Consider the following 57,671-nt stretch of genomic DNA (forward strand, 5'->3'; position numbering starts at 1 on the left):
GGTCAACGCCTCGTCAAACGGTGAACAGACATAAGCACCGAGTGCATGGCATTCATGGTGATCAATGTAATAAGCCTTGCCGGTCAAACCATTGGCGGCAATGTATTCGTCAAACTCGGCGCGTTTCTCTTTATCGTTGCTTACTTCATCGGTTACACGCTGACGAAACTGTGCAAGCCCTTGGGGATTATTTCTGACTTCTTCAACGATGCGATCGAAATACAACTCCAGATGCTTATCCGCACTGAAACCGGCGTTCCATCCATAGGCCACATAATCGACATCTTCCAGCGATACGCCCGCTTGACTCAATACAAATTCAATCGACTTTGCAGGCCAGATCTTATGATCCTTTATGCGGGTAAAACGCTCTTCACTGACCGCTGAAAGAATCTGACCATCACGTACCAGGCAGGCACCCGACAAATCATTGTTAGTAATGCCTAAAATGATCATAACTACTCCTTATTCTTGCCAATTCCAGTGATGACTGTGCCCACGCTCGATGAGCGCAGCGCTCTAGCCTGGGTTTATGGACGGATTAACGGCATCAAGGGCCGAACGTCATAAAGATTGAAGAGGCGAAGTCATTTGATTCGCCCGGGATATGCCTTTACGAGAAGACATCAAGAATGTGTAGTGCCATCGCAAAGTCCTTTTGCATAAAAAGTCCACGGACATTGACCTGTTTATCCGGCTGTATGCCTGAGCAACAAGTTGGCTGTGTTTGTCCGGGTGACAGACTAGTAGGAAATTTCCGAACAGCTTCATACAGCTGCCACTAAAAATTAAATATCGCCTTATGTAGAAATTAAATAACTCTTTAACCTCCCCTGTTTACGGGGGCTTGATCGACATGAAAATTATCATTTCACCCGGCACAAAAAAGCCCGCCGACGAGCCTATTACTCATCGGCGGGCTAATTTGTTCTGAAACTTGTGAAAGAATCAGCGGGCGTTTACATCACACCATTTCGTGCAAGATCCACTCGGTCACTGAAGTACGCTTTGGCGCCCAACCCAGCAATTCACGGGCATGCTTGCCGCGCACCCTGCTGTTGGAACCCAAACCGTAGTTGGCCATTTCATAACCCCACTCGGCTTCGGCGTCTTTCAGCGGCCAGTCTTGCGGCTCGCCGAGGTTCAGGGCTTTCGCCATGGCAGTGGTCATGTCGATAAACGACGACTCACCGCTTTCGACGAAGTAGAACGTGCCCGGGATGTTTTTGGTCAGCGCCAGCAGGTACAGGGCGACCACGTCTTCGATGTGCACGTTGGACCAGATGTTCTGGCCGGTGCCGACGTGACGGACCACACCGCTTTTGCGCGCCTGTTTCAGCAGACGCGGCAGTTGCACGCTGTCGCGTTTGACGCCGAGGCTGTTGCCGTAGATCAGGGTGTTGCAGATAACGGCCGAGTTCACGCCGTCCTTCGCTGCCGCGAGGATCAGGTTGTCGATGGCCACGCGGGCGGCTTTGTCGACGGTGGGTTCCGGCAGGTTGTCTTCGTAGTAGATGACGTCGCTGGATTTACCACCCGATGCGTCACCGACGATGCTCGAACCGCTGGTGTGCAGGAACACTTTGTTGGAGCCGCGAAGCGCATTGAGCAAAGCTTCTACTGCGGCGCGATGGTCGCTGCTGGCGGCGTTGATCACGGCGTCGGCGGCGCGGGCCTGGTCGGCCAGCAGTGCGCTGTCATCGAGGGTGCCAATCACTGGGGTGATGCCCAGCGCGGTCAGCTCATTGGCTTGTTCGGCGCTGCGCACCAGACCGGTGACTTTATGACCAGCCTGGACCAGACCCGTGGCGATCGAGCCGCCGATAAAACCGGCAGCGCCGGTAACGAATACGTTCATGGAGAAACTCCCTGCGTTAATAAGTGATGCAACGAGTATCAACGACCGATCCGTGTCGAAAAATCCCCGGTGGCCCAATTCACTCTTGCGCAGGGATCACGAATCAGCCTTTGAAATCCGAGTTCGCGTACACCGCCAATTTGCCCTGGATAAAGTCCAGGAAGCACTGGATGCGCAGGGCCAGCTGCGAGTTGCGGTAGTACACGGCGTTGATCGGTTGGCGATAACCACTGTTGAAGTCCGCCAGTACAGCCTTGAGGCGACCGGCGCGCAGGTCATCATTGGTCATGAAATCCGACAGGCACGCGATGCCCTGGCCTGCCAGCGCCAAGTGCCGCACGGTCTCGCCGCTGGAGGCGTTGATTGCCGCGTTGATCGGCCAGCGATCACCGTGCACATGCCGCAGCGGCCATTGGTTGAGGCCTTCGTTCTGGGTGAAGCCGATCAGCGTGTGATCGTTGAGATCGGCGACGGCGGCGGGTGTGCCGTGTTGCTCAATGTAGGCCGGACTGGCGACGATGTGCAGCGGACTGCAACCCAGGGAACGCGCGTGCAAGGTTGAGTCGGCCAGTGTGCCGATGCGGATGGCGATGTCGGTGCTTTGTTCCAGCAGGTCAATGATCAGGTCGTTGCTGTTGAGTTCGAGCTGGATGTCCGGGTAGAGACCGCGGAACTCATCGATGTACGGCACGATGGCGTGCAGCATGAACGGCGACGCGGCGTTGATCCGCAGGCGTCCGGACGGGGTTTGCTGACGGGAGTTGAGGCGCTCTTCGAGTTCCTCCATCTGATCGAGAATCCGCTTGGCGTGTTCGAAGAAGTACTTGCCCTCTTCGGTCAGGTCCATGCGCCGTGTGGTGCGGTTGATCAGCGTGGTGTCGAGCTTGGCTTCCAGGCGCGACAACGTGCGGCTGACCGCCGACGGCGTCTGCCCGACCTGCTCGGCCGCAGCCGAGATCGACCCACATTCAATCACGCAGACGAAAATCTGCAATTCGTCGGATCTGGCTTTCACTGAATTCCTCTAATCGAATATTGCTGCGGCAAGTCCCTTGGAATGAGGGGCTTACTGTGGCGAGGGGGCTTGCCCCCGTTCGGCTGCGCAGCAGTCGCGAAACCTGTGCATGCGGTATATCAAGCAACATTGCGGTGCTGGTTTTAGGGCCGCTTCGCAGCCCAACGGGGGCAAGCCCCCTCGCCACAAAAGCTACCTCGCCACAGACTCCAACTTTCGATAGTAGCTGACTGTCAGACCTTGAGGCCAAACACCTCAGTCAAATGCTGCTCATACCGCTTCACATCGCCTTCGATGTCCGGGCGTTTCATCACGTCCACGCAAAGGAAGGTCGGCAAACCGGTCATGCCGAGGAAGGTGTTGGCCTTGTGGAACGGGAAGTACACCGCGTCCACGCCTTTGGCTTCGAAGAAATCGGTCGGGTCGTCGAAGGCTTGCTGCGGGGCGTTCCAGGTCAGGGACAACATGTATTGCTTGCCCTGCAACAAACCACCGCTGCCGTACTTTTGCGACGCATCGGAACGGGTGCGGCCGTCGCTGGCGTAGAGGCTGCCGTGGCCTTCGGTGAAGACTTCGTCGATGTACTTCTTCACGGTCCACGGTGCGCCCATCCACCAGCCCGGCATCTGGTAAATGATCACGTCGGCCCACACGAACTTGGCGACTTCTTCAGCGAGGTCGTAGCCCTCGTCGATGAAGGTGGTCTTCACGTCAAGACCGCCGCGATCCAGCACGCTGAGTGCGGTGTCGTGCAGGGTGGAGTTATAGCGGCCATCAGAGTGGGCAAACTTTTTGCCGCCATTGAGCAAGAGGACTTTTTTCATGAGAAGTCTCGGAAGGTGGGAATTCGATGGCGGCAGAGTAGCGATCCGCCTCGCGCGGAATAAGCGCTGAATTCACAAAATTCATTTGACCAATACGCACGAATCGATAGGCGATTGTTGCCATAGACTTGCGCCGATTCTTAACCTGGAAGGAGATTTCGATGAGTGAAGTGCAGGGTTTCATCCTGATGGCCAAGACCCGACCGGAAAAAGCCGAGGCTTTCGAAGCGTTCTTTCGCGCCTACGTCGAGCCAAGCCGCGCCGAGCCCGGTTGCATCGAGTACCACATGCTGCGCGACAAGCAGGACCCGACGCTGTTTATCTTTTATGAGATCTGGGCGTCCCAGGCGGATCTGGACGTGCACTCGAACCTGCCGCACATGAAGCTGTTCCGCGATCAGCGCATGGATTATCTGGAGCGGGATTTCGACATCCGCGCCATCGACATGCTCAGCCCGTCGTCGGCTAGCCGCTGATCAGCAAGTGGCCGCCGAGCACGCCGAGGCCAATGAAGAATACGCGCTTGAACAGTACGGCGCTGATCCGCTGACGCAACCATTGCCCGAGCAACATGCCGAGCACCGCAGGGATCAGCGCCAGCAGCGAAGCGCTCAGCTCGCCACCGCCGAGGGCACCGCGCCAGAACAGGCCGGCGGCGAGCGCCAGGGTCGAGACGGTGAACGAAAGGCCCAGCGCCTGTACCAGTTCATCCTTGTTCAAACCCAGAGCTTGCAGGTACGGCACCGCCGGAATCACGAACACGCCGGTGGCCGAGGTGATGACGCCCGTCAGCACGCCGCACATCGGACCGAGCCAACGCTCAGCGCGACTGCCCACCCGCAAGGTCGGCAGAAACAGACCGCTCAAGGCGTACAGCAACAACGCCGCGCCCAATCCCCGCACCACCCAATGACCGCCGGCCATGCCGATCCACAGCGTGCCAGCGCCGGTGCCGAGGAAAATCGCCAGCAGCATGGGCCACAGACGTTTGATCAGCCCTTGCAAGTGGCCACCGAACGCCAGTTGCCAGACGTTGGTCAGGGTTGCCGGGATGATCAACAGCGCGGCAGCCTGCGACGGCGCCATAGCCAGACCGAGCAGGCCCATGGCGATGGTTGGCAGGCCGAGGCCGATTACGCCTTTGATCATCCCGGCCAGCAGGAATGTGGCGATGACCAGCAAGGAGAGGGCCAGACCGAGGTTTTGGTAGAACGCGGCGAGAGTATTCATGGGGCTATCCTGCGCCCGGGCGGTCGGGTTGGAAATCTGCCATATACTGAGGGTGCCTCTTGGTATGGTGAAGGCTAAAGTTTTGAGCTGCGGCTGCTGACGCCATCGCGAGCAAGCTCGCTCCCCACATTGGAAGTGCGCCATACCGAGATCCCCTGTGGGAGCGAGCTTGCTCGCGATGGCGCCCGCCCAGACAACAACTCTTCATAGGCGGCAACGATGCACTTCGACCTCACCGACCTGCGTCTTTACCTGAACATCCTCGACACCGGCAACATCACCGCCGGCGCCGGTCGGACGCATCTGTCCCTGGCCGCCGCGAGCGCACGCATCCGTGCCATGGAAGCCTCGCTCGGCATCGATTTTCTGCAGCGTGGTCGTCGCGGCGTCACGCCAACGCCCGCCGGTAAAGCCTTGGCGCAACACGCCAGGGTACTGCTGCAACAAGCCGAGCGCATGCAACAGGACCTCGCCGACTACGCCAAAGGCGTCAAAGGCCAGGTCCGGCTGTTGTGCAACACCACGGCGATCACCGAATACCTGCCGGAGTTGCTCGCGGACTTCTTGCGCGAGCATCCCAACCTCGACATCGACCTGCAAGAACTGCCCAGCACCCGCATCACCCACGCCTTGCGCCAGGGAGCTGCCGACCTCGGCATCGTTTCCGACGCCGTGGACACCGGCGACCTACAGACCCAAGCGTTTCGCGACGATCCGCTGGTACTGATCCTGCCCAATGACCACCCTTTGTCCGACGCCAGCGAAGTCAGTTTCAGCGACACCTTGCACCACGATTACGTCGGCCTCGGCGCCAACAGCGCGTTGGCGGTGTATCTGGAAGAACAAGCCCTGCACGCCGGCCTGCGCATGCAAATCCGCATCCGCGCCGACGGCTTCGATGGCGTGATGCGCATGGTGGCTCGAGGTGCCGGACTGGCAATCGTGCCGCTGGCGGCGGTTGAACGTGGCTCGGCGCAGCAACCGTTCAAATGTGCCGCCCTCAAGGAACCTTGGGCTCAGCGCAAATTGCTGCTGTGCGCACGGGACTTCACTGCGTTGCCCGGCTATGCCCAAGCCCTGTTGCACGCCTTGACTCTCCCCTGAGGGGCAGACTTTATCCTTGGGGTTTGATCTTCAAGGACGCAGACGATGGGCAAAAAAATCCTGGTGATTCTCGGCCATCCGTCGAGTAACAGTTTTTGCGCTGCGCTCGCCGAACGCTATGCGCAGTCAGCGTTACGCGCCGGGCATGAGGTGCGGCAATTATTTCTCGGACAACTGGATTTCGACCCGATCCTGCGTGAGGGTTACCAGCAAATCCAACCCCTGGAAGCCGATCTGCGCCACGCGCAGGCCGACATCCTGTGGGCCGAACACCTGACGCTGATTTATCCGATCTGGTGGGGCGGAATTCCGGCGTTGCTCAAGGGCTTTTTTGATCGGGTATTCCTGCCGGGGTTTGCCTTTAAGTACCGCGAAGGCAAAGCCTTCCCCGATAAACTCCTGCATGGTCGCAGCGCGCACTTGCTGGTCACCATGGACACGCCACCCTGGTATTACCGCTGGGTCTATCGCATGCCCGGGCTGCATCAGATCCGTAAAACCACCCTGGCCTTTTGCGGTATCGAACCCAAGCGCACGCTCACCTTCGGCCCGATTCTCGGTTCCAGCGCCCGCCAGCGCGAAGCCTGGTTGCTGCAAGCCCAGGCTATCGCCAGCCGCTGAGTCTGCCGATAATGCGCCTGACTGTACCTCGGCAAAAAGGGACTTTTCATGTACATCGGCCAAGCCGCGCAACGTTCAGGCACCACTATCAAGAGCATCCGCCATTACGAGTCGATCGGCTTGCTGCCGGCCGCCCAGCGTCTGGGCAACTACCGGGTCTACGACCAGCAAAGCGTCGACCTGCTGATCTTTATCAAATGCGCTCAGCAATTGGGTTTCCGGCTCAAGGAATTGCAAGCGATCTTCGCCGGGCATCAAGGCGCGGCGACGCCATTACAAAGGGCGCAACAGGCCATTGCGGCCAAGAAGCGAGAGATCAACGAACAAATTGCCGCGCTGTCGCAGCAGCAAGCGCAATTGATCGAATTTGAAGCCAGCCTCGAACACGCCAGGATCGATTGTCCGCTGGAAAACTTTGAGGCCGGCGCGCGTTTCTGAGCAGGTCGATGTCGAGCACAGACAACTGACGGGGGAACGGGCGCTATAGGGTGGCGACTTCAGTTCTTCAGCCTGCTTGCCCGGAGTCCACATGACCGCACCTATCACCGTTCTTCGCGACACTCACCCGCTGCCGGTGCTCGACGCCTGCAAATGGGAAAAACTCGAAGGCGACCCGCACACCGTCAACCTCAACGCCTACACCAGCGAAGACGGCAGCAAGATCATGGGCACCTGGATCTGCACGCCCGGCAAGTGGTACGTGGAATACGTGAAGTGGGAATACTGCGATTTCCGCGAGGGCTACTGCATCATCACCCCTGAGGGTAAAGAGCCGATCCATTTGCGCGCCGGGGATATCTTCGTCATTGAGCCGGGAATGAAAGGCACGTGGGAAGTGGTCGAGACTGTGCGTAAGTATTTTGTGTTTGCCTGATGCAAAAAACCGAGAGACCACCCGACGTGGTCTCTCGGAAAATATCGATAAGTACATGCAATCTTTGTGGGAGCGGGCTTGCTCGCGAAGGCAGTGGGTCAGCCAACATCAATGTTGAATGTCCCGTCCCCTTCGCGAGCAAGCCCGCTCCCACAGGGGTTCACTGGGGTTTGCGATAGCTGTTGATGATCGCCGAGAAGTCCTTGCCACCCTCCCCACGCTGGCTCATCGCCTGATACAACTGCTGGGCCACCGCGCCGAGCACCACCGGTTGGTGCGCCTGACGTGCCGCTTCCGTGGCCAGCCCCAGATCCTTGAGCATCAGTTCGGCACCGAAACCGCCGGTGTAACCGCGCGAGGCCGGCGCCGTTTCGACGATGCCCGGCCACGGGTTGTACATCTCCGAACTCCAGCAACGCCCGGTCGAGCTGTTGATGATCCCGGCCAACACGCCGGTATCGATCCCCAACGCATCGCCCAAGGCCATGGCTTCACTGACGCCGACCATGGAGATCGCCAGCAACAGGTTGTTGCAGATCTTGGCTATCTGCCCGGTGCCGACTTCGCCGCAATGCACGATGTTGCGGCCCATCTGCGCCAACACCGGTTGCAGGGTGGCGAACAGTTCAGGAGTGGCGCCAACCATAAAGGTCAGCGTCCCCGCCGCTGCACCGCCAGTACCGCCGGAAACCGGTGCATCCGCCACCGCCACGCCTTGTTTCGCCGCAGCGGCTGCCACGTCGCGGGCGGTTTGCGGATCGATGGTGCTGCAATCCACTGCCGGCACACCTTTGCCGATACCGGCGAGCACACCATCTTCACCGAGCCACACGCTACGCACATGCACAGCGGCAGGCAGCATAGTGATCACCAGTTCTGCGCCTTGTGCCGCTTCCCGCGCCGTAGCGCTGATGCTGCCGCCCAGTTGCTCCAGTTCGGCCAATACGGTTTTGTTCAGATCGACCAGGTTCAGCGAATGGCCAGCCTTGATCAGGTTGCGCGCCATCGGCGCGCCCATGTTGCCGAGACCGATAAAAGCGATTTTCATGTCCGGCTCCTTAACGCAAGTTGATGGTGGTGTTCACACCGTCGTTGACGCTGTCGTCATCGAACCAGCGACTGGTGACAGTCTTGGTCTGAGTGTAGAACTGCACCACTTGCTTGCCATACGGACCGAGGTCGCCGAGTTTCGAACCACGGGAACCGGTGAAGCTGAAGAACGGCACCGGCACCGGAATCGGGATGTTGATACCGACCTGGCCGACGTCGATTTCGCTCTGGAATTTACGCGCCGCTGCACCGCTCTGGGTGAACAGGCCCGTGCCGTTGCCGAACGGGTTGGCGTTGACCAGGGCAATCGCCTGATCGAGGGTGTCGACTTCCAGCACCACCAGCACCGGGCCGAAAATTTCCTGGGTGTAGATCTGCATCTCGGTGGTCACACCGGAGAACAGGGTCGGGCCGACAAAGTTGCCTTTCTCGAAGCCAGGAACACTGATCTCGCGACCATCCAGTTCCAGTTTGGCGCCTTCCTTGATGCCGCTTTCGATCAGATCGAGAATCCGCACCTTGGCTTTTTTCGAGATCACCGGGCCGACATCGGTGCCCGCCTCGCTACCCGCATTCACTTTGAGTTTCTGCGCCAGCGCTTTCAGGTCCGGCAGCCATTGCTTGGCCGCGCCCACCAGCACCACCACCGAAGTGGCCATGCAACGCTGACCGGCCGCACCGAAACCGGCGCCGACCAGAGCATTGAGGGTTTGTTCGCGATTGGCGTCCGGCAGCACCACGGCGTGGTTCTTCGCGCCCATCATCGATTGCACGCGTTTGCCGTGTTTGCCGGCCAGGTCGTAGACGTGCGTGCCGACAGCGGTCGAACCGACGAAGGAAACAGCCTTGATGTCCTTGTGAGTGCAGAGCGCGTCCACCACGTCCTTGCCGCCGTGAACCACGTTAAGCACGCCCGCCGGAACGCCGGCCTCGATCGCCAGTTCCACCAGCAGCATGGTCGACATCGGGTCCTGTTCGGACGGCTTGAGCACGAAGGTGTTGCCGCAGGCGATGGCCATCGGGAACATCCACAGCGGAATCATCGCCGGGAAGTTGAACGGGGTGATGCCGGCGCAGACACCGATGGGCTGACGCAGGGTGTAAGTGTCGACGCCGCCCGCCACGTTCTCGGCGAATTCGCCCATTTGCAGGGTGCCGATGGAGCACGCGTGCTCGACCACTTCCAGGCCACGGAAAATATCGCCTTCAGCATCAGCGATGGTTTTGCCCTGCTCGGCACTCAGCACCACGGCGATGCGTTTGGAGTGTTCGCGAATCAACGCCTGGAGCTTGAGCATGATGCGCATCCGCGCGCCGATCGGCGTCAGCTTCCAAGTCTGGAAGGCGCGATGCGCAGCGCTGATCGCGGCGTCGACTTCCTGCGCGGTGGCAAACGGAACCCTGGCCAGCACTTGCTGGGTCGCCGGGTTGATGATTTCGTGCCACTCGGTGGTCTGGGACTCGACCCACTCGCCGTCGATCAACAGCTTGACGTTCTGGACGGTGGTTTCGTTAGGCGTGAGCGATGCGTTCATGCTGGTCTCCAATACTTATTGTTATGCAGGGAGCCAAGGCGTGTAAGTCGCCTTGAGATGAGGCGTGTGTCGCGAATTGGTTGTCGGACTGTTTTTGGAGTATAGATGTGCAAACTTCTAATAAGAACGCACATAAAAGCCGGTCCAACATGCAAAAAAACATCACGTCTTTAGGTTCGCTGAATTGGGATGACCTCAAGTTTTTCCTCGAAGTCGCCCGCACCCGCAAGGCCAGCACCGCGGCCAAGCGCCTCGCGGTGGACTACACCACCGTGTCCCGGCGCATCAGTTCGCTGGAAGCGGCATTGGGCACGTTGCTGTTCGAAAAATCCCGGACCAGCGGCTTCGTCCTGACCGCCGAGGGTCAGCGATTGCTGGGTTACGCCGAGTCGATTGAAAGCACGCTGCACATGGCTTGCGAGCAGGTTTCCGGCTCCGGCGTGGCGCTGTCGGGTCACGTACGTATGGGCTGCACCGAAGGTTTCGGCAGTTTCTTCATCACCCCGCAGCTCAGCCACTTCGTCGACGCCTACCCGGCCATCTCGGTGGACATCTTGCCGCTGCCGCACTTCATTAGCCTGTCCAAACGCGAAGCGGACATCGTCATCGCCCTGGAACGCCCGGAACACGGGCCGTACGTCTGCTGCAAACTCTGCGACTACAAATTGCAGCTGTACGCGACCCAGGACTACCTCGACAAACACCCACCGATCCGCCGCCCGGCCGACTTGGGCAAACATTCATTCATCAGTTATGTGGACGATCTGGCCTTCAGTTCTGAGCTGCTGTACCTGGCGAACGTCCTGCCCGGCGCCAGCGCCAACCTGCGCAGCACCAGCGTGATCGCGCAGTTCGTGGCAGCGCAGCAAGGGCGGTCGCTGGCGATTCTGCCGTGCTTCCTGGCGGCCCAGGATCCGCGATTGCTACCGGTGTTGCCGGCGGAGATCAACATCACCCGGCAGTTCTGGATGTACTGCCGGGAGGACCTGAGGAAGCTCAAGCGGATCACCCTGTTGTGGGATTACATCCGCGAAGTCACTGAGCAGAATCAGCGCCTGTTGATGGGGGACACTCGGGAGATGGTGTTCGCCGATTAGTCGGCGATCACCACGATCGACACCCGGCGATTCTCGGTGCGGCCGGCCGGTGTGTCGTTGGAGGCCACCGGCTCAGTACTGCCCAGCCCTTGCAGCTTGATGTTCTCTTCTTTCATACCGACAGCGGCCAAGACCTTGCCGACGCTTTTCGCGCGGCGCAGGGACAGTTGTTGGTTGTAAGACTCTTTGCCGGACCCGTCGGTGTGGCCATCGACGCGCACTCGCTCGATCCCGATGCCTACCAAAGACTTGCCAATGCGCTGGACGATTTCAGTACTTTGCGGATTCAGGCTTTCGACGTCGCTGCCAAACAGTACTTTGCCGGACAGGCCAAAGGCCCAGCCGTCATCGGTCAATTCGAAGCCTTGTTGCTTGAGCACCGCGACCTGCGCCGGGGTCAGGCCTTTTTGCGGCGCGGTTTGGCACCCGGTCAATGTCAATAAAGCCATGAACAGAGTGATGGTGAAAAATCGCAGGGAACGCTGAGGCAGTGAGAACACAGAAATTAGCTCCTGGTTTGAACGTGAACGACAGGGTGCTCCGACCCGGCCGTGTGCTGTGCGCCTCGCGACAGGCGCTTGGCTTGATACATCGCCGCGTCGGCGGCGTTGAGCAAGGCGCCCGGAGTGGCACCGTGATCGGGATAGACGGCGATGCCGATACTGAGTGAGGTCAACACCGTGGTGTTGCCCGGCAACGTGATCGGCACTTCCATGCTGGCAATGATTTTGTCGGCGATCCGCTCGGCATCTTCGTTCTTGTGCAGCGGCGTCAGCAGCACGGCAAACTCATCGCCGCCCAGGCGCGCCACCAGGTCTTCTTCGCGCAATTGCGCACGAACCCGTGTGGCCACCGCTACCAGCACCGCATCGCCGGCGGCATGGCCGAAGTTGTCGTTGATTTCCTTGAACCGGTCGCTGTCGAGAAACAGCACGGCCACGCGCTCGTTGAGCTTGTGCGCGTTGCGCAGCGCACGAATCAGCCGACCTTCGAAAAACGCCCGGTTCGGCAACCCGGTGAGGCTGTCATGGCTGGCCTGGTGAGCCAGGGTTTCATTCTCGCTTTGCAGATGGGTCTGCCAGGATTCGAGTTCATCGAGCAAGGCATTGAAGTCGTTGCCCAGGTTGTCCAGTTCGGCGATGGCGGCGGGCGGCACACGCTGGTCGAAGGCCCGTTCGCTGCGCGCGGCGTGAGCCACGAAAGCCAGACTGCGCAGTGGGCGGGTGATTGCGCGAAGTTGCCGGCGCGCCAGATACAGTGCGACCCAGGCACTGATGGCCGTGCACACCACGATGCCCATCAGGCCGCTGAGCAAAAAGCGCATCAGGCTGCCACCGTGACCGGTGAGCTGGATGCTGCCGATTTCCTGGCCCTGATGGACGATGGGCATGTTGATGGGTTCTTCCAGGAAGGCCTTGGCAATCTGCATTTCCAGATCGGAGAGCAACCCGGTTTCCGGTCGCTGCCAACGCGCGAGCAAAGCGCCCTGCGTGTCATGCACCTGGGCATCGGCGACTTCTTCGGTGGACGCGATCAACGCCAGCGCTTCAGTGGCAGCGGCCTTGTCGTTGAACACCACCGCTGCTTCCACGGTGTAGTTGATCGAGCGCGCGATCAGGTGCAGGTTGTGATCGGCATACACCCGCAACGCCAGCACCCCGAGCAAAGTCAGTGACACGCTGGCCATGGCCACGCCGACCAGCGCGACAATCAAATGGCCGCGGCCGATGACGGAGCGCAACGTGGGGCGAGTATCCGGTTTGAATAGACTCATGGCGCCGCCGGCTTACGGCGCGACAGTTGCAACACGCTCGGGTGAATGCGCACGCCACTGCGGGCGACGGAGTCGAGATTGACCTCGAAGGACACTTGATCGTCGCTGACCCGCAGACAGAAAAGGCTGCCGACGGTGCACTGATCGCTGCTTTCGCTGATGCTCAGCACCGGTTGACCGATCAACGAGGCGAACAAGCGGCTGCGCTCATCGGCGGTCAACTTGCCGATGTAGACCGCATCGCACTCGCCGACAATCGCCGGGTTGTCGGCCAGCAGGCGTCGTACGGTGACAGGACGACCGGTGGCCTGGGTCGAGCCTTTCACCAGATCGTCGGTGTATTCGGTCGGGCCCACTACGCACAGGCGCAGTTGCGCGGGTTCGACAGGCCAGCGGGCATAACTGAGAATCCCGAGCACTACTTGCGTGACCGCTTTCGCCCGTTGGTCAGCCATACCGACGGCGGTTTCAGGCTGAGCGAATGCGATTCCGGCCAGCAACCAGAGCAGGCCGACAAGCAATATTCGCTTGCAGCCGATTACGCTCTCTGTCGCCCGGACAGCCAACTTCATGCAGGGATTCTCTTCGGATTCAACGGAATAGTGCCGCAACGATAGCACAGCACCGAAACGCCCGCGAGCCTGTAAAACCGGGCGTTTCAGACAGATTTACGTCGTCAACCGATTGGCATATCAAGGACTAAACTAAACGCCCTCCTCCAGTTCCAGCATCAGCCCGCTCAAGCGCTTAACTTTGCGTTGCACGGCCTCTTCGAACACCCCGGCACGAGGCTCGATCAGGGTGAACCAGTCCTTGGCCCGGGTGATTCCGGTGTAGATCAGCTCCTTGGTCAACACCGGGTTCAGAGCGTCCGGCAGGATCAACGCAGTGTGGGCAAATTCCGAGCCCTGGGATTTATGCACCGTCATCGCATAAACCGTCTCGACATCATTGAGCCGGCTCGGCAGCACAAAGCGCACACCGCCCTCGCCGTCGTTGCGCGGGAACGCGACACGCAGCACATGCTTGCCAGCCTCAGGGCCGTCGCGCTCCGGTAGCTTGAGCGCAATGCCGATGTCGCCGTTCATCAAGCCCAGGCCGTAATCGTTGCGAGTCATCAACACTGGCCGCCCTTCGTACCATTGCTGGTCGCTGTCGATCAGCCGCGCCTTGAGCAAGGCGTCAGTCACTCGCTGGTTCAGGCCTTCAACGCCCCACGGTCCTTTGCGCACCGCGCACAACAACTGGAAGGTGTCGAAAGCATTCAGTACTTGCCGCGCCCACTCGGTCCAGCGTGGATCATCGAGACTGCTGTCGAGAGGCGGCCGCTGTTTGCGCAGCAGGCTCAGGTAATGCCGATAACCGTGTGGCCCGTCGGCATGGCCGTCGAGCAGTAAACGCTCCAGCGCTTTGTCCTGCTCACCTTTGAGGGGCCGGGAAAACACGTCTTTAAAGCTGCGTTCGGTCAGCAGCTTGCGCGCTTCATCGGGGAGTTGTTGATTGACGCAGCGGGCTAACTGGCCAATGCCGCTACCTTCGCCGAATCGACGGGAGTGACGCAGCATCACCACTTGTTGGGCCAAGGGATGAGAGCCGTCGGTGTCCTCATGCAAACCGCTGCCTTCCAGGCTTTCACCGCTGACGGTCTCCAGCCACTGGCGCGTCTGCGGGCTGTACCAACCGGCCTCAGCGTCGCGACACAAATCCCCCAGCACGGCGCCCGCCTCCACCGAGGCCAATTGGTCTTTGTCACCGAGCAGCACCAGACGCGCATGGGCCGGCAACGCATCGAGCAAATTGGCCATCATCTCCAGGTCGATCATCGACGCTTCATCGACCACCAGCACATCCAGCGGCAAGCGATTACCGGCGTGGTGACGGAAATGTCGGGTGCCGGGCCGACTGCCCAGCAGACGGTGCACAGTGGTGACGTCGGACGGAATCTTGTCCCGCACCGCTTCGGCAACGGTCAGGGTTTGTACTTGCTGGCTGATGGATTCCGTCAGTCGCGCGGCAGCTTTGCCGGTAGGCGCGGCCAGACGAATACGCAGCGGTTTGCCAGCCTCCACGGCCGGAGCCTGGAGCAACGCCAGCAAGCGCACCACGGTGGTGGTCTTGCCGGTGCCCGGGCCGCCAGTGACGATACTGAACGCACTGCGGGTGGCCAGGGCACAGGCGAGTTTTTGCCAGTCGATCACCTCGCCCGGCTTGGCGGGACCGAACAAACCGGTCAGGCGTTGGAGCAAATCTGCAGGTGTCGCTTCGTGTTCTGACAGGCGCTGGCGCAAGGCATTGTCGATGCGCCGTTCGTAAGCCCAGTAGCGGCGCAGATACAGGCGTTTGCCCGACAGCACCAACGGCCGATGCTGAGCTGCCTCACGCCCATCCACCGCCAGCGCCACCAGACTGCTGGCGGCCAGCACCTTGCACCAATGCGCGCCGTCCAATGCTTCCAGCAATTGCGACGGCAGCAACATCGCGCCGCTTTGCACATCGCCTTCAGGGGGCAACGACAGGGCGAAGTCCGGCGCCTTGAGCGTCTCGAACAGGTCCAGGCACACATGCCCGTGACCGAGTTGATGACTGGTCAACGCTGCGGCCAACAACACCAGCGGATCATCATCAGGAGCGAGTTCATGGAGAAAGGCAACGAATGCCTTGTCCAGCGCCCGCAGCCAACCGCGCTCGACCCAGCGGGTAAGCAACAACAAAAGATCGTCGGCGCGAGTTAACGGCGCCAGTTCGGCCAGGCTTTCCGCCGCCAATGGCGTGGGCAACAAATCGGCGAAGGTGCGGCTCATAGCAGTTCTCCCTGTTCCCAGGCGGGCTCAGCCTTGAGTTCCGGCTTACCCTGGAACATGCGATCCAGACGCTCGATCAATTCCCGTGGCGGACGGGCGAAATACACGCCTTGGCTGGCGGCTCGCGTGCCGCGCAAGAACAGGTACAACGCACCGCCGACATGCCGGTCGTAATCGTAGTCGGGCAGCCGTGTCTTGAGCTGGCGATGCAGGGCCAACAGGTACAACACGTATTGCAGGTCATAGCGGTTATCGAGGATCGACTGCTCCATGGCCTGCTCGGTGTAGGCCGCGTCATCAACGCCAAGCCAGTTGGATTTGTAGTCGGCGACGTAGTAGCGACCGTCGTGCTCGAACGTCAGGTCGATGAAGCCCTTGAACATGCCATTGAGCAGCACCGGTTCGGCGGCCACGCGGGCCACGCCGTTGTGGGTGTGTTGGCGCACCAGTTCATCAAGCTTGAGCACGTCGACCTTGTGACTGGCGAACCAGAACTCCATCTCGACCCGGTACTGGGTCAGTTGCTCAAAGATCACTGGCGGCTGCCCGCCACCAATGTGCAACGGTGATTTGAGCAAGTGCTGCAACCAGTCGCTCAACGTAACGATCCAGCCTTCCCAGCCGCGCCGATTGCAGCGCCGGCCAACCGCGTCTTCCACGGCTTTCGGCGTCGCGCTGAAGCCTTCGTCGCCGGCCCATTCGAGCAGACCGTGGAGAAAGGTGCCGGGATTCGGGCCACGGGGAAAGCGGTGAATATCCGCGCCGCCAGTCACCACTTCCCGTGGTGCCTCGGGATCTAGACGTTCATCATCGAAGAGCTTTTGCGCTTGCGGACTCTCCGGCGCTTCGTCAGTGCCCACGCTCATGCTGTCGCCAATGCGCAAGGCGCTATAGGAGGCAATCCACCAGTTTTCGCTGGCCTTGCGCTTGGGAATCAACGGCGCGAGCAAGGTCGCCTCGTTACGCGGCGGATGGTAATGCTCGGCAGTCGCCTCAGGCATCTCGCCATAGCTGAGTGCCAGACAATCCTGCTGCAGGTCTTCCAGCCAACGCTTCAGGCCGGCGGACTCAACCAACGCCGCGCCACCGCCTAACAGATAACCCAATGCCGATAAATGCAGCACCGAGCTGTTGTTATTGCCGCGCTTGAGGTCGGTCACTCCGAGCCAGCACGCGTGTTGCGCCCGGGTCAGTGCCACATAGAGCAAGCGCAAATCCTCGGCCAGACGCTCGTCATCGGCCAGGGCGATCAACTCGGGTGTCGGTTTCAACGTCACCTGCGCCTTACCCGTGGCGTCGTGGTAATGCAGCGGCAAACGACTGCCATCCACCGGTTTCGCCGAGCAGATGAAAGGCAGGAACACCAACGGATACTCAAGGCCCTTGGACTTGTGAATGGTCACGACCTTGACCAATTGTTCGTCGCTTTCCAGGCGCAGGATTTGCTCTTCACCCGCCTGGCCGGACAGCGCCAGGTGCTCGGACAAATGCCGAATCAGCGCTTGTTCGCCATCGAGTTCGGCGGCTGCTTGTTGCAGCAGTTCGGAGAGGTGCAACAGGTTGGTCAAGACACGCTCGCCGTCGCTGCGAGTGATTAATGCCTGGGGCAGCTGGAAGTCGTGCAGCAAGCGTCGCAGCATCGGCAGCACGCCTTGCTTGCGCCAGATCTCGCGATACCGGCGGAACTGCATGACCCGCGCTTCCCAGGCCAGTTCGTCCTGATTCAGTCGCTCCAGTTCAGCCAGCGAGAGGTTCAACGTGATGCAGGCCAACGCGGCTCGCAGTGGACGCTCGACGTCGGGCTCGGCGCAGGCCTTGAGCCAGGTCAGCAGGTCATGCGCTTCCTGGGCGGCGAACACCGAGTCCTTGTCCGAGAGATAAACGCTGCGCACACCACGAGCGGACAATTCGCCACGCACTGCCTGAGCCTCTTTGCCGTCACGGACCAGAATTGCGATGTCCGCCGGCAGCAGGCCTCTGAAGTCTTTGCCGTCCTGTATGAAACCCGCCCGGCCTTGTTGCCCGCCGTTCAGCAACGCAGTGATTTCACTGGCGCAGGCAGCGGCCAATTGTTGTCGGTACACCACGCCGGACAGCGGCTGCTCGGCAGGCAGATGCCAGATGTTCAGCGCCGGAACATTCTGACCATCGATTTGCAAAACTTCTTTGCGCCCTTGGGACTCGACGGGCAGGAACGGTACGGGGTTATCGCCATTTTTTTCGCGAAAGAGGAACGCACCGCGCCCGGTCTCCCGCGACTCGGCACGCTCGAAAACATGGTTCACCGCATTGACCATGCCATGGCTGGAACGGAAGTTGGTGCCCAGCGTATGCAAACGGCCGGTGGTGGCCTGACGGGCGCGCAGGTAGGTGTAGATGTCGGCGCCACGAAAGGCATAGATCGCCTGCTTCGGATCGCCGATCAGGAACAAGCCGCACTCGGGGTTGTTGTCTTCGATGCGATAAATGCTTTCGAAGATGCGGTACTGCACCGGGTCGGTGTCCTGGAATTCATCGATCAACGCCACCGGGAATTGTTCGCGAATCAGCGTTGCCAGGCGCTCACCGCCGTCGGACTGCAAGGCTGCATCGAGACGTAGCAACATGTCATCGAAACCCATTTCCGCGCGGCGCCGTTTTTCCTCTTCGAAACGTGCGCCAACCCACTGGGCCGCGTGTTGCAGAACGGCCGCATCAGGCGTCGGCAAACTATCGAGACTGACCTTGAGGCCAGGCATCGCATCCAGGCCGGGATGACGGGGTGCTTCACCCTTCCAGGCTTCGGCCATGCCGTCGGGAGTCAGCCGGGTGAATCCGGTGCCGATGTCCAGCTGTTCGAGGGATTCGTCTTCGGCCCAGGCTTTGAGCTTTTCGAACCAAGGCTCGAAATAGCGCGCCTGCATTTTGCGCCCGTCGACGCTTTTGCTCGCCACGCCTTGATGACAGATCGCGAGCAATTCGTCTGCCCATTGGCGCCACGGCATCTTGAGTTCAAGCAGGGCCGTGCGCCGTTCGTGCAGGCACTCGGCGATGAGTTCGGCGGGCTCTTTGCCCTCAACGCTATCGCGCTCGCTGGCGAACAAGCCGCGCACTCGCGGCAGCAACGCTGCGGGGCCGCCCCAATTGGCGCGAACCCAGTTCAGCGCATCGCCTTGCATCGGGTAGCAGAACAGCCGCCAGTAATCGCGCAGGACTTCGCCCAGTAGATCGCTGTGATCGGTCTCCAGGGTTTGGGTGAACAGACTGCCGCTGTCGAACGCGTGCTCGCGCAGCATGCGCTGACACCAACTGTGGATGGTCGAGACGGCCGCTTCGTCCATCCATTGAGCAGCGATGTCCAGGCGGTTTGCGCAACCGGACCATTGCTCTGGAAGGAATTGGTCTCGCAAATCTGCAATCAGGCTATCGGGCGCCGGAATCTCATCCCGGAAGAACCGCGCAGCTTCGGCCAGACGGGTGCGAATACGCTCGCGCAGTTCTTTGGTGGCGGCATCGGTGAAGGTCACGACGAGGATTTGCGGCGGCAACAATTCACGCCCGAAACCACTCGACTCGCCGCCGTGGCCAAGGACCAGGCGCAGATATAGGGCGGAGATAGTGAAGGTCTTGCCGGTGCCGGCGCTGGCCTCGATCAGTTGGCTGCCGCGCAGAGGGAATGCCAGGGCCAACGGTGTCTTCGTGGTCATGAGCGCGCGCCCTCGCTGGTCAGTGAGCGCCAAGGGGCTTCAAGCAGTGGCCTGTACAAAGCGTCGCACCAACCGGGAAAGGTTTCATCGGCGATCAGGCTGTCGTAATCCGCGTATTGCCGGGCGAGTGCCGGGCTTTCGCGACGTTCGCCGTCAGTAGTCTGACCGTCACCTTCGTAGGCTTTTCGCGCGGCGGCATCGGCCTTGATCGGGTCGGTTTGACCGAGCCAGGCGAAGGCGGTTTTCACTGCGATCGGTAACGGTTGGCGCATGCCCGCTTGCCAGGCCAGCAGCAGATTACCGAGGATTTGTAGCGCGGCCTCCTTCTGCAACGGTTCCAGCAGCAGAGTGTCGTCGGAGGCGACCAGCGCGGTGCTCATCGACAGGCCGCTGGCGCAGGCAACTAGGTGATTGACCCATGGTCGCGTCAGCCGATGCCACTTGCGGGTCTTGATCGAGCCGATGCTGTTGGGGATCGTGGTGATCGACAGCATGCCCGCGTCTGCGCGTTGGTGCAGGCCACTGAGCCAGCCTTCAAGACGCAAACCGTGCAGTTCCAGATTCACTGGCAACGCGCTGGTCAGCGGTGTCGGCCATAACGCCAAGAGTTGTTGATAGCGTTGCAGCAGATCCGGTAACGGTTCGATCAACTCGCGCTGAAGGCATTCACCGAAACCGGCCATGGGCAGCAGGCCACTGTTTTGCAGGCGGATGGCTTGAGCTTCCAGTGCCTGATCGGAGTGTTCCAGTTGACTCAATGCCGCCTCAAGCAAACTGTCGCTGAGGCTGTAGCGTTGCAGCGCGTCGAGCACAAAAGGCTCTTCATCGGCCAACGGCACTTCAGCCGCTTCAAAGAACACCTTGAGCCGCTGGCTGAAGAAATGTCGTACGGGGTTGCGCAGGAAATCCTGCAATTGTCCCAGGCCTAGCGGCTCGTCCTGAATGTAGGGTTCGAGAATCTCGATATCAGTCGTTTGCTCGTTGGACTGATGCAGCACCTGCCATTCGCTGGCGTAGCTGAACAGCGCATCGCCCTCGTGAAAATAGCGGGCACTGAAGGGTTGCAAGGGGTGTTCTTGCGTCATTGCTTCAAGCAGGTCATCGGCGTCGCCATCCAATCGCCAACCGCTGGCAAGATGGTCGCGTAACTGGCCAATCAGTACCGATGCCGGACGCTCGCTGTTATCGCGAATGCTCCGGCCTACCCAGCTGATATAAAGTTGATTGCGTGCCGACAGCAGCGCTTCCAGCAGGAGGTAGCGATCATCTTCGCGTCGGGAGCGATCGCCGGGGCGGTAGTCGCTGCCCATCAGGTCGAAGTCCAGCGGCGGTTGGGCGCGAGGATAATCTCCGTCATTCATACCGAGCAGGCACACCAGTTTGAATGGGATCGCGCGCATGGGCATCAAGGTGCAGAAGTTGACGGCACCGGCCAGGAAGCGCTGGGACAAGCGGCCCTGATCGAGACCTGCCAGCCACGCTTCGCGGACGACTGTCAGCGGTAACTCGTCCTGCAATCCCACGGACTCGCAGGTATCGAGCCAGGTTTCGCGCAGTTCTTCGAGTTGAGCCAGCAAGTAGTCGTCGTGCTCGTTGCTGGCCTTGAAAAACAGCTGAACCAGCCCTTGCAACCGCACGCCCCATTGCTTGGGCGGAGCCGGTTGTGTGAGTTCCTGGTGCGCGATTTCCAGTGCATCCAGCAGGGCAACCAAAGGACCAATGAGCGCGGCGTCCAACCCACCGATCTCATCATAGGGCTCAATACCTTCGCAGGCATTGGCGCTGCCCACCGCATAACCGAGCAGCATGCGCCGCAGGCCGAAACGCCAACTGTTTTGCTCAAGCTCTTGCGGCAGACCGAGGGCGGCTCGTTGTTCAGCATTCATGCCCCAGCGAATACCGGCACCTTCGATCCAACGGTGGAGGGTCGGCAGATCAGGTTCTTCTACGCCAAAGCGCGCCCGGAGTGCGGGGACGTCCAGCAGGTCGAGAATTTCGCTGACCGGGAAACGACTGTCCGGCAACTTGAGCAGGTGTTCGACAGCGATCAGTAACGGATCACGACCGCGTTGGCCCTGGTCTGCCAGGGTGAAGGGAATAAAGCGCGGATCATTGCGTTCCAGTTGGCCGAATACCGCGCGGATATGCGGAGCGTAGCTGTCGATGTCCGGCACCATCACGATCACATCGCGAGGTCTTAAATCCGGGTTAGCGCTGAAGCGTTCGAGCAACTGATCGTGAAGGATTTCCACTTCCCGCTGGGCGCTATGAGTAATGTGAAAACGGATCGATTTGTCGTTTTGCAGATCGACGGCAGGCCAATGCTCTCGGGTCTCGTTTAAAGGACGCAGCTCAAGAATGTCGTCTTGCAACTGATTGAGCATGTTTTGTGGCTGGCTGTCGCTGAACAGGTCGATGCGGCCACCGCGAAATGCCGCACGATAGCTGCCGGGATCGTCATAGCTGTCGAGCAGGTTGATGTAGTCCCGCCCCTGCTTGCCCCATGCGGCCAATAGAGGATGAGCGTGTTGGTGAAGGGTTTGCGGATCGAGGACAACCGGCATCCCGCTTTTACGGGCCTGGCGTTTATATTGGTGCCGCAACAGGTCTTTATCGGCGACGATGTCAGCCCAATGGTAACGACATGGGTTGTGGACGCAAAGCAAGACCTGGCTGAATCGAGCCAGTCCGGCGAGTGCTTCCAGTGCTTGGGCGGGCAGCGAAGAAATCCCGAAAACGATCACTCGGGACGGTAATCCATCAGGCGCTTCGTCGAGACTGTTGATACGTTCGATAAACCGTTGATGGACGCCTGCACGGCTTTGGGCCATGCCTTGTTCCCCTACATCCAGCAGCAGCGCACGCCATAGCTCTGCCTGCCAGCAATTCGCCGGGGTCAGGGCCTTGGCTTCGCCTCTGCCGTTGCGTAATTGATGTCGGCCTTCAGCCCAATCCTCAAGCCAGTCGGCCCGGTACACCTGATATTGGTCGAACAGATCCGCCAGACGCTCGGACAATTGATAGCGTTTACGCAAATCGGTGTCATGGGTCAGGAAGCGTTGCAGGGGTTCGAAATGCGGCTGATTGATTAACTGCGGCAGCAGGCGCATCAGACGCCAGGTCAACGGGGCTTTATCGAGCAGGGATTTGACCGGGATTTCATCCCGGCCCAGGACCATGCGATAGAGTTGCCACATAAAGCTGCCGGGTAATTGCACATCGATTGCCGCCGCGATGCCACAGCCTCCCATATCATCGTCTTCAGGGTCTTCGGCCAGTGCGAGCTTCAGCCATTGAGCAATGCCGTTGCTCTGTACCAAGGCTATTTCATTTTCCAAGGGCGCCAATGGGTAGTTCCGCATTACGCTGATCACCAGGCTACGCAGTTCATCCAGACTGTTGCTTTGAACCACCATAAAACCAGCATTGAGGGACGCAGCGTCCGGCATAAAGGCTTCCTTGGGAAAATACAAAAGCTAGGGCCGAACCTTAGCACTGTCAGGAGACGGTGACAGCCAGGAGCCGTCTGATGATGCTGTACGAACTTTCCTGCGGACAAAAACAAAACCCCTACCTGCATACGCAGATAGGGGTTTCGGAATTTAATCTTGACGATGACCTACTCTCACATGGGGAAACCCCACACTACCATCGGCGATGCATCGTTTCACTGCTGAGTTCGGGATGGGATCAGGTGGTTCCAATGCTCTATGGTCGTCAAGAAATTCGGGAGCCGGCTCGTTTGCCCTTGCGGGTTTACGCTCCAGCGAATGGGTATGTGATAGATCTCGGTGTTTTGTGAGCAGCTTCGAACTTTCGGTTCGTTTCGTCTTCACACACCGCAATCTGGCCTTTCGACGCAAATTGCTTGGGTGTTATATGGTCAAGCCTCACGGGCAATTAGTATTGGTTAGCTCAACGCCTCACAGCGCTTACACACCCAACCTATCAACGTCGTAGTCTTCGACGGCCCTTCAGGGGACTCAAGGTCCCAGTGAGATCTCATCTTGAGGCTAGTTTCCCGCTTAGATGCTTTCAGCGGTTATCTATTCCGAACATAGCTACCCGGCAATGCCACTGGCGTGACAACCGGAACACCAGAGGTTCGTCCACTCCGGTCCTCTCGTACTAGGAGCAGCCCCTCTCAAATCTCAAACGTCCACGGCAGATAGGGACCGAACTGTCTCACGACGTTCTAAACCCAGCTCGCGTACCACTTTAAATGGCGAACAGCCATACCCTTGGGACCGGCTTCAGCCCCAGGATGTGATGAGCCGACATCGAGGTGCCAAACACCGCCGTCGATATGAACTCTTGGGCGGTATCAGCCTGTTATCCCCGGAGTACCTTTTATCCGTTGAGCGATGGCCCTTCCATACAGAACCACCGGATCACTAAGACCTACTTTCGTACCTGCTCGACGTGTCTGTCTCGCAGTCAAGCGCGCTTTTGCCTTTATACTCTACGACCGATTTCCGACCGGTCTGAGCGCACCTTCGTACTCCTCCGTTACTCTTTAGGAGGAGACCGCCCCAGTCAAACTACCCACCATACACTGTCCTCGATCCGGATAACGGACCTGAGTTAGAACCTCAAAGTTGCCAGGGTGGTATTTCAAGGTTGGCTCCACGCGAACTGGCGTCCACGCTTCAAAGCCTCCCACCTATCCTACACAAGCAAATTCAAAGTCCAGTGCAAAGCTATAGTAAAGGTTCACGGGGTCTTTCCGTCTAGCCGCGGATACACTGCATCTTCACAGCGATTTCAATTTCACTGAGTCTCGGGTGGAGACAGCGCCGCCATCGTTACGCCATTCGTGCAGGTCGGAACTTACCCGACAAGGAATTTCGCTACCTTAGGACCGTTATAGTTACGGCCGCCGTTTACCGGGGCTTCGATCAAGAGCTTCGCATTAGCTAACCCCATCAATTAACCTTCCGGCACCGGGCAGGCGTCACACCCTATACGTCCACTTTCGTGTTTGCAGAGTGCTGTGTTTTTAATAAACAGTCGCAGCGGCCTGGTATCTTCGACCGGCATGGGCTTACGCAGTAAATGCTTCACCCTCACCGGCGCACCTTCTCCCGAAGTTACGGTGCCATTTTGCCTAGTTCCTTCACCCGAGTTCTCTCAAGCGCCTTGGTATTCTCTACCCAACCACCTGTGTCGGTTTGGGGTACGGTTCCTGGTTACCTGAAGCTTAGAAGCTTTTCTTGGAAGCATGGCATCAACCACTTCGTGTACTAAAAGTACACTCGTCATCAGCTCTCGGCCTTAGAATCCCGGATTTACCTAAGATTCCAGCCTACCACCTTAAACTTGGACAACCAACGCCAAGCTGGCCTAGCCTTCTCCGTCCCTCCATCGCAATAACCAGAAGTACAGGAATATTAACCTGTTTTCCATCGACTACGCTTTTCAGCCTCGCCTTAGGGACCGACTAACCCTGCGTCGATTAACGTTGCGCAGGAAACCTTGGTCTTTCGGCGTGGGTGTTTTTCACACCCATTGTCGTTACTCATGTCAGCATTCGCACTTCTGATACCTCCAGCAAGCTTCTCAACTCACCTTCACAGGCTTACAGAACGCTCCTCTACCGCATCACCTAAGTGATACCCGTAGCTTCGGTGTATGGTTTGAGCCCCGTTACATCTTCCGCGCAGGCCGACTCGACTAGTGAGCTATTACGCTTTCTTTAAAGGGTGGCTGCTTCTAAGCCAACCTCCTAGCTGTCTAAGCCTTCCCACATCGTTTCCCACTTAACCATAACTTTGGGACCTTAGCTGACGGTCTGGGTTGTTTCCCTTTTCACGACGGACGTTAGCACCCGCCGTGTGTCTCCCATGCTCGGCACTTGTAGGTATTCGGAGTTTGCATCGGTTTGGTAAGTCGGGATGACCCCCTAGCCGAAACAGTGCTCTACCCCCTACAGTGATACATGAGGCGCTACCTAAATAGCTTTCGAGGAGAACCAGCTATCTCCGAGCTTGATTAGCCTTTCACTCCGATCCACAGGTCATCCGCTAACTTTTCAACGGTAGTCGGTTCGGTCCTCCAGTTAGTGTTACCCAACCTTCAACCTGCCCATGGATAGATCGCCCGGTTTCGGGTCTATTCCCAGCGACTAGACGCCCTATTAAGACTCGCTTTCGCTACGCCTCCCCTATTCGGTTAAGCTCGCCACTGAAAATAAGTCGCTGACCCATTATACAAAAGGTACGCAGTCACCCAACAAAGTGGGCTCCCACTGCTTGTACGCATACGGTTTCAGGATCTATTTCACTCCCCTCTCCGGGGTTCTTTTCGCCTTTCCCTCACGGTACTAGTTCACTATCGGTCAGTCAGTAGTATTTAGCCTTGGAGGATGGTCCCCCCATATTCAGACAAAGTTTCTCGTGCTCCGTCCTACTCGATTTCATGACTAAGAGATTTTCGCGTACAGGGCTATCACCCACTATGGCCGCACTTTCCAGAGCGTTCCGCTAATCTCAAAGCCACTTAAGGGCTAGTCCCCGTTCGCTCGCCACTACTAAGGGAATCTCGGTTGATTTCTTTTCCTCAGGGTACTTAGATGTTTCAGTTCCCCTGGTTCGCTTCTTAAGCCTATGTATTCAGCTTAAGATACCTAACTTATGTTAGGTGGGTTCCCCCATTCAGACATCTCCGGATCAAAGTCTGTTTGCCGACTCCCCGAAGCTTTTCGCAGGCTACCACGTCTTTCATCGCCTCTGACTGCCAAGGCATCCACCGTATGCGCTTCTTCACTTGACCATATAACCCCAAGCAATCTGGTTATACTGTGAAGACGACATTCGCCGAAAATTCGAATTCCTCAATTAAGAGAACTCACAAATTTTACCTTAGCCTGATCCGTTACCAGTGAAAGTAACGTTCAGTCTATCTTTCTATCACATACCCAAATTTTTAAAGAACGATCTAATCAAAGACTAGAAATCAATATTCACATCGGAATACTCATTTCTAAACTCTAACGAAATAAGCCACCTTAAAGGCTGGCTCTCGTCTTCTTCAATGAATCAAGCAATTCGTGTGGGAGCTCATGGAGCAGCTGATGTCGTCGATTAAGGAGGTGATCCAGCCGCAGGTTCCCCTACGGCTACCTTGTTACGACTTCACCCCAGTCATGAATCACACCGTGGTAACCGTCCTCCCGAAGGTTAGACTAGCTACTTCTGGTGCAACCCACTCCCATGGTGTGACGGGCGGTGTGTACAAGGCCCGGGAACGTATTCACCGCGACATTCTGATTCGCGATTACTAGCGATTCCGACTTCACGCAGTCGAGTTGCAGACTGCGATCCGGACTACGATCGGTTTTCTGGGATTAGCTCCACCTCGCGGCTTGGCAACCCTCTGTACCGACCATTGTAGCACGTGTGTAGCCCAGGCCGTAAGGGCCATGATGACTTGACGTCATCCCCACCTTCCTCCGGTTTGTCACCGGCAGTCTCCTTAGAGTGCCCACCATAACGTGCTGGTAACTAAGGACAAGGGTTGCGCTCGTTACGGGACTTAACCCAACATCTCACGACACGAGCTGACGACAGCCATGCAGCACCTGTCTCAATGTTCCCGAAGGCACCAATCCATCTCTGGAAAGTTCATTGGATGTCAAGGCCTGGTAAGGTTCTTCGCGTTGCTTCGAATTAAACCACATGCTCCACCGCTTGTGCGGGCCCCCGTCAATTCATTTGAGTTTTAACCTTGCGGCCGTACTCCCCAGGCGGTCAACTTAATGCGTTAGCTGCGCCACTAAGAGCTCAAGGCTCCCAACGGCTAGTTGACATCGTTTACGGCGTGGACTACCAGGGTATCTAATCCTGTTTGCTCCCCACGCTTTCGCACCTCAGTGTCAGTATCAGTCCAGGTGGTCGCCTTCGCCACTGGTGTTCCTTCCTATATCTACGCATTTCACCGCTACACAGGAAATTCCACCACCCTCTACCATACTCTAGCTTGTCAGTTTTGAATGCAGTTCCCAGGTTGAGCCCGGGGATTTCACATCCAACTTAACAAACCACCTACGCGCGCTTTACGCCCAGTAATTCCGATTAACGCTTGCACCCTCTGTATTACCGCGGCTGCTGGCACAGAGTTAGCCGGTGCTTATTCTGTCGGTAACGTCAAAACACTTACGTATTAGGTAAATGCCCTTCCTCCCAACTTAAAGTGCTTTACAATCCGAAGACCTTCTTCACACACGCGGCATGGCTGGATCAGGCTTTCGCCCATTGTCCAATATTCCCCACTGCTGCCTCCCGTAGGAGTCTGGACCGTGTCTCAGTTCCAGTGTGACTGATCATCCTCTCAGACCAGTTACGGATCGTCGCCTTGGTGAGCCATTACCTCACCAACTAGCTAATCCGACCTAGGCTCATCTGATAGCGCAAGGCCCGAAGGTCCCCTGCTTTCTCCCGTAGGACGTATGCGGTATTAGCGTCCGTTTCCGAGCGTTATCCCCCACTACCAGGCAGATTCCTAGGCATTACTCACCCGTCCGCCGCTCGCCACCAGGTACAAGTACCCGTGCTGCCGCTCGACTTGCATGTGTTAGGCCTGCCGCCAGCGTTCAATCTGAGCCATGATCAAACTCTTCAGTTCAAACATCTTTGGGTTTTTAAGAAACCCTAAACTTGGCTCAGCAATCGTTGGTTACATCTTTGATTTCTCGCGGAGTAACTTGTGATGCTGATAATCTTGTTGACTATCAGTCTGACTCCACAAGCACCCACACGAATTGCTTGATTCAGTTGTTAAAGAGCGGTGGGTTGATTCTTTCGTCTCAACCGAGGCGCGCATTCTACAGCAGCGCCAGTTACTGTCAAGCGGTTATTTTAAGAAGTTTTCAAAGTTTCCTTTGTAACTTCAACCACTTGCGCTTTCGATCTCTCGTTAGCGGGAGGCGAATTCTACAGCGTTACTCGCTGCTGTCAACACCTCTTTTTCAACTCCTTTCGCGCTTCGATGAACTGAAGCAACTTACCGCCGAAACCTGCGTAACTCTTTGTTTACCAAGGAGTTTTCCGTTTCAACTGCGCCGGAAGTGGGGCGAATTATAGACTTCCAGAATCTGCCGTCAACCCCTGATTTAACAATTCTGTCATATAGGTCAAAAAACCCCGAAAACGCGAAGGCCGGCTCCATGGAGCCGGCCTTCTTCCCTTCTACTTACAAGCTAGGGAACGCGAACTGCGAAGCTTCATGACTCGCCCGCTGCGGCCAGCGCTGAGTGATGGCCTTGCGACGAGTGTAGAAACGCACGCCGTCCGGACCATATGCATGCAAGTCGCCAAACAGCGAGCGCTTCCAGCCACCAAAGCTGTGATACGCCACCGGCACCGGCAACGGTACGTTAACGCCAACCATGCCCACTTCAATCTCATCGCAGAACAACCGCGCCGCTTCCCCGTCACGGGTGAAGATGCAGGTACCGTTGCCATACTCGTGATCGTTGATCAGTTGCATCGCCTCTTCCAGGCTGTTGACGCGAACAACGCACAGCACTGGCCCGAAGATCTCTTCTTTATAGATGCGCATCTCAGCCGTGACGTTATCGAACAGGCAGCCACCCAGGAAGAAGCCCTCTTCGTGCCCTGCAACGCTCAAACCACGGCCATCCACCACCAGGGTCGCACCAGAAGAAACACCGTCTTCTATATAGCCACTGACTTTATCGCGAGCCTGACCGGAAACCAGCGGCCCCATGTCCAGGCCACACGAAGTCCCGGCACCGATTTTCAGTGCCTTGATTTGCGGCACCAACTTGGCCACCAACGCATCCGCCACCTGGTCACCGACGCACACGGCCACGGAGATCGCCATGCAACGCTCGCCGCAAGAACCATACGCCGCGCCCATCAGTGCACTGACCGCGTTATCCAGATCCGCATCCGGCATCAGCACCGCATGGTTCTTCGCGCCGCCCAGTGCCTGGACGCGTTTACCGCGCTTGGTGCCTTCGGCGTAGATGTATTCGGCAATCGGCGTCGAACCGACAAAGCTCAGCGCTTTGACTTCCGGCGCTTCAATCAATGCATCCACCGCAGCCTTGTCGCCGTGCACCACACTCAGCACGCCTTTAGGCAGACCGGCCTCGATCAACAACTGAGCGATCAGCAGCGTAGAACTCGGGTCACGCTCGGACGGCTTGAGAATGAAGCAGTTGCCGCAGACGATCGCCAGTGGGTACATCCACAACGGCACCATCGCCGGGAAGTTGAACGGTGTAATACCGGCGACCACACCCAACGGCTGGAAGTCTGACCATGCATCAATGTTCGGCCCGACGTTGCGGCTGTACTCGCCCTTGAGAATTTCCGGCGCAGCGCACGCAAACTCGACGTTTTCGATACCGCGCTTCAACTCACCCGCCGCATCTTCCAGCGTCTTGCCGTGCTCTTCGCTGATCAACTGCGCGATGCGTGCTTCGTTCTGCTCCAGCAATTGCTTGAAGCGGAACATCACCTGCGCACGTTTGGCCGGTGGCGTGTTGCGCCAGGCCGGGAAGGCAGCCTTGGCCGAGTCGATAGCTTTCTGAATGGTTTCGCGGCTGGCCAATGGCAGCTTATGGATGGCTTGGCCGGTCGACGGATTGAACACGTCAGCCGTGCGACCGTCTTCGGTCACCAGTTCGCCATTGATCAAATGCGGGATGAGGCTCATGCGGTACTCCTGAAATTTTGTGCACCGGCGCCCATCAAGGGGCGCCCGCTTAGCTTTTGTAGGAGCAGAGCTTGCTCGCGAAGGCGGCCTAAAGGACCCCATCGCAGGCAAGCCATGCTCCTACAGGTCATGTCGAATCAGTCGATCTTGTTCAGCACTTCGCCGACCGCATCGAACAGACGATCGAGGTCTTGCGGCTTGCTGTTGAAGGTTGGGCCGAACTGCAGGGTGTCGCCGCCGAAGCGCACGTAGAACCCGGCTTTCCACAACGCCATGCCGGCTTCGAACGGACGCACAATCGCGTCGCCGTCACGCGGGGCAATCTGGATTGCACCGGCCAAGCCGTAGTTGCGGATGTCGATGATGTTCTTCGAGCCTTTCAGACCGTGCAGCGCATTCTCAAAATGCGGCGCGACTTCAGCCACGCTCTGCACCAGGTTTTCCTTTTGCAGCAGGTCGAGTGCGGCCAGGCCAGCAGCACAGGCCACCGGGTGCGCGGAATAGGTATAGCCGTGAGGAAATTCCACCGCGTACTCAGGCGTCGCCTGGTTCATGAACGTGTGATAGATCTCAGAGCTGGCAATCACCGCGCCCATCGGGATCGCGCCGTTGGTGACTTGCTTGGCGATGCACATCAGGTCCGGAGTCACGCCGAAGCTGTCGGCGCCGAACATCGAACCAGTACGGCCGAAACCGGTGATCACTTCGTCGAACACCAGCAGGATGTTGTGCTGATCGCAGATTTCGCGCAGACGCTTGAGGTAACCCTCAGGCGGAACCAGCACGCCAGCGGAACCGGCCATTGGTTCTACGAAGACGGCAGCGATGTTCGAAGCATCGTGCAATTCGATCAGCTTGAGCAGTTCATCCGCCAGGGCGATCCCGCCCTCTTTCGGCATGCCACGGGAGTAAGCGTTGCTAGCCAGCAAAGTGTGCGGCAGGTGATCGACGTCCATCATCGCCTGACCGAACATTTTGCGGTTGCCGTTCACACCGCCAAGGCTGGTGCCGGCGATGTTTACACCGTGATAACCACGGGCACGGCCGATCATCTTGGTCTTGGTCGCCTGGCCTTTCAGGCGCCAGTAAGCACGGACCATTTTCACTGCGGTGTCCGCACACTCGGAACCCGAGTCGGTGAAGAACACGTGATTCAGATTGCCCGGGGTCAGGTCGGTGATTTTCTCAGCCAACTGGAATGACAACGGATGGCCGTACTGGAAGCCTGGCGAGTAATCGAGGGTGCCCAGTTGCTTGGCGACCGCTTCCTGGATTTCCTTGCGCGTGTGCCCGGCGCCACAGGTCCACAGACCCGAAAGCGAATCGTAGACCTTGCGGCCCTTGTCGTCTGTCAGCCAACTGCCTTCGGCGGCAACGATCAGTCGCGGATCGCGCTGGAAATTTCGGTTGGCGGTGTAGGGCATCCAGTGCGCATCGAGCTTGAGCTGGCTGGCCAGGGAAGACGGGGCGTTTTCGGGCAAGTTCATGATTAAAACCTCGCAGGGCAATAAGCGGCGTAGAGATCAAAAGCGTTCTTGCAGCTAAATTGCCACGGGGATAAAGTTGGTGAAATCCAACTCTTGTAACCTTCAGTCATACCCTCACTAAACTTTTGGTATTCAAAGTATGAGCACTCGCCGCCCCGATCCGCTGGCACAAGTCAGCGACTTTGATATTCGCCTGTTACGGATCTTTCGGAGCGTGGTGGAGTGCGGCGGCTTCTCCGCAGCGGAATCGGTATTGGGCATCGGCCGTTCGGCCATCAGCCAGCAAATGAGCGACCTGGAACAACGTCTCGGCCTGCGCCTGTGCCAACGGGGTCGCGCCGGTTTTTCCCTGACCGAAGAGGGCCGCGAGGTTTACCACTCCGCGCTGCAGCTATTAAGTGCGCTGGAAAGTTTCCGCACCGAGGTCAACGGCCTGCACCAACACTTGCGCGGCGAGCTGACCATCGGCCTGACCGACAACCTGGTCACCCTGCCCCACATGCGCATTACCCATGCGCTGGCGCAATTGAAGGAACGCGGGCCGGACGTGCAGATCCAGATCCGCATGATCGCGCCCAATGAAGTCGAACAAGGGGTGCTTGATGGTCGCTTGCACGTCGGCGTGGTGCCGCAGGCCAGCGCATTGTCCGGACTGGAATATCAACCGCTCTACAGCGAACGCTCCCTGCTGTATTGCGCGGTGGGCCATCCGTTGTTTTACGTCGATGACAAGCAACTCGACGATGAACGCCTGAACAGCCAGGACGCCATCGCCCCGACCTTTCGCCTGCCCGCCGAGATCCAAGCGCATTACCAGGCCCTCAACTGCACAGCCAGCGCCTCCGACCGCGAAGGCATGGCGTTCCTGATCCTGACCGGACGCTACATCGGTTACCTGCCGGACCATTACGCCAGCCTCTGGGTGCAGCAAGGCCGACTGCGTGCCCTCAAACCCACCGTGCGGTTTTATGACTTGAGCCTCGCTTCGGTCACGCGCAAGGGTCGTCGCCCCCATTTGGTGCTGGAAAGCTTTCTGGAGAGCCTGGCGGCGACACGCTGAAAAAACGCAGAAGCCCGGCCAGACTGGGCCGTGCCGCGCAAACAAAACAATAACCTGAGCACTTGGACAGCTTTTTGCAACACCCCGGGAACCTTGATCCGTCAGCAATGAGTTCCTACGCCCATGCAGCCAGAATCCTCACCCCAAAGCGATCTGATCTACGGCCTCAACGATCGTCCAAAACCCCTCGCCGCGATCCTCGCCGCCCTGCAACACGTGCTCGCCAGTTTCGTTGGCATCATCACCCCGCCGCTGGTGATCGGTTCGGCCCTCGGATTGACCACGTATTTGCCCTACCTGATCAGCATGGCGCTGATGGTCTCCGGCGTAGGAACCTTCATCCAGGCGCGTCGGCCATTCGGCATTGGTGCAGGGATGATTTGCCTGCAAGGCACCAGTTTTGCGTTTTTGGGCGCGGTGCTGTCAGCTGGTTTTCTGGTCAAGCAACGCGGCGGTAGCCCGGAAGACATTCTGGCGATGATCTTCGGCGTGTGCTTTTTCGGCGCCGTGGTGCAGATCGTCCTCAGCCGTTTCATCGGCCAGTTGCGCCGGGTAATCACACCGTTGGTGACCGGGATTGTCATCACGTTGATCGGCATCAGCCTGATCAAAGTGGGCATCACTGACCTCGGTGGTGGTTTCAACGCGGCGGATTTCGGCGCCCCGGGGAATCTGGCGCTAGGCGTGTTCGTGCTGTTGACGATCGTCCTGCTCAATCGCTCGAACACTCCATGGATTCGCCTCTCAGCCATCATCATCGGCTTGGTGCTCGGCAGCCTCGCGGCATGGTTCAGCGGAAAACTGGTCCCACAGCCATTGCCTGACTTGCCCCTGGTCAGTCTTCCGATCCCGTTTCGCTTCGGTTTCAGCTTCGACTGGAGCGCTTTCCTACCGGTCGCGTTGATTTATCTGATCAGCACCATCGAAACCGTCGGCGACCTCACGGCCAACTGCATGCTCGCACGCCAGCCTATCAGCGGACCGTCGTACATCAATCGACTCAAGGGCGGCGTACTCGGTGATGGTTTCAGTTGCCTGATCGCCGCGACCTTCAGTGCATTCCCCAACACCACGTTCGCGCAGAATAACGGCGTGATCCAGTTGACCGGCGTCGCCAGCCGTTACGTCGGCCTATACATCGGCGCCGTGCTGTTTTGCCTCGGGATGTTTCCGCTGATTGGCGCGGTGTTGCAGCAGATTCCCAAACCGGTGCTCGGCGGCGCGACCCTGGTGATGTTCGGCAGTGTCGCGGCGGCCGGTGTGCGCATCCTTGCCCAGGCGCCACTGGATCGGCGCAGCATGTTGATCATCGCTACGTCATTCGGCGTCGGCCTGGGTATCGCCGCGCAGCCAAACCTTTTGCACTTGCTGCCAAAACTGGTGCAGAACCTGTTCGACTCGGCAATCACCAGCGGCGGTATCACCGCGATCCTGATGTGCTTGCTGTTGCCCGAGTCGAAAACCCAAATGCTTGACGCCAATACCCCGTTGAAAAGCGAGCCGATCGAGCAGCTATAAGGGTTTTATTGCCTCAGGACTTGTCTGAAACCTGTGGGTGCGCTATCAACGCACTGGTTGCACCCACAGACTATTTCGGAAGTGCCTATGACCTTTGAAGTCCCCGCCCACGGCGGCAAACCTGCCAGCCGCATTCGTCAAAAGAACGAAGAGACGATCCTCAAAGCCGCCGAAGATGAATTCGCCCGACACGGGTTCAAAGGCACCAGCATGAACACCATCGCCGTGAATGCCGGGTTGCCCAAGGCGAACCTGCATTACTACTTCACCAACAAGCTTGGGTTGTACGTGGCGGTGTTGAGCAACATCATCGAATTGTGGGACAGCACGTTCAACACCCTGACGGCTGAAGATGATCCGGCCGAGGCGCTGACTCGCTATATCCGCGCCAAGATGGAGTTCTCCCGGCGCCAGCCGCAAGCCTCGCGGATTTTCGCCATGGAAGTCATCAGTGGCGGCGAGTGTTTGACCGAGTATTTCAACCAGGATTACCGCACTTGGTTCCAGGGTCGCGCCGCCGTGTTCCAGGCCTGGATCGACGCTGGCAAGATGGACCCGGTCGACCCGGTGAACCTGATTTTCCTGTTGTGGGGCAGCACTCAGCATTACGCCGACTTCGCCACCCAGATCTGCCGGGTCAGCGGCCGCACCAAGTTGACGAAACAAGACATGGAAGACGCCGGTGATAACCTGATCCGCATCATCCTCAAGGGCTGCGGCCTGACACCTGCTATCTAAGTCCCCTATGCCTTTTACCCTCAGCGGTTTTTGCGAATACCGCGAAGAGATTCGCAAAAGCCGCTTCATTACGCTCGCCGGGCCGATCGGCAGCCCGGCCGAAGCCCAGGCGTTCATCGAGCAACACAGCGACTTGAACGCTACACACAATTGCTGGGCCTGGAAGCTTGGCGACCAGTACCGCAGCAACGACGACGGCGAACCCGGTGGCACCGCTGGCCGGCCGATTCTGGCAGCGATTGAAGCGCAGGATTGCGATCAGGTCGCGGTGCTGGTGATTCGCTGGTACGGCGGCATTCAACTGGGCACCGGCGGCCTGGCCCGCGCCTATGGCGGCGGCGCGAACAAGTGCCTGCAAGGTGCGCCCAAGGTCGAGTTGATCAGCCGGGTGCCAGTGAGTTGTGCCTGCGGGTTTGGCGAGTTGGTGTTGGTGAAGTTGCGGGTGGCGGAACTCGGCGGCTTGGTGCTGGAAGAATCTTTCACCGGCAACGGCGTGGATCTGAAATTGGCAATTGGCGAAGCGCAGATTGAAACCCTGCAATTGCAGCTCGCGGATTTGAGTCGCGGGCGGATTTTGTTGCAGCGCTAAAAGATCAAAAGATCGCAGCCCTGTCGGAGCTACCAAAGGCTGCGATCTTTTGGGGCATTCATCATTTCCAATGCACCCGACACTTGCCCACATCTGCTGTGCACCCGCCTGTGGATAACCTGAGCACATCCTGCTGTAACCCTTCTGTCATGCGGCTTTGCGGGCTTTGTTCATTTTTCGTCCAAAGTGCTATCAAAAAAGCTAAATCCACGAAAAAACAATCAGTTAGCTCGGTTTATCACCTTTAGAAGATAGCGATGCAGTGCTTATGCCCGAGCGTTGGGCTTGCGCACAAATACTGTGGAGCAACCTGTGGATAACCCGTTCATGGCTGGCGCAGCCCCATATCTGGCATAGCTTGCAGCCGACTGCTCGTTTTTTGATCAAATTATTGCGAGCAAAACCGGAGCTTGAATCAAAGACCTTGCCCTCAAGTGGTGCTTGGTTCAGGCGCGAAACAGTTCGACGCGCGTCTGTAACGTGCTGAACGGCATGGCTTTACGTAATTCCTGACTCAATGGCCAGAAAATTGCTTTGTCCACAGGCATAACTCCAATCGACCCGAGCCAGTCATGCCTAACCCCGTGCCGATCCCCGATCCGATCCCGAATCAAACCCCACGCCTGCAACTGCGCAACATCAGTAAACGCTACCCCGGTTGCCTGGCCAACGATGCCATCGACCTGAGCATCGCCCCCGGTGAAATCCATGCCTTGCTCGGTGAAAACGGTGCGGGCAAAAGCACGCTGATGAAGATCATCTACGGCGTCATCCACGCCGATTCCGGGGAAGTGATCTGGCAAGGGCAAAGGGTAAGCATGCGCAATCCGGCCCAGGCGCGGGGGCTTGGGATCGGCATGGTGTTCCAGCACTTTTCGTTGTTCGAAACCTTGAGCGTGGCGCAGAACATTGCGTTGGCCATGGGTGCAGCGGCCGGGACGCCGAAACAGCTTGAACCGAAAATTCGTGAAGTGTCCCAGCGCTACGGCATGGCGCTGGAGCCAGAACGACTTGTCCACAGCCTGTCGATCGGCGAACGCCAACGCGTGGAAATCATTCGCTGCCTGATGCAGGACATCCGCCTGCTGATTCTCGATGAACCGACCTCGGTGCTGACGCCGCAAGAAGCCGACGAATTGTTCGTCACCCTGCGCCGACTGGCCGCCGAAGGCTGCAGCATTCTGTTTATCAGCCACAAACTCGGCGAAGTACGGGCGCTGTGCCACAGCGCCACGGTGCTGCGCGGCGGGCGGGTAGCCGGGCATTGCGTGCCGGCTGAGTGCTCGGATCAGCAACTGGCGCGGTTGATGGTCGGCGAAGCGGCCGAGCTGATCACCGACTACCCGAAGGTCATCGGTGGCGAGGCATTTTTGAGCGTGAATGGATTGTCCTGGCACAACCCGGACCCGTTCGGTTGCTCGCTCAAAGACCTCAATCTGGAAGTGCGCAGCGGTGAAATTGTCGGGATCGCCGGAGTTGCCGGTAACGGCCAGGATGAGTTGCTGGCGTTGCTTAGCGGCGAGGAACGGTTGAACCGCAACGCAGCGCAAACCATCAGTTTCGCCGGCCAGGCAGTCGCCCATTTGCGCCCCGATGCCCGACGCAAACTTGGCATGGCTTTCGTGCCCGCCGAACGCTTGGGTCATGGTGCGGTGCCCGAGTTGAGCCTGGCCGACAACGCCCTGCTCACTGCATTTCAACAAGGGCTGGTGAGCCAGGGGCTGATCCAGCGCGGCAAGGTCGAAGCGCTGGCCGAAGAGATCATTCGCCGTTTCGGCGTGAAGACGCCCGATACCCAAACGGCGGCCCGCAGCCTATCCGGCGGCAACCTGCAGAAATTCATTCTCGGCCGGGAAATCCTCCAGCAGCCGAAATTGCTGGTGGCCGCGCACCCGACCTGGGGCGTGGACGTCGGTGCGGCAGCAACCATTCACCGCGCGCTGATTGCCTTGCGCGATGCCGGCGCGGCGATCCTGGTGATCTCCGAAGACCTTGATGAACTGTTCCAGATTGGCGACCGCCTCGGCGCCTTGTGCAGCGGTCGACTGTCACCGCTGCGGGCAACTACCGATACCCGGCTGACCGACGTCGGCGGCTGGATGGCCGGCCAGTTCGACGTGCCTCAATCACCTGTCTCTGCAACGGTTTAACGGAGTTTCACATGCTGCTTTCTCTCGAACCCCGTGGCCAGCAATCGCGCCTGATGTTGTGGTGCTCGCCGTTGCTGGCGGCGGCACTGACTTTGGGCAGTGGCTCGTTGTTGTTTATCGCGCTGGGGCACGATCCGTTGCTGACGTTGCACACGTTGCTGATCGCACCGATCAGCGACTTGTATGGCGTCTCGGAATTGCTGGTCAAAGCCCTGCCGATTCTGCTCTGCGCGTTGGGCCTGGCGGTGGCGTATCAGGCACGAATCTGGAACATCGGCGCCGAAGGTCAACTGCTGCTCGGCGCCCTGGCCGGCAGTGCACTGGCCGTGAATATCATCGACATGCAAAGTCGCTGGGCGCTGGTGCTGATCCTGCTCACTGGCACCCTCGCCGGCGCCGCGTGGGCCGGGCTCACCGCGTGGTTGCGTACACGCTTCAACGCCAACGAAATCCTCACCAGCATCATGCTCAATTACATCGCCCTCAATCTGTTGCTGTTCTGTGTGCACGGGCCGTTGAAAGACCCGGCCGGGTTCAATTTCCCGGAGTCGGCGATGTTCGGTGATGCCAGTCGCTTGCCGTTGTTGATGGAGGACGGTCGCGTGCATGCCGGGGTGTATTTCGCCCTGCTCGCACTGGTCGCGGTGTGGGTGTTGCTGCAGAAAAGCTTTGTCGGCTTCCAGATCAAAGTGCTCGGTCTGGACAAGCGCGCGGCAGGTTTTGTCGGCTTTCGCGAGAAGCGCCTGATCTGGCTGGCGCTGTTGATCAGCGGCGGTTTGGCCGGGTTGGCCGGAGTCTGCGAAGTCACCGGGCCGATTGGTCAATTGGTGCCGCAAGTCTCGCCAGGTTACGGCTATGCGGCGATCACCGTGGCGTTTCTCGGGCGGCTGAATCCCATCGGCATTCTGTTTTCCAGCCTGTTGATGGCGCTGCTGTACATCGGTGGCGAGAGCGCGCAGATGAGCATGAACCTGCCGCAAGCGATCACCCAATTGTTCCAGGGGATGATGCTGTTTTTCCTGCTGGCGAGTGATGTGCTGATTCTCTACCGACCGCGTTTGAATGTGCGCTGGGCGCGTCGTGCGCCGGTCGCTGCCGTAACCGCAGGAGCGCTGTGATGGATATCGATCTGCTGAGCAACATTTTCTACGCCATGGTCCGTTGCGGTACGCCGTTGCTGCTGGTGGCGCTGGGCGAACTGATCTGCGAGAAAAGCGGCGTCCTCAATCTGGGCCAGGAAGGCATGATGCTGTTTGGCGCGGTGATCGGTTTTATCGTCGCGCTGAACAGCGGCAACCTGTGGCTCGGCGTGTTGCTGGCGATGTTGGCCGGGATGCTGTTGTCATCGTTGTTTGCCTTGGTGGCGCTGGTGTTCAACGCCAATCAGGTGGCCACCGGGCTGGCGCTGACGATCTTTGGTGTGGGTCTGTCGACCTTTGTTGGCGCGGCGTGGGTTGGTAAACCGCTGGCGGGTTTTGAGCCGGTAGCGATCCCGTATTTGAGCAAGATTCCGCTGATCGGGCGGATGCTGTTTGCTCAGGATCTGCTGGTGTATTTGTCGTTCGCGCTGTTTGCGCTGGTGGCGTGGGTGATTTTGAAAAGCCGCGTCGGGTTGATCATTCAAGCCGTCGGGGAAAACCCGGATGCCGCGAGTGCCATGGGCTTGCCGGTGTTGGGTGTGCGCACCTTGGCGGTGTTGTTTGGCGGGGCGATGGCCGGGTTGGCTGGCGCGTATTTGTCCTTGGCGTATACGCCGATGTGGGCCGAGAACATGAGCGCCGGGCGTGGCTGGATTGCCCTGGCGCTGGTGGTGTTTGCCAGTTGGCGGGTTTGGCGGTTGTTGCTTGGGGCGTATCTGTTTGGACTCGCCAGCATCCTGCACCTGGTGGCGCAGGGGTTGGGGCTGGCGATTCCATCGAGTTTGCTGGCGATGCTGCCGTATGTCGCGACCATTGTGGTGTTGGTGCTGCTGTCCCGGGATGCGCTGCGCACGCGATTGTATGCGCCGGTTTCGTTGGGGCAGCCTTGGCAGGGTGGGCATTAGCCGTTTGCAGGGCCGGCCTCATCGCGGGCAAGCCTCGCTCCTACAGGTTTACACCGCACCTGTAGGAGCGAGGCTTGCTCGCGATGAGGCCCGAACCGGCAACACCTGAACCACGCCCCACACCAACTCAAAAAACAAAAAAATCACCAACAATGAACTGGCTCCATGGAGCAAGGCATACAGCTGCCAGGTAGCAAACAGAAACCTGCCAACCGCGTCATACCGCCCAAACACCTGCAGCGGATCCCGAATCCGCAACACCGCCCAAACACACACAATCGACCCCAACAAATTCGCCATCAACATATGCATCGGCTCAAACGCCGGCAGCTCACCGGGCAGGTTCAACGCCTGGCTCAAACCCGACAGCAATCCATGCAAAGCGGCAAAACTCCAAGGCGTGGCAAACGCCGCCGTCACGATCAAGTCATACCAGGCGCTGCCGCGCACCACTCGGCGATATTGCGTTGAAGTCCACATCGGCGTTGCTCCATAAATTCAGGGAGCAACAAGGCTAAAGCCTGGAGTATGCTCCAGGGTCAAGCCCCTTTGAGACGTCAAGATGCGCATCGGTGAATTAGCCCAGGCCAGCGCCGTCAGCCGCGACACGCTGCGTTTCTACGAGCAGCGTGGGTTGATCGCGGCGCAACGCAGCGCCAACGGTTATCGCGATTATCCGGCGGACATGGTGCAACTGGTGCTCTACATCAAGACCGCTCAGCGACTGGGCTTTACCCTCGGCGAGATCGGTAATAGCGTTGCTGCGTTGTGGCAATCGCCCGATCCCGACAGCGCCGTCACGCAGTTGCTGCAAGACAAACTCAAGCTGATCGAAACCCGAATGGAAGAACTCGGTGCGCTGCGCACTGAGTTGCAGCAACGGCTCGGTCAGCGTTGTCCATTAAATCCGTGATTCTCATTTATCAAGGAAGCCACTCATGTCCACGGCAAAAACCGCACTCATCATCGGCGCCTCCCGGGGCCTTGGCCTCGGCCTGGTAAAAACCTTGCTGGCCGACGGCTGGCAAGTCACCGCCACTGTGCGCAACCCGCAGAATGCCGAGGCGCTGCAAGCGCTGGGCAAGGTGCGGATTGAAAAGCTCGACATGGATGATCAGCAAGCGGTCATTGCCTTGAGCCACGAGCTCAAGGGCGAAATGTTTGACCTGCTGTTCGTGAATGCCGGGGTCAAGGGCCCTGCCGTTCAAACGCCCGGTGGCGGCGCGACGCTGGCCGAAGTCGGGCAATTGTTTTTCACCAACGCCGTAGCGCCGATCAACCTGGCCCAGCGTTTCGTCACCCAGATTCGTGATGGCAGCGGCGTGCTGGCGTTCATGAGTTCCGGGCTGGGCAGCGTCACCGTACCGGACGCCCCGGAACTGGCGTTGTACAAGGCCAGTAAAGCCGCGCTGAACTCGATGACCAACAGCTTCGTCACTCAGTTGGGCGAGCAGAAGCTCACCGTGCTGTCGTTGCATCCGGGCTGGGTGAAGACCGACATGGGCGGCGAAGGCGCGGATCTGGATGTGGAAACCAGCACCCGTGGGCTGGTTGACCAAGTGAACGCGTTCACAGGCAAGGGCGGGCATTATTTTGTGAACTACAAAGGCGAAACGATTCCCTGGTAACACCGCGAATCCCCCTGTGGGAGCGGGCTTGCTCGCGAAAGCGGTGTGTCATCCAACATTGATGTTGGATGTGAAGGCCCCTTCGCGAGCAAGCCCGCTCCCACAGGGGATCATTCCACACAGGGTTTTGTGTTGTCTGGTCGGACCGGGCTTGCCCACAACGCCGTTTTGTTTGAAACTCCGCACCTCGTCCCCCGCGACGACCCTGGATCAGCAGACAGGGTAATCACTGAGCTGGCTAACCTGAACCCACTTTCAGAGGAGCCGGCCAACATGCCTGCGACCCGTACCTGGTTAAAAAACCCCCTCGCAATTTTCACTGCCAATGGCCTCGATGCCCGTGGCGGCCTGGTGCTGCAAGACGGTTTGATCGTCGAAGTGCTCGCCGCTGGTCAGCAACCTTCCACGCCTTGTGGACAAGTCTTCGATGCCCGCGAGCATGTGATCCTGCCCGGCCTGATCAACACCCATCACCACTTCTATCAAACCCTGACCCGCGCTTGGGCGCCGGTGGTCAATCAGCCGTTGTTCCCGTGGCTGAAAACCCTGTACCCGGTCTGGGCGCGCCTCACCCCGGAAAAACTCGCCCTCGCCACCAAAGTTGCGCTGGCCGAGTTGCTGCTGTCCGGCTGCACCACCGCCGCCGATCACCATTACCTGTTTCCCGAAGGCCTCGAGAATGCGATCGACGTACAAGTCGAAAGCGTTCGCGAACTGGGCATGCGCGCCATGCTGACCCGTGGTTCCATGAGCCTCGGCGAAAAAGACGGCGGCCTGCCGCCGCAGCAAACCGTGCAGGAAGGCGAAGTGATTCTCGCCGACAGCCAGCGCTTGATCGCCGAGTACCACGAGCGTGGCGATGGCGCGCAAATCCAGATCGCCCTGGCGCCGTGCTCGCCGTTTTCGGTGACCCCGGAAATCATGTCCGCCAGCGCCGAACTGGCGAACAAACTCGACGTGCGTCTGCACACGCACCTGGCCGAAACCCTCGACGAGGAAGACTTCTGCCTGCAACGCTTCGGCCTGCGCACCGTGGATTATCTGGACAGCGTCGGCTGGCTCGGCCCGCGCACCTGGCTGGCCCACGGCATTCATTTCAACCCGGACGAAATCGCCCGCCTCGGCGCAGCCGGCACCGGTATCTGCCATTGCCCGAGCTCGAACATGCGCCTGGCGTCCGGCATCTGCCCGACACTGGATTTGACTGCAGCGGGCGCGTTGCTGGGTCTGGGCGTGGACGGTTCGGCGTCCAACGATGCGTCGAACATGATGCTCGAAACCCGGCAGGCGCTGTACATCCAGCGCTTGCGTTACGGCGCGGAAAAGATCACCCCGGAGTTGGTCCTGGGTTGGGCGACCAAAGGTTCGGCGAGTCTGTTGGGGCGTACTGATATTGGTGAACTGGCGGTGGGCAAACAGGCGGATCTGGCGTTGTTCAAGCTGGATGAACTGCGATTCTCTGGCAGCCATGATCCGGTGTCGGCGTTGCTACTGTGCGGCGCTGATCGTGCGGATCGGGTGATGGTCGGCGGTAAGTGGCGGGTGATTGACGGGCAGGTTGAAGGGTTGGATCTGAAAGGCTTGATTGCGGATCACAGCCAGGCGGCCCGGCAACTCATCGCGGGCACCTGACACAACACAAACCCAATGTGGGAGCGGGCTTGCTCGCGAAGGCGGAGTGTCAGTCGATAAAGATGTTGGCTGGCACTCCGCCTTCGCGAGCAAGCCCGCTCCCACATTTTTGATCCGCTTTCCACAGTGATCTTGTGGTGGGTTAGAGCCCCAACAACGACAACATAATAAACGTCGCAAACAACACAAAATGCGTCATGCCCTCGATGGCATTGGTTTCCCCATCATTCAGGTTGATCGCACTCACGATCAACGTCAGAAAAATCATCACCGTCTGCACCGGTGTCATTGCCATCTGAAATGGCTGCCCCGTGTAGAGCGCCATCGCTTCCATCACCGGCACCGTCAGGATTACCGTCGACAACGACGCGCCCATGGCGATGTTCACCACCGACTGCATGCGATTGGCCAGTGCCGCGCGCAATGCGGTCAAAATCTCCGGCGCCGCCGAAATCGCCGCCACTAAAATCGCCGTGATCACCGGCGGTGCACCCGTGCCTTCCAGGCCCAGATCGAGGGTCTTGGACATCACTTCGGCCAAGGCACCGATCACCACCACGCCAAACACCAGCGTCGCGACACTGAGCGTCACGTTGACCGGCTCCGGTGCTTCTTCCGGGACTTTCTTACGACGTTTTTCCGGGTAGCTGTAGCTGAAGAAATAACTGTGCGGCCCGACCTGCATGCGCAGGAACAAGGCGTAGAGCACGACCATCGCGCCGATGGTGAACCCCGAATAAATCTTCCAATTGGCCTCGGGAATAAACTCCGGCACCACCATCGAAACGCCCATGGCGGTGAGGATCATCACGCTGTAGCTGCGCGCGGAGTCGTCGTTATAGGACTGTTCGCCATGCTTGATCCCGCCCATTAACGCGGCGAGGCCGAGGATGCCGTTGATGTCGAGCATCACCGCCGAGTAAATCGTGTCGCGCACCAGAGTTGGCGAGGCCTCGTTGCTCATCATGATCGCCAGGATCACCACTTCCACCAGTACGGCAGCCAGCGTCAGGATCATCGTGCCGTAGGGATCGCCGACTTTTTCAGCGAGCAATTCGGCGTGATGGGCCACGCGCATCGACGCGGCGACGATGAAGGCGATCAGCACCAGGCCGGCGGCCAGGGCGATGGGCTGGCCGTTGTGCAGCATCCACGGTTCCAACGGATACGCGAGGACGGCGGCGACCAGGGCCAGCAACAGAAACTTTTCTTGCTTGAGGAGTGTGAGCATTGCAGGCCTTTTGCACAGTGGAGCGAAATCAGAGTGATGAGCTACTGACTGCGGAGCGGCGCTAACGTTTCGTTACACCTTAGCGCACCAGTGGATGGCAGCCGTATTGAGCCATGCACTTTTATTGGCCTTGCGGGCCTCTTCGCGAGCAAGCCCGCTCCCACATTGGATCGCGGTCCCCTGTGGGAGCGGGCTTGCTCGCGAAGGCTTCACCGCGGTTTCGGATTTATTGTTGTCCTGTTGGTCAGCAATTTGCATTGACCTCGCCATCCTCAAAACAATATGGAGTTCGAGTTCATGCATAAACGTCCGTTGAAGAAGCTGCTGTGCGCCGTTGCCGCGGCCATCGGTCTGAGCGCCAGCCTGACCGCGAGTGCCGCCGACCCGCTGAAAGTCGGCTTCGTTTATATCGGCCCGATCGGTGACCACGGCTGGACGTATCAGCATGAACAGGGACGCAAGGCGCTCGCAGAAAAATTCGGTTCGCAGATCACCACCAATTACGTGGAGAACGTTGCTGAAGGCGCCGATGCCGAGCGGGTGATCCGCAACATGGCCAAGGACAACTACGACCTGATCTTCACCACCTCCTTCGGCTACATGAACCCGACGCTGAAAGTCGCCAAGCAATTCCCCAAGGTGACCTTCGAACACGCCACCGGCTACAAGCAGGACAAGAACCTCGGCACCTACCTGGCGCGCACGTATGAGGGTCGCTACGTCGGCGGTTTCCTCGCGGCGAAAATGACCAAGACCAAGAAGATCGGCTACGTCGCCTCGTTCCCGATTCCTGAAGTAATCCGCGACATCAACGCTATCCAGTTGGCCCTGAACAAGTACAACCCGGGCACCGAAATCAAGGTGGTGTGGGTCAACTCGTGGTTCGATCCGGGCAAAGAGGCGGATGCCGCCAATGCGCTGATCGACCAAGGTGTGGACGTGGTGTTCCAGCATACCGACAGCCCGGCGCCGATCCAGGCCGCCGAACGACGCGGCGTGTATGCGGTGGGCTACGCTTCGGACATGGCGCACTTCGGGCCGAAAGCGGTGCTGACCTCCATCGTCAACGACTGGGGCCCGCATTACATTCAGGCGACCCAAAGCGTGCTCGACCACGCCTGGAAATCCCAGGATTACTGGGGTGGATTGAAGGAAGGCACGGTGGAACTGCCGATCAGCGATTTGGTGCCAGCACCGGTGAAAGCCGAAGCCGAGCAGATCATTGCCGACATCAAGAGCGGCGCGCTGCATCCGTTTACCGGGCCGATCAAGGATCAGGCCGGTGCAGTGAAAATTCCTGCGGGCGTGAGCGCGACGAATGCGGAACTGGCATCGATGAACTACTACGTTGAAGGCATGAAGGCCGATATTCCGAAGTAATTCCCCAACCCAACACACATCCAGTGTGGGAGCGGGCTTGCTCGCGAAAGCGGTGTGTCAGTCGACTTCAATAGTGACTGACCCACCGCCTTCGCGAGCAAGCCCGCTCCCACATTAAATCTTCAGCGTTCTTGAGGAATGCGCATGAATCAACTCCCGATCATCGACATCGCCCCGCTCTACACCGACAACCATAACGCCTGGCAATCCATCGCCACGCAAATCGATCACGCCTGCCGCAACTGGGGCTTTTTCTATATCAAAGGTCACCCGATCAGCGCTGCCCGCATCGAAACCGTGCTCGACCACGCCCAACGCTTCTTCGCTTTACCCGCCGCCGAAAAGCTCAAGATCGACATCACCCAGACGCAGCATCACCGTGGCTACGGCGCCATCGCCACCGAGCAACTGGATCCGAGCAAACCCAGCGACCTGAAAGAAACCTTCGACATGGGCCTGCACCTGCCGGCCGATCACCCGGACGTGCTGGCAGAAAAACCCCTGCGAGGTCCCAATCGCCATCCGTCGTTACCCGGTTGGGAGGCGCTGATGGAGCAGCATTACATCGACATGCAGGCCCTCGCCCAAACCCTACTGCGGGCCATGACCCTGGCGCTCGGCATCGAGCGCGACTTCTTCGACACGCGCTTCAATCAACCCGTCAGCGTACTGCGGATGATCCATTACCCGCCGCGCCACACCGCCAGTTCCGAAGAACAGCAAGGCGCCGGCGCCCACACCGATTACGGCTGCATCACCCTGCTCTACCAGGACGCGGCCGGTGGCCTGCAAGTGCGCAACGTGAACGGCGAATGGATCGACGCGCCGCCCATCGACGGCACGTTCGTGGTCAACCTCGGCGACATGATGGCGCGCTGGAGCAACGACCGTTACCTGTCGACGCCACACCGGGTGATCAGCCCGCTGGGTGTGGATCGCTACTCGATGCCATTCTTCGCCGAACCGCACCCCGACACGCTCATCGAATGCCTGCCCGGTTGCCAGGACGCCGACCTGAATGCCGTGAACTCGGCGAAATATCCCGCGACCACCTGCGCCGAATTCCTGCTCTCGCGCTTCGCCGATACCTACGCCTATCGACGGGAACCGGAAGCGGTTTGATCAACCGTCTGGTCAGGTTTTACCAATTGTTGCGGCGAGCATCTGTAGAATGCGGTCATTGCACCTGATGAGAATTCGAACATGTACGACTGGCTGAACGCCCTGCCCAAGGCAGAACTGCACTTGCACCTGGAAGGCTCGCTGGAGCCCGAGTTGCTGTTCGCCTTGGCTGAACGCAACAAAATCGCCCTGCCGTGGGACGACGTGGAAACCCTGCGCAAGGCGTACGCCTTCAACAACCTGCAAGAGTTTCTCGACCTGTACTACAAGGGTGCGGACGTTTTACGCACCTCGCAGGATTTCTACGACCTGACCTGGGCTTACCTGTTGCGTTGCAAGGCGCAGAACGTGATTCACACCGAACCGTTCTTCGACCCGCAAACCCACACCGACCGTGGCGTGCCGTTCGAAGTCGTGCTCAACGGCATCGCCGCCGCGTTGAAAGACGGCGAACAGCAACTGGGCATCACCAGTGGTTTGATCCTGAGCTTCCTGCGCCACTTGAGCGAAGACGAAGCGCAGAAAACCCTCGACCAGGCGCTGCCGTTCCGCGATGCGTTTGTGGCTGTCGGCCTCGACAGTTCGGAGATGGGTCACCCGCCGAGCAAGTTCCAGCGCGTGTTTGATCGTGCCCGTCACGAAGGCTTCCTGACCGTCGCCCACGCGGGTGAAGAAGGCCCGCCGGAGTACATCTGGGAAGCCATCGACCTGCTGAAAATCCAGCGCATCGACCATGGCGTGCGCGCCATCGAAGACGAGCGCCTGATGCAGCGGATCATCGACGAGCAGATCCCGTTGACCGTGTGCCCGTTGTCGAACACCAAGCTCTGCGTGTTCGATCACATGTCCCAGCACAACATCCTCGACATGCTCGAACGTGGCGTGAAAGTCACGGTGAACTCTGATGACCCGGCGTACTTCGGCGGCTACGTCACCGAGAACTTCCATGCGCTGTATACCGACTTGGGCATGACCCAGGATCAGGCCAAGCGCCTGGCGCAGAACAGCCTGGATGCGCGGTTGGTGAAACCGTAAGTCCGTTGAAGATCTAATGTGGGAGCGAGCTTGCTCGCGATGAGGCCATCACATTCAACATCTCTGTTGAATGCCTGTCCGCTATCGCGAGCAAGCTCGCTCCCACAGGGTTCTGCGTTTAGCCGACCACTACCGGTTCGCTCAACTCCTCCAACGTCTTGCCCCGCGTCTCCATCCCGAACAACCACACCACCCCCGCCGCAATCGCAAAGCACATCGCCCCCAACGCGAACACCCCGCCCTGCCCGGTAATCGGGAACACCAGCCCGGTCACCAATGGCCCGAGCAACGAACCGACGCGTCCGATCGCCGAGGCAAATCCCGAGCCTGTGGCCCGCGCCGACGTCGGGTACAGCTCCGGCGTGTAGGTGTAGAGCACCGCCCACATGCCGAACAGGAAGAATTGCATCAACAGACCCGAAGTGATCAACAGGCCGACGTTGCCGCCAAACACCGCACTCTGGCCATACAGGAACGCCATCACCCCACCACCCAGCAGCGTCACGATGCACACCGGTTTGCGTCCCCAGCGCTCCACCAACCAGGCAGCCATGAGGAAACCGGGAATCCCGCCGAGGGAAATCAGCACCGTGTAATACACCGACTGGGTCACGGCGAAACCCGACTGTTGCAGCAAAGCGCTGAGCCACGAGGTCAAGCCATAGAAGCCAAGCAAGGCGAAGAACCACACACTCCAAATCATCATCGTGCGCTGGCGGTACAGCGGCGACCAGATCTGCTGCAATGCGGAAAAGAAGTTACCCGGTGTACTCGCCACCCGTGGCAAGCGAATCGGCGTCGGCAATTCCGCGCGCCCCAACGACGTGCGAACCCGCTGCTCAATGCCCAGCAATACCTTGTCCGCCGCGTCATGTCGCCCGGCCTGTTCGAGCCAGCGCGGTGACTCGGGAATGAAGAAGCGAATCGCCAGGACAAACACCGCCGGCACCGCCAACACCAGGAAGATGTCGCGCCAGCCAATCACCGGCAACAGGAAGTACGAAAGCACCCCGGCCGCGACGAAACCGAGTGGCCAGAACCCGTCCATCAACGCGATATAACGCCCGCGCTTTTTGGCCGGAATCAGCTCCGAAAGCATCGACTGCGCAATGGGAAACTCCATGCCCATGCCAATCCCCAGCAGCACGCGGAACAACGTCAGGGTCTCCACGTTCTGCGCCGTGGAGCACAAGTAACTGGCGATGCCCCACAACACGATGCTCCACTGGAACACCGGTTTGCGCCCGAAGCGGTCGGCGAGCATGCCGGACAATGACGCCCCCAGCACCATGCCGAAGAAGCTCGAACTGGCCAGCAATCCGGCCTGCGCGCTGCTCAGGCCGAACTCGGTTTTGATCGAGCCGAGCAGGAAAGTCATCATCGCCAGGTCCATGGAGTCAAAGAAAAACGCCAGGGCAATGATGATGAAAATGATGCGGTGATAGCCGCTGATGGGCAGCCGTTCCAAGCGCTCTGCTGCGCTGAATCCTTGTATTTCCATGCCATGCACCCCCGTCCGAAAGTCCCCGGATCGAGTGTGCGCGATAGCGGCTGGAAGCTATTGCTGGATGCGACCTGCCCGCAACCCTGAACGACGCCCGAGACCTCAGACGTCAGCGCCGATGCGTCTACAACGCCATTTCCAGCTCGGTTTCCTTTGCGAAGCGGTGAACTTCTCGCTGCCCGGTCGCGGTGATCTGCAAGGCGCGGGAATCGTTGGGCAGGGTCAACCAGCCGGACTGCATGAACAACTGCAACAACGCTGCGCCCACTGAACCACCCATGTGCGGACGGCGTTCACTCCAGTCCGGGCAGGCGCAGGCAATTTGCCCACTGCGGTGGGCCAGGGCCTGGATGAATACTCCGCGGCTGGCCAGTTGCCTGGAGCCCTTGTGGGTGATGACGACCCGCTGATCGAACTGCTCGATCCAGCCAGAATCCAGCAATCGCTGGTACAGGTCGGCCGCCAGTGTGCCGCCCAAGTGGTCCTCGCAGAGCCGCGCTTGCAACAGCGACGAGGGTGCGGCCTGGCGTTTACCCATGAGATTGCCGCGCTTGATCGTCTCCGGAATCTCCCGTGGCGTGCTGGCCAGGGAGGCACTCGCCAGCGCCTCCACTGCGGCGCCCACTTCGGGGGCCGCCAGGCGGAAGAATCTTTTGCGCCCGCGTTCCTCGACTTTCAACAGACCTCCGGCGGACAAACGCCCCAGGTGTGCACTGGCCGAAGACGGCGACAGCCCGGCCAATAAGGCCAGTTCTTCGGTATGCCGCGCAGAGCCATCCATCAAGGCCCACATCATTGCGCTGCGCTTGGGGTCAGCCAGCAGCGTGGCGATCTGGCTGATGCAAGGTGCATGTTCCATGTATTCACTCCCTGTTGAATCGTTTCGTCTGCTGCTCACAGACATCTTGACCAGTAATGTGTCGTCGGCCAAGGCGTGAAAACCGCCATGAACCCGGTCAGGCAAGTCACCCACACCCCGTGTTCCATCGAGCAACCCGCACGGGCTCCCGGGCAAGGACGACTGGAGGCTGGACGCGTCCGGGCCGGTTCGACGGTGCAGGCATAAGGCGGGCGCTAGTATAAGCGGGTTGACCGCCGGTTCCTGCCCTTGGGAGGCCGCGGGTGGTGATAGTTCCTGACAGAAATTTCTCTATTTACCTGCGACTATTGATCAGTGCCCGATAACGACGGAAATTGACTACTCAACTTCGCGCATCGGCTGGCAAGCATTTCCCGCAAAAGGTTCACCGGCTTACTCAATTGTGCGCGATGGGCGCACAGCAAATTCAGCGGTGCGCGCTCACAGAGCAACTCCGGCAACAACACTTTCAAGCGACCTGCCAGTACATCGGCGCCCACATCAAGCCAGGACTTGTAGGCGATCCCGGCCCCTGCCACCGCCCAAAGTCGAACGACATCGGCGTCATCGCTGAAACGGTCACCGCTGACCGTCAAACCGACTTCACGCTTGCCATCGTGGAAACTCCAACGATCGTGAACCCGACTGCCCAGCATGAATAACAGGCAATTGTGCTGCGCCAGTTGTTCCAGTTGCCTAGGCTCGCCGTGTCGGGCCAGGTACTCGGGAGATGCGCAGAGCACGCGACGGTTCTTTGGGGCGATGGGCAGCGCCACCAGGCTCGAATCCTCCGGCTCGCCGTAACGCAGCGCAATGTCCACCGGTTGGCGAAACAGGTCGGCGATGCGATCTCCCAGCAATAAACGCACGGTCAGTTTCGGATGCTCACGCTGAAACTCGTCCAGCCACGGCAGCAAGAGGTTGCGACCAAAATCCGAAGGCGCCGACAGTTGCAAGATCCCGCTGACCTGATCCTGACCGCTGGCCAGTAAACGCCGACCTTCATCCAGATTGCTCAGGGCCGCTCGCGCATATTCCAGGAAGCCCTCGCCTTCGGCGGTCAGGCGCAGGCTGCGGGTGGAGCGTGCCAACAGCCGCGCGCCGAGTTGCTGCTCGATGCGCTTGAGTGCCGCACTGGCCACCGCCGCCGACATGTCCATCACCCGTGCCGCCGCCGACAGACTGCCCAGGTCCGCGGCCCGGACAAACAACTGCAAGTCATCGAAACGCAGCATCTTCAGCCCCGATTATCAAAAAAATATTGAAAGAGACTGCTCTTTTAGCGGGTTTTATCTTGCCGGGAAATAGCCAATCATCTGTCCCATCGAAAATCACTCAGCGTCAGGAGTCGAACATGTCCCAGCCGTTTACCGCTATCGCCACCCTCATCGCCATACCCGGCCAGCAGGATGCCCTCGAACAGCACCTGCGGGCGCTGCTGGAGCCAACCCGCGCCGAGGCCGGTTGCGGTCAATACGATTTGCACCAGGACCTCGCCAACCCATTGGCTTTCTACATGATCGAACAATGGAGCAGCGACGCAGCCCTGCAAGCCCACGACGACAGCGCCCACATCCAGAACTTCCGCGCCAAGGCCGGTGACTTCCTCGAACACTTCGAGCTCAAGCGCCTGCGTACCCTGGCCTGATTTCTTCCTTTATTACGACGGAGCCCCTTTATGAAAGCGATTGCCTACTACGCCTCCCTGCCGATCAGCGATGCCAAATCCCTGCAAGACATCGAACTGCCAGAACCGGTTGCCGGCCCTCGCGACTTGCTGGTGGAAGTCAAAGCCATCTCGGTGAACCCGGTGGACACCAAGGTCCGGCAAAACGTCCAGCCTGAAGGTGGCGCGGCGAAAGTGCTGGGTTGGGATGTGGCCGGCGTGGTCAAGTCTGTTGGCAGCGACGTCACGCTGTTCAAAGCCGGCGATAAAGTGTTCTACGCCGGCTCCATCGCCCGTGCCGGTGGCAACAGTGAGCTGCATGTGGTGGATGAGCGAATTGTCGGGCACATGCCGAAATCCCTTGGTTTTGCCGAAGCCGCTGCGCTGCCGCTGACCGCGATCACTGCGTGGGAATTATTGTTCGAGCGCCTGCAAGTGCGTGAAGGCAACACCGATGAAGGCCAGAGTTTGCTGATCGTCGGCGCGGCTGGTGGCGTGGGTTCGATCCTGACTCAGCTGGCTCACCAACTGACCGGGCTGAAGGTGATCGGCACCGCATCCCGCCCACAGACCCAGAGCTGGGTGCGTGAGTTGGGCGCCGACCTGGTGATCGATCACAGCCAACCGCTGAGCGAAGAACTCAAGCGTGCGGACATCCAGAACGTAACCCACGTCGCCAGCCTGACCCAGACCGACGAGCATCTGGATCAATTAGTCGAAGCGCTGGCGCCTCAGGGCAAACTGGCATTGATCGATGATCCGAAGGCGCTGGACGTGACCAAGCTCAAGCGCAAGAGCATTTCGCTGCATTGGGAATTCATGTACACCCGCTCGCTGTTCGAGACGGCCGACATGATCGAGCAACACAAACTGCTCAACCGTATCGCCGAGCTGATCGATGCCGGGACCTTGAAAACCACGGTGGGCGAGCACTTCGGCACCATCAACGCAGAAAACCTGCGCCGCGCCCATGAACTGCTGGAAAGCGGCAAGGCCAAGGGCAAGATTGTGCTGGAAGGGTTCTAACCCGCCCTTGTGTAGGAGCAAGGCTTGCCCGCGATGGCGTCCTCAATGACGCCCTTTTCTGTAGGAGCGAGGCTTACCCGCGAAAGCGTCCTCAAGATCGCCTTCGCGGGCAAGCCTTGCTCCAACAAAAGCCAATCTGCGAACCGTCAGTCTGAGAGTTGACCGTTGTCACAATTGCGATCGTATTCGGGTCTACAATCGAGGCCTCTGCGACACAGTCTTTTACTTAAGGAGGTCAGCAATGAAGATCCTGATAAAAGAAGTGGCAACATCCCAGTGGCAAGTTCGTCTCGATCAACACGCCGTCACGTTCCGCAGCGAAGCTGAAGCGCGCGCCTTCACCCGAACCCTTGAAGCGCGGCTCCACGCCCCTCACCAAATCCCCGACCGCCAGCAGCGTGCCGCTGGCTAACTCCGGTATCAGACCGCGGCTTGGGTCAGCGCCCGGGCATTTTGTAAACGTCGGGTGAGCATCGCGGCGCTCACCACCAGAATTCCGCACAGGCTGATGACCATGGCCATCGGCATGGCGCTGCCGTCGTGCAAAACTCCCACCAGCGCCGATGCCCCGGCGGCGATGCTGAATTGCAGGCACCCGAGCAACGCCGACGCACTGCCGGCGCGGGCGCCCTGCCCGTTCATGGAGCAGGCCGAGGCGTTAGGCAGGATGCAACCGAGGCTGGCGATACACACAAACAATGGAATCAGCAGCGGCCATAGTTGTTCGGTGTGCAGCGCGCTGACGGCAAGCAATGTCAGGCCCGCGCCCAGATAAATCCACACCGTGCGCACCAGCAGGAACGCCGGGCCGCGCTTGGCGAGCAATCGCGCGTTGACCTGCGCCACCAGAATGAATCCCGCCGCGTTGGTGCCGAACAGCCAGCCGAAATGCTCGGCCGGCACGCCGTATAGCTTGATGAAGACAAACGGCGAACCGGAGATGTAGGCAAACATGCCGGCGACAGCGAGACCGCCGGTCAAGGCGTGGCCGAGGTAGACAGGGTCGGCCAGCAACCGACCGTACTGACGCAACGCGCCCTTCAACGGTTGGCGCGGCACGTAGTCCGGCAGGCTTTCCGGCAACCCTAGGGCTACGGCCAATGCAGCCAGGGCGCTGAACCCGGTCAGTACCAGGAAGATCGACTGCCAGCCGGTGGTGTTGACCAACAACCCGCCGAGCATCGGTGCCAGGATCGGCGCAAGGCCCATCACCAACATCAACTGGGAAAAGACTTTTGCCGAGCCCACTGCATCGCATTTATCGCTGACCACCGCCCGGGAAATCACCATCCCCGCGCAACCGCCCAGCGCCTGGATGAATCGCGCGCCCATCAGCCATTCCAGGTTCGGCGCAAACGCACAGGCCAGGGACGCCACCGTGAACAGGCCGACGCCCGTGAGCAGCGGAATGCGCCGCCCGAACCGATCCGCCACCGGGCCGTAGAGCAACTGACCAATGGACAAGCCGAGGAAATACGCAGCCAGCGTCATCTGCACGTGTTTTTCGTCGGTGCCGAACGACTGCGCGATCGCCGGGAACGCCGGCAAGTAGAAATCGATCGCCAGCGGACCGAAAGCGGTCAGGGCACCAAGAATCAGAATGGTACGGAAGTTCATCGGGCATCCAGTTGGGCGTGAGTCGGCAGCTCGACAGTCTAGCCGGGCGGGGACGCCTTGAACATTCCGATAGGTCGCTAACTATTAAAAACCCTCAGGCAATTGCTTTCTGTCAGATAAACACAAACCTCCTGTGGGAGCGGGCTTGCTCGCGAAGAGGGAGTGTCAGTCAACATTTATGTATCTGACACACCGCCTTCGCGAGCAAGCCCGCTCCCACAAGGGGATTTGTGGTTGGCTTCAGGCAACTTTGGCGTCATAGCCTTCTTCGGTGATCGCGGCGATGACTTGCTCAGTGGTCAACGCGCTTTCAACCCCGACCTCCTTTGCCGCCAGATCAACCCGCACACTGGCCGCCGGATCCTTCGCTTGCAGGGCTTGGGTGATGGCTTTGACGCAGTGACCGCAGGACATGCCTTGAACGTTGAACACTTGCATGGAATAACTCCTTGAGTGAGGCTTTTTAGTAACACTGGAGGCAGTCTCGAGCTTGCCACCATGGCAAGGTCAAGTTCTGGAATAAACTGCCGGGCTGGCAATCGCCGTCGCGCTCGGCCAAGCTGCATCATCAATGACTCGACCTCAGGAGATTCAGCCATGCGCTGGTCAGCTCTCAGCCTGTTTGGCTTCCTCAGCCTTTTCGCCGCCCTGCCCTCGGCCAATGCCGCCGGGGAAGATTACGGCGTCCTGATCATTTCCCGCGAGCGCCTGGAAGTCGCGACCTCCTGCGAGATCGGTGTGTACATTCAGGACCAGTTGTCGGCGCGACTATTCCAGGAACAGAGCACCTCGTTCAACCTGCCGCCGGGCAATGTGTCCCTGCGCTTGAAACTGCTGCCGGGCCAGGCACCGGGTTGCAACGCGGGAATGCTGGCACCGGGCTCGCAGAACATCACGCTCAAGGCTGGCGATGTATTGAAGTTCCGGATTGCGATGACGCAGGAAGGGATGTACCTCAAACCCGCAGCTCTCGAATATTAATCACCAAACCCTGTGGGAGCGGGCTTGCTCGCGAAAGCGGTGTGTCAGTCAACGATGATGTCGGCTGACAGTCCGCCTTCGCGAGCAAGCCCGCTCCCACATTTGAAGATTGGCGCTTGACCTTGCCCGCATGGCAAGGTTGATCCTGTAGGCACTTTCTACAGGGAGCGTGACCGATGTCCGAATCCACCACTTTCGATCTGCCGATTGCCGGCATGACCTGCGCCAGTTGCGCCGGGCGTGTCGAGCGTGCCTTGAGCAAAGTCATCGGCGCCACTGCGGTCAGCGTCAACCTGGCCACGGAACAGGCGAGAATCCAGGCCCCCAGCGACAGCCTGCCAGCCTTGATGGACGCCGTGCAGCAGGCTGGCTACAGCGTGCCGCAGCAAAGTCTGGAATTGAGCATCGACGGCATGACTTGCGCGTCCTGCGTTGGTCGGGTCGAACGGGCCTTGAATAAAGTGCCCGGCGTGAAAAGCGTCAGCGTCAACCTCGCCAACGAACGCGCCCACCTCGAATTGCTTGGCCAGGTTGATCCTCAAACCCTGATCGCCGCCGTGACCAAGGCTGGCTATAACGCCAGCGTCTGGGAAGTCGAACACCCTACCGATAATCAACAAACCCGCCTGCAGCGCGAGCGCTGGATTTTGCTCGCCGCCATCGCCCTGGCCTTGCCGCTGGTGTTGCCGATGCTGCTGCAACCGTTCGGCGTGCACTGGATGTTACCGGCCTGGGCGCAATTCGCCTTGGCCACGCCGATGCAATTCATCTTCGGTGCGCGTTTCTACGTGGCGGCCTGGAAAGCCGTGCGCGCCGGGGCTGGCAATATGGATTTGCTGGTCGCCTTGGGCACCAGCGCCGGTTATGGCTTGAGCCTTTATGAATGGGCCACCGCCGCCGGGCGCATGCCGCACCTGTATTTCGAAGCCTCGGCGGTGGTGATTGCATTGGTCTTGCTGGGCAAATACCTGGAAAGCCGCGCCAAACGCCAGACCGCCAGCGCCATCCGCGCCCTCGAAGCGCTGCGCCCGGAACGCGCGATTCAAGTGATCGATGGCCGCGAACAAGACGTCGCCATCAGTGCCCTGCGCCTGAATGACTTGGTCATGGTCAAACCCGGCGAACGTTTCCCGGTGGATGGCGAAGTGGTGGAAGGCCAAAGCCACGCCGACGAAGCGCTGATCAGCGGCGAAAGCCTGCCGGTGCCGAAACAACCCGGCGACAAGGTCACCGGCGGCGCGATCAATGGCGAAGGTCGCTTGCTGGTGCGCACCTTGGCGCTCGGCGCGGAAACCGTATTGGCGCGGATCATTCGTCTGGTCGAAGACGCCCAGGCGGCGAAAGCGCCGATCCAGAAACTGGTGGATAAAGTCAGCCAGGTGTTTGTGCCAACGGTGTTGGTCCTGGCCCTAGCGACACTAATTGGCTGGTGGTTGTATGGCGCGCCGATTGAAACGGCACTGATCAACGCCGTCGCCGTATTGGTGATCGCCTGCCCTTGCGCCTTGGGCCTGGCCACGCCGACCGCGATCATGGCCGGCACTGGCGTCGCTGCGCGTTACGGGATTCTGATCAAGGACGCCGAAGCATTGGAGCGTGCCCATGAAGTCAGCGCCGTGGTCTTCGACAAGACCGGCACCCTGACGTCTGGTGCACCACGTATCGCGCATCTAAGTGCGTTGGACGGTGACGAAGCCGCCCTGCTGCAAATGGCCGGCGCGCTGCAACGGGGCAGCGAACATCCGTTGGCCAAGGCGGTGCTGGATGCTTGTGCTGAACGCGGATTGGTCGTGGCCGATGTCACCGACAGCCAGTCGCTGACCGGTCGCGGCATTGCCGGCACGCTCGACGGTCGTCGGTTGGCGCTGGGCAATCGTCGTCTGCTGGAAGAAAGCAGTTTGAGCGCCGGTTCATTGGCCGACTCCGCTAAAGCCTGGGAAACCGAAGGTCGAACCCTGTCCTGGCTGATCGAGCAAAGCCCCGAACCGCGCGTGCTCGGCCTGTTCGCATTCGGCGACACCCTCAAGCCCGGCGCGCTGCAAGCGGTGCAACAACTCAACGCGCGCAACATCAGCAGCCACCTGCTGACCGGCGACAACCGTGGCAGCGCCAAAGTCGTCGCCGAAGCGTTGGGGATTAAAGATGTGCACGCCGAAGTCCTGCCGGCAGACAAAGCCGCCACCGTCGCCGAACTGAAGAAAACCGGCGTAGTGGCGATGGTCGGCGACGGTATCAACGACGCCCCGGCGCTG

The 57,671-nt window shown here is 59.2% G+C and carries 46 protein-coding genes and 3 rRNA genes (2 of these 49 cut by a window edge); 24 read left to right on the top strand and 25 right to left on the bottom strand.

Features of this window, described 5'->3' with window-relative positions; all coding sequences use genetic code 11:
* The 4 genes from NK667_RS23555 to mdaB all read right to left on the bottom strand — a co-directional run.
* Positions 1 to 456, bottom strand: the start of a protein-coding gene (locus tag NK667_RS23555) for a carbamoyltransferase family protein (protein WP_054616195.1). 1,266 nt of this gene lie to the left of the window's left edge; the window shows 456 of its 1,722 coding nt (coding positions 1-456); it begins with the start codon at positions 454 to 456; its stop codon lies off the left edge, out of view.
* Between the two features lie 508 nt (positions 457 to 964).
* Complete coding sequence (locus NK667_RS23560; RefSeq protein WP_054616196.1) at positions 965 to 1,858, bottom strand: NAD-dependent epimerase/dehydratase family protein; 894 nt, start codon at positions 1,856 to 1,858, stop codon at positions 965 to 967.
* Positions 1,859 to 1,961: 103 nt separating this feature from the next.
* Positions 1,962 to 2,873 (bottom strand): LysR family transcriptional regulator, encoded by a 912-nt coding sequence (locus NK667_RS23565; RefSeq protein ID WP_054616197.1) that lies wholly within the window; start codon positions 2,871 to 2,873, stop codon positions 1,962 to 1,964.
* A 233-nt stretch (positions 2,874 to 3,106) separates the two neighbouring features.
* Positions 3,107 to 3,697, bottom strand: a complete 591-nt coding sequence (gene mdaB / locus NK667_RS23570) for an NADPH:quinone oxidoreductase MdaB (RefSeq protein ID WP_054616198.1) — start codon at positions 3,695 to 3,697, stop codon at positions 3,107 to 3,109.
* Between the two features lie 161 nt (positions 3,698 to 3,858).
* Here mdaB and NK667_RS23575 point away from each other — a divergent pair, with 161 nt between their 5' ends.
* Positions 3,859 to 4,173, top strand: a complete 315-nt coding sequence (locus NK667_RS23575) for a putative quinol monooxygenase (protein ID WP_054050153.1) — start codon at positions 3,859 to 3,861, stop codon at positions 4,171 to 4,173.
* Here NK667_RS23575 and NK667_RS23580 read toward each other — a convergent pair.
* Entirely contained in the window at positions 4,163 to 4,927 is a 765-nt protein-coding gene (locus NK667_RS23580; RefSeq protein WP_054616199.1) for a sulfite exporter TauE/SafE family protein, read from the bottom strand. The genes NK667_RS23575 and NK667_RS23580 overlap by 11 nt on opposite strands.
* A 219-nt stretch (positions 4,928 to 5,146) precedes the next feature.
* Here NK667_RS23580 and NK667_RS23585 point away from each other — a divergent pair, with 219 nt between their 5' ends.
* The 4 genes from NK667_RS23585 to NK667_RS23600 all read left to right on the top strand — a co-directional run bounded on the left by NK667_RS23585 (position 5,147) and on the right by NK667_RS23600 (position 7,526).
* Entirely contained in the window at positions 5,147 to 6,031 is an 885-nt protein-coding gene (locus NK667_RS23585; protein ID WP_054616200.1) for a LysR family transcriptional regulator, read from the top strand.
* A gap of 45 nt (positions 6,032 to 6,076) precedes the next feature.
* Entirely contained in the window at positions 6,077 to 6,652 is a 576-nt protein-coding gene (locus NK667_RS23590) for an NAD(P)H-dependent oxidoreductase (RefSeq protein ID WP_054616201.1), read from the top strand.
* 48 nt (positions 6,653 to 6,700) lie between these two features.
* Positions 6,701 to 7,090, top strand: coding sequence for a MerR family transcriptional regulator (locus NK667_RS23595; RefSeq protein WP_054616202.1), 390 nt, complete (start codon positions 6,701 to 6,703; stop codon positions 7,088 to 7,090).
* Positions 7,091 to 7,181: 91 nt separating this feature from the next.
* Positions 7,182 to 7,526: a cupin domain-containing protein gene (locus NK667_RS23600; RefSeq protein ID WP_007946320.1), complete on the top strand. Its 345-nt coding sequence runs from the start codon at positions 7,182 to 7,184 to the stop codon at positions 7,524 to 7,526.
* A 160-nt stretch (positions 7,527 to 7,686) separates the two neighbouring features.
* Here NK667_RS23600 and mmsB read toward each other — a convergent pair whose 3' ends face one another.
* Together mmsB and NK667_RS23610 are read right to left on the bottom strand one after the other, a co-directional pair.
* On the bottom strand, positions 7,687 to 8,574 hold the full coding sequence (gene mmsB / locus NK667_RS23605) for a 3-hydroxyisobutyrate dehydrogenase (RefSeq protein ID WP_054616203.1): 888 nt from the start codon (positions 8,572 to 8,574) through the stop codon (positions 7,687 to 7,689).
* 10 nt (positions 8,575 to 8,584) lie between these two features.
* Complete coding sequence (locus NK667_RS23610) at positions 8,585 to 10,111, bottom strand: CoA-acylating methylmalonate-semialdehyde dehydrogenase (protein WP_054616204.1); 1,527 nt, start codon at positions 10,109 to 10,111, stop codon at positions 8,585 to 8,587.
* Between the two features lie 149 nt (positions 10,112 to 10,260).
* Here NK667_RS23610 and NK667_RS23615 point away from each other — a divergent pair, with 149 nt between their 5' ends.
* Positions 10,261 to 11,208, top strand: coding sequence for a LysR family transcriptional regulator (locus NK667_RS23615; RefSeq protein WP_054616205.1), 948 nt, complete (start codon positions 10,261 to 10,263; stop codon positions 11,206 to 11,208).
* Here NK667_RS23615 and yfiB read toward each other — a convergent pair.
* From yfiB to aptA, 11 genes are all read right to left on the bottom strand, one after another.
* Positions 11,205 to 11,708, bottom strand: a complete 504-nt coding sequence (yfiB, locus tag NK667_RS23620; protein WP_054616206.1) for an outer membrane lipoprotein YfiB — start codon at positions 11,706 to 11,708, stop codon at positions 11,205 to 11,207. The genes NK667_RS23615 and yfiB overlap by 4 nt on opposite strands.
* A gap of 5 nt (positions 11,709 to 11,713) precedes the next feature.
* Positions 11,714 to 12,982, bottom strand: coding sequence for a diguanylate cyclase DgcN/YfiN (gene dgcN, locus NK667_RS23625; RefSeq protein ID WP_054050176.1), 1,269 nt, complete (start codon positions 12,980 to 12,982; stop codon positions 11,714 to 11,716).
* A complete protein-coding gene (gene yfiR / locus NK667_RS23630) occupies positions 12,979 to 13,554 on the bottom strand; it encodes a regulatory sequestration protein YfiR (RefSeq protein ID WP_054616207.1) in 576 nt (191 codons plus the stop codon). Before yfiR ends, dgcN begins: the two co-directional genes overlap by 4 nt.
* A 132-nt stretch (positions 13,555 to 13,686) precedes the next feature.
* Positions 13,687 to 15,783 carry an exodeoxyribonuclease V subunit alpha gene (gene recD / locus NK667_RS23635; RefSeq protein WP_054616208.1) on the bottom strand — a complete coding sequence of 699 codons (2,097 nt, stop codon included), beginning with the start codon at positions 15,781 to 15,783 and terminating at the stop codon, positions 13,687 to 13,689.
* Positions 15,780 to 19,469 (bottom strand): exodeoxyribonuclease V subunit beta, encoded by a 3,690-nt coding sequence (gene recB, locus NK667_RS23640; RefSeq protein ID WP_054616209.1) that lies wholly within the window; start codon positions 19,467 to 19,469, stop codon positions 15,780 to 15,782. The genes recD and recB overlap by 4 nt, the downstream gene beginning before the upstream one ends.
* A complete protein-coding gene (recC, locus tag NK667_RS23645) occupies positions 19,466 to 22,918 on the bottom strand; it encodes an exodeoxyribonuclease V subunit gamma (protein WP_054616210.1) in 3,453 nt (1,150 codons plus the stop codon). Before recC ends, recB begins: the two co-directional genes overlap by 4 nt.
* Before the next feature lie 157 nt (positions 22,919 to 23,075).
* Positions 23,076 to 23,191, bottom strand: a 5S ribosomal RNA gene (gene rrf / locus NK667_RS23650).
* A 157-nt stretch (positions 23,192 to 23,348) separates the two neighbouring features.
* A 23S ribosomal RNA gene (locus NK667_RS23655) occupies positions 23,349 to 26,240 on the bottom strand.
* Positions 26,241 to 26,552: 312 nt separating this feature from the next.
* Positions 26,553 to 28,091 (bottom strand): 16S ribosomal RNA (locus tag NK667_RS23660).
* The 16S, 23S and 5S rRNA genes sit together here, the layout of an rRNA operon.
* 567 nt (positions 28,092 to 28,658) lie before the next feature.
* Entirely contained in the window at positions 28,659 to 30,152 is a 1,494-nt protein-coding gene (locus NK667_RS23665) for a CoA-acylating methylmalonate-semialdehyde dehydrogenase (protein ID WP_054616309.1), read from the bottom strand.
* Between the two features lie 137 nt (positions 30,153 to 30,289).
* Positions 30,290 to 31,639, bottom strand: a complete 1,350-nt coding sequence (gene aptA / locus NK667_RS23670; protein ID WP_054043957.1) for an omega-aminotransferase AptA — start codon at positions 31,637 to 31,639, stop codon at positions 30,290 to 30,292.
* A 139-nt stretch (positions 31,640 to 31,778) separates the two neighbouring features.
* Between aptA and NK667_RS23675 the strand changes: the two genes are divergently transcribed.
* The 7 genes from NK667_RS23675 to NK667_RS23705 all read left to right on the top strand — a co-directional run bounded on the left by NK667_RS23675 (position 31,779) and on the right by NK667_RS23705 (position 39,738).
* On the top strand, positions 31,779 to 32,699 hold the full coding sequence (locus NK667_RS23675) for a LysR family transcriptional regulator (RefSeq protein ID WP_054043958.1): 921 nt from the start codon (positions 31,779 to 31,781) through the stop codon (positions 32,697 to 32,699).
* 123 nt (positions 32,700 to 32,822) lie between these two features.
* Entirely contained in the window at positions 32,823 to 34,217 is a 1,395-nt protein-coding gene (locus tag NK667_RS23680) for a uracil-xanthine permease family protein (protein ID WP_054616310.1), read from the top strand.
* A gap of 87 nt (positions 34,218 to 34,304) precedes the next feature.
* Complete coding sequence (locus NK667_RS23685) at positions 34,305 to 34,955, top strand: TetR/AcrR family transcriptional regulator (RefSeq protein WP_054616311.1); 651 nt, start codon at positions 34,305 to 34,307, stop codon at positions 34,953 to 34,955.
* 7 nt (positions 34,956 to 34,962) lie between these two features.
* The gene (locus NK667_RS23690) at positions 34,963 to 35,544 is read left to right on the top strand and encodes an IMPACT family protein (protein WP_054616312.1); all 582 of its coding nucleotides are present in this window, start codon (positions 34,963 to 34,965) and stop codon (positions 35,542 to 35,544) included.
* Positions 35,545 to 36,116: 572 nt separating this feature from the next.
* Positions 36,117 to 37,694, top strand: coding sequence for an ABC transporter ATP-binding protein (locus tag NK667_RS23695; protein ID WP_054616313.1), 1,578 nt, complete (start codon positions 36,117 to 36,119; stop codon positions 37,692 to 37,694).
* Between the two features lie 11 nt (positions 37,695 to 37,705).
* Positions 37,706 to 38,812, top strand: a complete 1,107-nt coding sequence (locus NK667_RS23700; protein WP_054616314.1) for an ABC transporter permease — start codon at positions 37,706 to 37,708, stop codon at positions 38,810 to 38,812.
* Positions 38,812 to 39,738, top strand: a complete 927-nt coding sequence (locus tag NK667_RS23705; RefSeq protein WP_054043964.1) for an ABC transporter permease — start codon at positions 38,812 to 38,814, stop codon at positions 39,736 to 39,738. Before NK667_RS23700 ends, NK667_RS23705 begins: the two co-directional genes overlap by 1 nt.
* A gap of 48 nt (positions 39,739 to 39,786) precedes the next feature.
* Here NK667_RS23705 and NK667_RS23710 read toward each other — a convergent pair whose 3' ends face one another.
* Positions 39,787 to 40,218, bottom strand: a complete 432-nt coding sequence (locus NK667_RS23710) for a hypothetical protein (protein WP_054616315.1) — start codon at positions 40,216 to 40,218, stop codon at positions 39,787 to 39,789.
* Positions 40,219 to 40,300: 82 nt separating this feature from the next.
* Between NK667_RS23710 and NK667_RS23715 the strand changes: the two genes are divergently transcribed.
* The 3 genes from NK667_RS23715 (at position 40,301) to NK667_RS23725 (ending at position 42,998) form a co-directional block, all read left to right on the top strand.
* Positions 40,301 to 40,651, top strand: a complete 351-nt coding sequence (locus tag NK667_RS23715) for a MerR family transcriptional regulator (protein WP_054043966.1) — start codon at positions 40,301 to 40,303, stop codon at positions 40,649 to 40,651.
* A 25-nt stretch (positions 40,652 to 40,676) separates the two neighbouring features.
* On the top strand, positions 40,677 to 41,366 hold the full coding sequence (locus NK667_RS23720; RefSeq protein WP_054043967.1) for an SDR family oxidoreductase: 690 nt from the start codon (positions 40,677 to 40,679) through the stop codon (positions 41,364 to 41,366).
* Between the two features lie 273 nt (positions 41,367 to 41,639).
* Positions 41,640 to 42,998 carry an 8-oxoguanine deaminase gene (locus NK667_RS23725; protein ID WP_054043968.1) on the top strand — a complete coding sequence of 453 codons (1,359 nt, stop codon included), beginning with the start codon at positions 41,640 to 41,642 and terminating at the stop codon, positions 42,996 to 42,998.
* A 142-nt stretch (positions 42,999 to 43,140) separates the two neighbouring features.
* Here the strand turns inward: NK667_RS23725 and NK667_RS23730 are convergent, their stop codons facing one another.
* Positions 43,141 to 44,229 (bottom strand): calcium:cation antiporter, encoded by a 1,089-nt coding sequence (locus NK667_RS23730; protein WP_054616316.1) that lies wholly within the window; start codon positions 44,227 to 44,229, stop codon positions 43,141 to 43,143.
* Positions 44,230 to 44,526: 297 nt separating this feature from the next.
* Here NK667_RS23730 and NK667_RS23735 point away from each other — a divergent pair, with 297 nt between their 5' ends.
* From NK667_RS23735 to NK667_RS23745, 3 genes are all read left to right on the top strand, one after another.
* The gene (locus tag NK667_RS23735) at positions 44,527 to 45,609 is read left to right on the top strand and encodes a BMP family ABC transporter substrate-binding protein (protein WP_054043970.1); all 1,083 of its coding nucleotides are present in this window, start codon (positions 44,527 to 44,529) and stop codon (positions 45,607 to 45,609) included.
* A 144-nt stretch (positions 45,610 to 45,753) separates the two neighbouring features.
* The gene (locus NK667_RS23740) at positions 45,754 to 46,731 is read left to right on the top strand and encodes a 2-oxoglutarate and iron-dependent oxygenase domain-containing protein (RefSeq protein ID WP_054616318.1); all 978 of its coding nucleotides are present in this window, start codon (positions 45,754 to 45,756) and stop codon (positions 46,729 to 46,731) included.
* Between the two features lie 81 nt (positions 46,732 to 46,812).
* Positions 46,813 to 47,766, top strand: a complete 954-nt coding sequence (locus NK667_RS23745) for an adenosine deaminase (protein WP_054043972.1) — start codon at positions 46,813 to 46,815, stop codon at positions 47,764 to 47,766.
* A gap of 118 nt (positions 47,767 to 47,884) precedes the next feature.
* On the opposite strand, the gene NK667_RS23750 is transcribed toward NK667_RS23745, so the two are convergent.
* The 3 genes from NK667_RS23750 to NK667_RS23760 all read right to left on the bottom strand — a co-directional run bounded on the left by NK667_RS23750 (position 47,885) and on the right by NK667_RS23760 (position 51,364).
* Entirely contained in the window at positions 47,885 to 49,267 is a 1,383-nt protein-coding gene (locus NK667_RS23750; protein WP_054616319.1) for an MFS transporter, read from the bottom strand.
* 127 nt (positions 49,268 to 49,394) lie between these two features.
* Entirely contained in the window at positions 49,395 to 50,129 is a 735-nt protein-coding gene (locus NK667_RS23755; protein ID WP_054043974.1) for an ArsR/SmtB family transcription factor, read from the bottom strand.
* A 305-nt stretch (positions 50,130 to 50,434) separates the two neighbouring features.
* Positions 50,435 to 51,364: a LysR family transcriptional regulator gene (locus NK667_RS23760; protein WP_054616320.1), complete on the bottom strand. Its 930-nt coding sequence runs from the start codon at positions 51,362 to 51,364 to the stop codon at positions 50,435 to 50,437.
* A 119-nt stretch (positions 51,365 to 51,483) separates the two neighbouring features.
* Between NK667_RS23760 and NK667_RS23765 the strand changes: the two genes are divergently transcribed.
* From NK667_RS23765 to NK667_RS23775, 3 genes are all read left to right on the top strand, one after another.
* Positions 51,484 to 51,777 carry a putative quinol monooxygenase gene (locus tag NK667_RS23765; RefSeq protein WP_054616321.1) on the top strand — a complete coding sequence of 98 codons (294 nt, stop codon included), beginning with the start codon at positions 51,484 to 51,486 and terminating at the stop codon, positions 51,775 to 51,777.
* 30 nt (positions 51,778 to 51,807) lie between these two features.
* Positions 51,808 to 52,821 carry a zinc-binding alcohol dehydrogenase family protein gene (locus NK667_RS23770; RefSeq protein ID WP_054616322.1) on the top strand — a complete coding sequence of 338 codons (1,014 nt, stop codon included), beginning with the start codon at positions 51,808 to 51,810 and terminating at the stop codon, positions 52,819 to 52,821.
* A gap of 241 nt (positions 52,822 to 53,062) precedes the next feature.
* Complete coding sequence (locus NK667_RS23775) at positions 53,063 to 53,233, top strand: hypothetical protein (protein WP_166656054.1); 171 nt, start codon at positions 53,063 to 53,065, stop codon at positions 53,231 to 53,233.
* Positions 53,234 to 53,241: 8 nt separating this feature from the next.
* On the opposite strand, the gene NK667_RS23780 is transcribed toward NK667_RS23775, so the two are convergent.
* A complete protein-coding gene (locus tag NK667_RS23780; protein ID WP_054616323.1) occupies positions 53,242 to 54,438 on the bottom strand; it encodes a multidrug effflux MFS transporter in 1,197 nt (398 codons plus the stop codon).
* Between the two features lie 240 nt (positions 54,439 to 54,678).
* Positions 54,679 to 54,876 carry a cation transporter gene (locus NK667_RS23785; RefSeq protein WP_054043979.1) on the bottom strand — a complete coding sequence of 66 codons (198 nt, stop codon included), beginning with the start codon at positions 54,874 to 54,876 and terminating at the stop codon, positions 54,679 to 54,681.
* Between the two features lie 159 nt (positions 54,877 to 55,035).
* Between NK667_RS23785 and NK667_RS23790 the strand changes: the two genes are divergently transcribed.
* Positions 55,036 to 55,419 (top strand): hypothetical protein, encoded by a 384-nt coding sequence (locus tag NK667_RS23790; protein WP_054043980.1) that lies wholly within the window; start codon positions 55,036 to 55,038, stop codon positions 55,417 to 55,419.
* A gap of 176 nt (positions 55,420 to 55,595) precedes the next feature.
* Positions 55,596 to 57,671: the 5' portion of a heavy metal translocating P-type ATPase gene (locus NK667_RS23800; protein WP_054616324.1), read on the top strand. It continues 315 nt past the right edge of the window; 2,076 of the gene's 2,391 nt are visible here — the first part of the coding sequence; the start codon lies at positions 55,596 to 55,598; its stop codon lies beyond the right edge, outside the window.

The sequence above is a fragment of the Pseudomonas nunensis genome, from assembly GCF_024296925.1.
Taxonomy (GTDB): domain Bacteria; phylum Pseudomonadota; class Gammaproteobacteria; order Pseudomonadales; family Pseudomonadaceae; genus Aquipseudomonas; species Aquipseudomonas nunensis.

What these genes read in the sequence shown, in the direction of transcription:
- NK667_RS23690 (WP_054616312.1), top strand. Translation starts at nt 34,963, where the DNA reads ATGCCTTTTACCCTCAGCGGTTTTTGCGAATACCGCGAAGAGATTCGC.
- NK667_RS23685 (WP_054616311.1), top strand. Translation starts at nt 34,305, where the DNA reads ATGACCTTTGAAGTCCCCGCCCACGGCGGCAAACCTGCCAGCCGCATT.
- NK667_RS23695 (WP_054616313.1), top strand. Translation starts at nt 36,117, where the DNA reads ATGCCTAACCCCGTGCCGATCCCCGATCCGATCCCGAATCAAACCCCA.
- yfiR (WP_054616207.1), bottom strand. Translation starts at nt 13,554, where the DNA reads ATGAAGTTGGCTGTCCGGGCGACAGAGAGCGTAATCGGCTGCAAGCGA.
- NK667_RS23770 (WP_054616322.1), top strand. Translation starts at nt 51,808, where the DNA reads ATGAAAGCGATTGCCTACTACGCCTCCCTGCCGATCAGCGATGCCAAA.
- NK667_RS23750 (WP_054616319.1), bottom strand. Translation starts at nt 49,267, where the DNA reads ATGGAAATACAAGGATTCAGCGCAGCAGAGCGCTTGGAACGGCTGCCC.
- NK667_RS23610 (WP_054616204.1), bottom strand. Translation starts at nt 10,111, where the DNA reads ATGAACGCATCGCTCACGCCTAACGAAACCACCGTCCAGAACGTCAAG.
- NK667_RS23595 (WP_054616202.1), top strand. Translation starts at nt 6,701, where the DNA reads ATGTACATCGGCCAAGCCGCGCAACGTTCAGGCACCACTATCAAGAGC.
- NK667_RS23615 (WP_054616205.1), top strand. Translation starts at nt 10,261, where the DNA reads ATGCAAAAAAACATCACGTCTTTAGGTTCGCTGAATTGGGATGACCTC.
- aptA (WP_054043957.1), bottom strand. Translation starts at nt 31,639, where the DNA reads ATGAACTTGCCCGAAAACGCCCCGTCTTCCCTGGCCAGCCAGCTCAAG.
- recB (WP_054616209.1), bottom strand. Translation starts at nt 19,469, where the DNA reads ATGACCACGAAGACACCGTTGGCCCTGGCATTCCCTCTGCGCGGCAGC.
- NK667_RS23590 (WP_054616201.1), top strand. Translation starts at nt 6,077, where the DNA reads ATGGGCAAAAAAATCCTGGTGATTCTCGGCCATCCGTCGAGTAACAGT.
- NK667_RS23580 (WP_054616199.1), bottom strand. Translation starts at nt 4,927, where the DNA reads ATGAATACTCTCGCCGCGTTCTACCAAAACCTCGGTCTGGCCCTCTCC.
- NK667_RS23675 (WP_054043958.1), top strand. Translation starts at nt 31,779, where the DNA reads ATGAGCACTCGCCGCCCCGATCCGCTGGCACAAGTCAGCGACTTTGAT.
- NK667_RS23790 (WP_054043980.1), top strand. Translation starts at nt 55,036, where the DNA reads ATGCGCTGGTCAGCTCTCAGCCTGTTTGGCTTCCTCAGCCTTTTCGCC.
- NK667_RS23775 (WP_166656054.1), top strand. Translation starts at nt 53,063, where the DNA reads ATGAAGATCCTGATAAAAGAAGTGGCAACATCCCAGTGGCAAGTTCGT.
- NK667_RS23725 (WP_054043968.1), top strand. Translation starts at nt 41,640, where the DNA reads ATGCCTGCGACCCGTACCTGGTTAAAAAACCCCCTCGCAATTTTCACT.
- recD (WP_054616208.1), bottom strand. Translation starts at nt 15,783, where the DNA reads ATGAGCCGCACCTTCGCCGATTTGTTGCCCACGCCATTGGCGGCGGAA.
- NK667_RS23560 (WP_054616196.1), bottom strand. Translation starts at nt 1,858, where the DNA reads ATGAACGTATTCGTTACCGGCGCTGCCGGTTTTATCGGCGGCTCGATC.
- NK667_RS23730 (WP_054616316.1), bottom strand. Translation starts at nt 44,229, where the DNA reads ATGCTCACACTCCTCAAGCAAGAAAAGTTTCTGTTGCTGGCCCTGGTC.
- mdaB (WP_054616198.1), bottom strand. Translation starts at nt 3,697, where the DNA reads ATGAAAAAAGTCCTCTTGCTCAATGGCGGCAAAAAGTTTGCCCACTCT.
- NK667_RS23745 (WP_054043972.1), top strand. Translation starts at nt 46,813, where the DNA reads ATGTACGACTGGCTGAACGCCCTGCCCAAGGCAGAACTGCACTTGCAC.
- NK667_RS23760 (WP_054616320.1), bottom strand. Translation starts at nt 51,364, where the DNA reads ATGCTGCGTTTCGATGACTTGCAGTTGTTTGTCCGGGCCGCGGACCTG.
- NK667_RS23785 (WP_054043979.1), bottom strand. Translation starts at nt 54,876, where the DNA reads ATGCAAGTGTTCAACGTTCAAGGCATGTCCTGCGGTCACTGCGTCAAA.
- recC (WP_054616210.1), bottom strand. Translation starts at nt 22,918, where the DNA reads ATGCCGGACGCTGCGTCCCTCAATGCTGGTTTTATGGTGGTTCAAAGC.
- NK667_RS23585 (WP_054616200.1), top strand. Translation starts at nt 5,147, where the DNA reads ATGCACTTCGACCTCACCGACCTGCGTCTTTACCTGAACATCCTCGAC.
- NK667_RS23665 (WP_054616309.1), bottom strand. Translation starts at nt 30,152, where the DNA reads ATGAGCCTCATCCCGCATTTGATCAATGGCGAACTGGTGACCGAAGAC.
- NK667_RS23710 (WP_054616315.1), bottom strand. Translation starts at nt 40,218, where the DNA reads ATGTGGACTTCAACGCAATATCGCCGAGTGGTGCGCGGCAGCGCCTGG.
- NK667_RS23575 (WP_054050153.1), top strand. Translation starts at nt 3,859, where the DNA reads ATGAGTGAAGTGCAGGGTTTCATCCTGATGGCCAAGACCCGACCGGAA.
- mmsB (WP_054616203.1), bottom strand. Translation starts at nt 8,574, where the DNA reads ATGAAAATCGCTTTTATCGGTCTCGGCAACATGGGCGCGCCGATGGCG.
- dgcN (WP_054050176.1), bottom strand. Translation starts at nt 12,982, where the DNA reads ATGAGTCTATTCAAACCGGATACTCGCCCCACGTTGCGCTCCGTCATC.
- NK667_RS23740 (WP_054616318.1), top strand. Translation starts at nt 45,754, where the DNA reads ATGAATCAACTCCCGATCATCGACATCGCCCCGCTCTACACCGACAAC.
- NK667_RS23705 (WP_054043964.1), top strand. Translation starts at nt 38,812, where the DNA reads ATGGATATCGATCTGCTGAGCAACATTTTCTACGCCATGGTCCGTTGC.
- NK667_RS23735 (WP_054043970.1), top strand. Translation starts at nt 44,527, where the DNA reads ATGCATAAACGTCCGTTGAAGAAGCTGCTGTGCGCCGTTGCCGCGGCC.
- NK667_RS23780 (WP_054616323.1), bottom strand. Translation starts at nt 54,438, where the DNA reads ATGAACTTCCGTACCATTCTGATTCTTGGTGCCCTGACCGCTTTCGGT.
- NK667_RS23720 (WP_054043967.1), top strand. Translation starts at nt 40,677, where the DNA reads ATGTCCACGGCAAAAACCGCACTCATCATCGGCGCCTCCCGGGGCCTT.
- NK667_RS23680 (WP_054616310.1), top strand. Translation starts at nt 32,823, where the DNA reads ATGCAGCCAGAATCCTCACCCCAAAGCGATCTGATCTACGGCCTCAAC.
- NK667_RS23715 (WP_054043966.1), top strand. Translation starts at nt 40,301, where the DNA reads ATGCGCATCGGTGAATTAGCCCAGGCCAGCGCCGTCAGCCGCGACACG.
- NK667_RS23755 (WP_054043974.1), bottom strand. Translation starts at nt 50,129, where the DNA reads ATGGAACATGCACCTTGCATCAGCCAGATCGCCACGCTGCTGGCTGAC.
- NK667_RS23600 (WP_007946320.1), top strand. Translation starts at nt 7,182, where the DNA reads ATGACCGCACCTATCACCGTTCTTCGCGACACTCACCCGCTGCCGGTG.
- NK667_RS23765 (WP_054616321.1), top strand. Translation starts at nt 51,484, where the DNA reads ATGTCCCAGCCGTTTACCGCTATCGCCACCCTCATCGCCATACCCGGC.
- NK667_RS23700 (WP_054616314.1), top strand. Translation starts at nt 37,706, where the DNA reads ATGCTGCTTTCTCTCGAACCCCGTGGCCAGCAATCGCGCCTGATGTTG.